This window comes from Vandammella animalimorsus (assembly GCF_002285265.1).
Lineage (GTDB): Bacteria > Pseudomonadota > Gammaproteobacteria > Burkholderiales > Burkholderiaceae_C > Lampropedia.
The window spans coordinates 1-57,671 of record NZ_NSJB01000009.1 but is presented as its reverse complement, the minus strand read 5'-3'; the positions used below and the strand labels follow the sequence as shown (position 1 = coordinate 57,671).

General features: G+C 66.7%; 46 protein-coding genes and 1 pseudogene (1 of these 47 running past the window's edge). 32 read left to right on the top strand and 15 right to left on the bottom strand.

Annotated features, from left to right (window positions below; genetic code table 11):
- From CK625_RS10670 to CK625_RS10660, 3 genes are all read left to right on the top strand, one after another.
- A protein-coding gene (locus CK625_RS10670) for an ABC transporter permease (protein WP_095540304.1) crosses the window boundary here: on the top strand, window positions 1–379 show its end. The gene continues 869 nt to the left of window position 1, outside the view; the window shows 379 of its 1,248 coding nt (coding positions 870–1,248); its start codon lies off the left edge, out of view; its stop codon occupies window positions 377–379.
- A 91-nt stretch (window positions 380–470) separates the two neighbouring features.
- Entirely contained in the window at window positions 471–1,562 is a 1,092-nt protein-coding gene (locus tag CK625_RS10665; RefSeq protein WP_429001312.1) for an ABC transporter permease, read from the top strand.
- A 122-nt stretch (window positions 1,563–1,684) separates the two neighbouring features.
- Entirely contained in the window at window positions 1,685–3,373 is a 1,689-nt protein-coding gene (locus tag CK625_RS10660) for a hypothetical protein (protein ID WP_095540302.1), read from the top strand.
- 109 nt (window positions 3,374–3,482) lie between these two features.
- On the opposite strand, the gene ftsY is transcribed toward CK625_RS10660, so the two are convergent.
- Window positions 3,483–4,547 carry a signal recognition particle-docking protein FtsY gene (gene ftsY / locus CK625_RS10655; RefSeq protein ID WP_095540341.1) on the bottom strand — a complete coding sequence of 355 codons (1,065 nt, stop codon included), beginning with the start codon at window positions 4,545–4,547 and terminating at the stop codon, window positions 3,483–3,485.
- A 616-nt stretch (window positions 4,548–5,163) separates the two neighbouring features.
- On the opposite strand from ftsY, the gene CK625_RS10650 reads away from it, so the two are divergent.
- From CK625_RS10650 to CK625_RS14220, 4 genes are read left to right on the top strand one after another with little or no spacing between them, the layout of a single operon-like run.
- Entirely contained in the window at window positions 5,164–6,672 is a 1,509-nt protein-coding gene (locus CK625_RS10650; protein WP_095540340.1) for a M16 family metallopeptidase, read from the top strand.
- Window positions 6,669–8,102 carry a M16 family metallopeptidase gene (locus tag CK625_RS10645; protein WP_095540301.1) on the top strand — a complete coding sequence of 478 codons (1,434 nt, stop codon included), beginning with the start codon at window positions 6,669–6,671 and terminating at the stop codon, window positions 8,100–8,102. Before CK625_RS10650 ends, CK625_RS10645 begins: the two co-directional genes overlap by 4 nt.
- A gap of 29 nt (window positions 8,103–8,131) precedes the next feature.
- Window positions 8,132–8,752: a 16S rRNA (guanine(966)-N(2))-methyltransferase RsmD gene (gene rsmD / locus CK625_RS10640; protein WP_095540339.1), complete on the top strand. Its 621-nt coding sequence runs from the start codon at window positions 8,132–8,134 to the stop codon at window positions 8,750–8,752.
- The gene (locus tag CK625_RS14220; RefSeq protein ID WP_095540300.1) at window positions 8,749–9,825 is read left to right on the top strand and encodes an asparaginase; all 1,077 of its coding nucleotides are present in this window, start codon (window positions 8,749–8,751) and stop codon (window positions 9,823–9,825) included. Before rsmD ends, CK625_RS14220 begins: the two co-directional genes overlap by 4 nt.
- 246 nt (window positions 9,826–10,071) lie before the next feature.
- On the opposite strand, the gene CK625_RS10630 is transcribed toward CK625_RS14220, so the two are convergent.
- The 5 genes from CK625_RS10630 to CK625_RS10610 form a co-directional block, all read right to left on the bottom strand.
- The gene (locus CK625_RS10630; RefSeq protein WP_095540299.1) at window positions 10,072–11,592 is read right to left on the bottom strand and encodes a sensor histidine kinase; all 1,521 of its coding nucleotides are present in this window, start codon (window positions 11,590–11,592) and stop codon (window positions 10,072–10,074) included.
- A complete protein-coding gene (locus tag CK625_RS10625; RefSeq protein WP_238945627.1) occupies window positions 11,589–12,206 on the bottom strand; it encodes a molybdopterin-dependent oxidoreductase in 618 nt (205 codons plus the stop codon). Before CK625_RS10625 ends, CK625_RS10630 begins: the two co-directional genes overlap by 4 nt.
- Before the next feature lie 169 nt (window positions 12,207–12,375).
- Window positions 12,376–13,080: an RnfABCDGE type electron transport complex subunit B gene (locus tag CK625_RS10620; RefSeq protein ID WP_095540337.1), complete on the bottom strand. Its 705-nt coding sequence runs from the start codon at window positions 13,078–13,080 to the stop codon at window positions 12,376–12,378.
- A gap of 161 nt (window positions 13,081–13,241) precedes the next feature.
- Window positions 13,242–14,894, bottom strand: a complete 1,653-nt coding sequence (locus tag CK625_RS10615; RefSeq protein WP_095540298.1) for a polyhydroxyalkanoate depolymerase — start codon at window positions 14,892–14,894, stop codon at window positions 13,242–13,244.
- Between the two features lie 133 nt (window positions 14,895–15,027).
- Window positions 15,028–16,275 carry a multidrug effflux MFS transporter gene (locus CK625_RS10610; protein ID WP_095540297.1) on the bottom strand — a complete coding sequence of 416 codons (1,248 nt, stop codon included), beginning with the start codon at window positions 16,273–16,275 and terminating at the stop codon, window positions 15,028–15,030.
- A gap of 339 nt (window positions 16,276–16,614) precedes the next feature.
- Between CK625_RS10610 and CK625_RS10605 the strand changes: the two genes are divergently transcribed.
- Window positions 16,615–17,628: a porin gene (locus CK625_RS10605; RefSeq protein WP_172424973.1), complete on the top strand. Its 1,014-nt coding sequence runs from the start codon at window positions 16,615–16,617 to the stop codon at window positions 17,626–17,628.
- Here CK625_RS10605 and CK625_RS13750 read toward each other — a convergent pair.
- Window positions 17,625–17,876: a hypothetical protein gene (locus CK625_RS13750; protein WP_143326259.1), complete on the bottom strand. Its 252-nt coding sequence runs from the start codon at window positions 17,874–17,876 to the stop codon at window positions 17,625–17,627. The genes CK625_RS10605 and CK625_RS13750 overlap by 4 nt on opposite strands.
- A gap of 140 nt (window positions 17,877–18,016) precedes the next feature.
- Here CK625_RS13750 and CK625_RS10600 point away from each other — a divergent pair, with 140 nt between their 5' ends.
- The 15 genes and pseudogenes from CK625_RS10600 to CK625_RS10540 all read left to right on the top strand — a co-directional run bounded on the left by CK625_RS10600 (window position 18,017) and on the right by CK625_RS10540 (window position 34,375).
- On the top strand, window positions 18,017–19,600 hold the full coding sequence (locus tag CK625_RS10600) for an ABC transporter substrate-binding protein (protein ID WP_095540295.1): 1,584 nt from the start codon (window positions 18,017–18,019) through the stop codon (window positions 19,598–19,600).
- A 450-nt stretch (window positions 19,601–20,050) separates the two neighbouring features.
- Window positions 20,051–21,031 (top strand): ABC transporter permease, encoded by a 981-nt coding sequence (locus CK625_RS10595; protein WP_095540294.1) that lies wholly within the window; start codon window positions 20,051–20,053, stop codon window positions 21,029–21,031.
- A gap of 118 nt (window positions 21,032–21,149) precedes the next feature.
- A complete protein-coding gene (locus CK625_RS10590) occupies window positions 21,150–22,079 on the top strand; it encodes an ABC transporter permease (RefSeq protein ID WP_095540293.1) in 930 nt (309 codons plus the stop codon).
- A 65-nt stretch (window positions 22,080–22,144) separates the two neighbouring features.
- Window positions 22,145–23,137, top strand: coding sequence for an ABC transporter ATP-binding protein (locus CK625_RS10585; RefSeq protein ID WP_095540292.1), 993 nt, complete (start codon window positions 22,145–22,147; stop codon window positions 23,135–23,137).
- Window positions 23,134–24,240 carry an ABC transporter ATP-binding protein gene (locus CK625_RS10580; protein WP_095540291.1) on the top strand — a complete coding sequence of 369 codons (1,107 nt, stop codon included), beginning with the start codon at window positions 23,134–23,136 and terminating at the stop codon, window positions 24,238–24,240. Before CK625_RS10585 ends, CK625_RS10580 begins: the two co-directional genes overlap by 4 nt.
- 152 nt (window positions 24,241–24,392) lie before the next feature.
- Window positions 24,393–24,926: an AI-2E family transporter gene (locus tag CK625_RS14150; protein ID WP_238945626.1), complete on the top strand. Its 534-nt coding sequence runs from the start codon at window positions 24,393–24,395 to the stop codon at window positions 24,924–24,926.
- A 132-nt stretch (window positions 24,927–25,058) separates the two neighbouring features.
- Window positions 25,059–25,523 (top strand): annotated as a pseudogene (locus CK625_RS14145) (AI-2E family transporter); the annotation flags it as partial.
- A gap of 814 nt (window positions 25,524–26,337) precedes the next feature.
- A complete protein-coding gene (locus CK625_RS14140; protein WP_343030391.1) occupies window positions 26,338–27,030 on the top strand; it encodes a GAF domain-containing protein in 693 nt (230 codons plus the stop codon).
- 56 nt (window positions 27,031–27,086) lie between these two features.
- Entirely contained in the window at window positions 27,087–28,046 is a 960-nt protein-coding gene (gene tal, locus CK625_RS10570) for a transaldolase (RefSeq protein ID WP_095540290.1), read from the top strand.
- 29 nt (window positions 28,047–28,075) lie between these two features.
- On the top strand, window positions 28,076–29,701 hold the full coding sequence (gene pgi, locus CK625_RS10565; RefSeq protein ID WP_095540336.1) for a glucose-6-phosphate isomerase: 1,626 nt from the start codon (window positions 28,076–28,078) through the stop codon (window positions 29,699–29,701).
- 100 nt (window positions 29,702–29,801) lie between these two features.
- Entirely contained in the window at window positions 29,802–30,854 is a 1,053-nt protein-coding gene (locus CK625_RS10560) for a KpsF/GutQ family sugar-phosphate isomerase (protein ID WP_238945625.1), read from the top strand.
- Window positions 30,855–30,905: 51 nt separating this feature from the next.
- On the top strand, window positions 30,906–31,469 hold the full coding sequence (locus tag CK625_RS10555; RefSeq protein WP_095540289.1) for a KdsC family phosphatase: 564 nt from the start codon (window positions 30,906–30,908) through the stop codon (window positions 31,467–31,469).
- Between the two features lie 42 nt (window positions 31,470–31,511).
- Complete coding sequence (lptC, locus tag CK625_RS10550; RefSeq protein ID WP_095540288.1) at window positions 31,512–32,156, top strand: LPS export ABC transporter periplasmic protein LptC; 645 nt, start codon at window positions 31,512–31,514, stop codon at window positions 32,154–32,156.
- A gap of 90 nt (window positions 32,157–32,246) precedes the next feature.
- Window positions 32,247–33,074 (top strand): SDR family oxidoreductase, encoded by an 828-nt coding sequence (locus tag CK625_RS10545; RefSeq protein ID WP_095540287.1) that lies wholly within the window; start codon window positions 32,247–32,249, stop codon window positions 33,072–33,074.
- A 62-nt stretch (window positions 33,075–33,136) separates the two neighbouring features.
- Window positions 33,137–34,375: an NAD(P)/FAD-dependent oxidoreductase gene (locus CK625_RS10540; RefSeq protein ID WP_095540334.1), complete on the top strand. Its 1,239-nt coding sequence runs from the start codon at window positions 33,137–33,139 to the stop codon at window positions 34,373–34,375.
- A 72-nt stretch (window positions 34,376–34,447) separates the two neighbouring features.
- On the opposite strand, the gene CK625_RS10535 is transcribed toward CK625_RS10540, so the two are convergent.
- Entirely contained in the window at window positions 34,448–35,986 is a 1,539-nt protein-coding gene (locus tag CK625_RS10535; RefSeq protein ID WP_095540286.1) for an aminotransferase class III-fold pyridoxal phosphate-dependent enzyme, read from the bottom strand.
- Window positions 35,987–36,161: 175 nt separating this feature from the next.
- Between CK625_RS10535 and CK625_RS10530 the strand changes: the two genes are divergently transcribed.
- Window positions 36,162–36,587, top strand: coding sequence for an Lrp/AsnC family transcriptional regulator (locus CK625_RS10530; RefSeq protein WP_095540285.1), 426 nt, complete (start codon window positions 36,162–36,164; stop codon window positions 36,585–36,587).
- A gap of 142 nt (window positions 36,588–36,729) precedes the next feature.
- Here CK625_RS10530 and CK625_RS10525 read toward each other — a convergent pair whose 3' ends face one another.
- The 3 genes from CK625_RS10525 to CK625_RS14135 all read right to left on the bottom strand — a co-directional run bounded on the left by CK625_RS10525 (window position 36,730) and on the right by CK625_RS14135 (window position 37,901).
- Window positions 36,730–37,056 carry a BON domain-containing protein gene (locus tag CK625_RS10525; RefSeq protein ID WP_095540284.1) on the bottom strand — a complete coding sequence of 109 codons (327 nt, stop codon included), beginning with the start codon at window positions 37,054–37,056 and terminating at the stop codon, window positions 36,730–36,732.
- Between the two features lie 71 nt (window positions 37,057–37,127).
- The gene (locus CK625_RS10520; protein WP_095540283.1) at window positions 37,128–37,592 is read right to left on the bottom strand and encodes a hypothetical protein; all 465 of its coding nucleotides are present in this window, start codon (window positions 37,590–37,592) and stop codon (window positions 37,128–37,130) included.
- Window positions 37,593–37,733: 141 nt separating this feature from the next.
- Window positions 37,734–37,901 (bottom strand): DUF1328 domain-containing protein, encoded by a 168-nt coding sequence (locus tag CK625_RS14135; RefSeq protein WP_238945630.1) that lies wholly within the window; start codon window positions 37,899–37,901, stop codon window positions 37,734–37,736.
- An 807-nt stretch (window positions 37,902–38,708) separates the two neighbouring features.
- Here CK625_RS14135 and CK625_RS10510 point away from each other — a divergent pair.
- Complete coding sequence (locus CK625_RS10510) at window positions 38,709–39,215, top strand: YqaA family protein (RefSeq protein ID WP_095540281.1); 507 nt, start codon at window positions 38,709–38,711, stop codon at window positions 39,213–39,215.
- Window positions 39,216–39,495: 280 nt separating this feature from the next.
- Here CK625_RS10510 and CK625_RS10505 read toward each other — a convergent pair whose 3' ends face one another.
- Window positions 39,496–40,131, bottom strand: a complete 636-nt coding sequence (locus CK625_RS10505) for a superoxide dismutase (protein WP_095540280.1) — start codon at window positions 40,129–40,131, stop codon at window positions 39,496–39,498.
- 539 nt (window positions 40,132–40,670) lie between these two features.
- On the opposite strand from CK625_RS10505, the gene CK625_RS10500 reads away from it, so the two are divergent.
- The gene (locus CK625_RS10500; RefSeq protein ID WP_095540279.1) at window positions 40,671–47,036 is read left to right on the top strand and encodes a DUF11 domain-containing protein; all 6,366 of its coding nucleotides are present in this window, start codon (window positions 40,671–40,673) and stop codon (window positions 47,034–47,036) included.
- Between the two features lie 110 nt (window positions 47,037–47,146).
- Window positions 47,147–48,010, top strand: coding sequence for a zinc-dependent peptidase (locus CK625_RS10495; RefSeq protein ID WP_095540333.1), 864 nt, complete (start codon window positions 47,147–47,149; stop codon window positions 48,008–48,010).
- Window positions 48,011–48,036: 26 nt separating this feature from the next.
- On the opposite strand, the gene CK625_RS13745 is transcribed toward CK625_RS10495, so the two are convergent.
- From CK625_RS13745 to rsmI, 3 genes are all read right to left on the bottom strand, one after another.
- Window positions 48,037–49,290 carry a hypothetical protein gene (locus CK625_RS13745; protein WP_143326258.1) on the bottom strand — a complete coding sequence of 418 codons (1,254 nt, stop codon included), beginning with the start codon at window positions 49,288–49,290 and terminating at the stop codon, window positions 48,037–48,039.
- A 43-nt stretch (window positions 49,291–49,333) separates the two neighbouring features.
- The gene (ileS, locus tag CK625_RS10485) at window positions 49,334–52,204 is read right to left on the bottom strand and encodes an isoleucine--tRNA ligase (protein ID WP_095540278.1); all 2,871 of its coding nucleotides are present in this window, start codon (window positions 52,202–52,204) and stop codon (window positions 49,334–49,336) included.
- Between the two features lie 235 nt (window positions 52,205–52,439).
- Complete coding sequence (rsmI, locus tag CK625_RS10480) at window positions 52,440–53,402, bottom strand: 16S rRNA (cytidine(1402)-2'-O)-methyltransferase (RefSeq protein ID WP_095540277.1); 963 nt, start codon at window positions 53,400–53,402, stop codon at window positions 52,440–52,442.
- Between rsmI and CK625_RS10475 the strand changes: the two genes are divergently transcribed.
- The 5 genes from CK625_RS10475 to CK625_RS10455 all read left to right on the top strand — a co-directional run.
- Window positions 53,401–53,865, top strand: coding sequence for a YraN family protein (locus tag CK625_RS10475; RefSeq protein ID WP_095540276.1), 465 nt, complete (start codon window positions 53,401–53,403; stop codon window positions 53,863–53,865). The genes rsmI and CK625_RS10475 overlap by 2 nt on opposite strands.
- A gap of 272 nt (window positions 53,866–54,137) precedes the next feature.
- Window positions 54,138–54,515, top strand: coding sequence for a 30S ribosomal protein S12 (gene rpsL, locus CK625_RS10470; protein ID WP_095540275.1), 378 nt, complete (start codon window positions 54,138–54,140; stop codon window positions 54,513–54,515).
- Between the two features lie 219 nt (window positions 54,516–54,734).
- Window positions 54,735–55,208 carry a 30S ribosomal protein S7 gene (rpsG, locus tag CK625_RS10465; RefSeq protein WP_095540274.1) on the top strand — a complete coding sequence of 158 codons (474 nt, stop codon included), beginning with the start codon at window positions 54,735–54,737 and terminating at the stop codon, window positions 55,206–55,208.
- Between the two features lie 87 nt (window positions 55,209–55,295).
- Window positions 55,296–57,404, top strand: a complete 2,109-nt coding sequence (fusA, locus tag CK625_RS10460) for an elongation factor G (RefSeq protein WP_095540273.1) — start codon at window positions 55,296–55,298, stop codon at window positions 57,402–57,404.
- A gap of 142 nt (window positions 57,405–57,546) precedes the next feature.
- Window positions 57,547–57,671 (top strand): GTP-binding protein (locus CK625_RS10455; protein ID WP_229427325.1); only part of this gene is annotated, 125 nt, incomplete at its 3' end.

Here is a 57,671-nt window from a genome sequence, read left to right as displayed (position 1 = left end):
CAGCCTGGCCTTGGTGCTGCTGGCGCTGGCCTCGCTGGTGGCGGCCAGCCTGGTGATCGGCGGCCTGCTGGCGGCGGCCACCCGCTCGCTGCGCACGGCGCTGTCACTCTCGGGCCTGCTGGCCGCGCCCGCCTTCGCCTTCAGCGGCGTGGGCTTTCCGCTGCTGGCCATGAGCGCCGGCGCCCACGCCTGGGCCACGGCCATGCCCTACACGCACTACATCCGCCTGCAAATCGAGCAATTGCAAATGGGCGCGGACATCGCGCAAAGCCTGCCGGTCGTCAGCGGCCTATGGCTGGCCTGCCTGCTGGGCCTGATCTTGGGCGCGCTGGCCTTGCGCTGGGCCTTGCCGCGCCCGGCCTTGTGGGGAGGGCGCTGAGATGGCCCGGCCCACAACACCTCTCACCCACCCCGAGGACGCCGCGCCGCGCCAGGGCTTTATCGCCCACTGGCTGGCGGCGCTGCGCGCCATGCTCCGCGACCAGGGCGTGTTGATGCTGGTGGTGGGCGGGCCGCTGTTCTACAGCTTTTTCTACCCCTGGTTTTACAGCGCGCAGGTGGTGCAGCGCGTGCCCGTGGCCATCGTCGTGCCCGAGGCCGATGGCCTGACGCGCCAACTGCTGCGCTATGCCGACGCCAGCGCGCAACTGGCCGTGAACCTGGTCACGGCCGATGCCCAGCAGGCCCGCCAGGCCCTGCTGCGCGGCGACATCTACGGCTATGCCGAGTTGCCGCGCGGCCTCAAGCGCAGCGTGCTGCGGCGCGAGCCGGTGCATGTGACGGTTTATGCCCACGGCAGCTACCCGCTGGTGAGCAAGCAGGTGCAGCAAGGCTTTGCGCAAAGCTTTGGCACCGTCGCCGCCGGGGTGCAGCTCAAGCGCCTGCAGGCGGGCGGGCAAAGCGCGCCGCAGGCCGCCGCCAGCCGCGCGCCGTTGCAACTGCACAGCGCCGCCCTGTTCAACCCCACGGGCGGCTATGGCAGCTTCGTCGTGGCGGCCGTGGCGCTGCTGATCCTGCAGCAAACCCTGCTGATGGGCATCGCCATGCTGGTGGCTACCTGGCGCGAGCAGCAGCGCGCCGCCGCCAGCGCAGGCGCCTGGCTGGCGCGGCTGCTGGCCTTTTGCCTGCCCGGCTGGTTGGCCGGGCTGTACTACTTTGGCTGGATGTTCGTCTGGCACGACTACCCCAGCGGCGGCAACCCGCTGGGCGCGCTGGCGCTGCTGGGCCTGTTCGTGCCCGCCGTGGTCGGCTGCGCGGCGCTGCTGGGGCTGTGGGTGGCCGACCGCGAGCGCGTGCTCTATCTGGTGCTGTTCACCAGCCTGCCGCTGGCCTTTCTGGCCGGCTTTACCTGGCCGGCCGAAGCTCTGCCGCCCTGGCTGGAGTGGCTGCGCTGGGCCTCGCCCAGCACCGCGGCCATCCAGGCCTCGCTGCGCCTGAACCAACTGGGCGCGCCACTGGCCGCCGCGTTGGGGCCGCTGGCCGTGCTGGCCGCCATCGCGCTGCTGGGCTGGCTGGCCACGCTGCTGGCAGGCAGCCGCCAGCGGCCGCCTGCGCCGCAGTGATGGCGTTATCACCGATGGGGTGCAGCCGGGCCGCTGCCTAGAATCCAGGCCACGTGGGCAAAAGCTGGTGCGCGCTTGCAGGCTGTGAATTGCTGGATGTGGGTTCAGAAAAAGGATTGCCAATGACGCAGATCTTGCGAAAAACCTTGGCTGGCGCAGCGCTGGCGCTGCTGGGCCTGGCGGCAGCCCAGGCGGCCATCCCTGAAGCCGAGCGCCAGGCGCTGCTGGACGTGTACACGCACACGCAGGGCGATGGCTGGCATCGCCGCGCGGGCTGGAAGCAGGGCGCCGATTTCGCCGCGCCGGGCACGGAGTGCGACTGGGAAGGGGTGCTGTGCGATGCGGCCCAGGCCCACGTGGTGGGCTTGCGCTTGCCGCAAAACCAGCTCGATGGCCAGCTGCCACAGAGCCTGCACGGCCTGCGGCACATGCGCCGGCTGGAGCTCTTTGGCAACCAGCTTGCGGGACCGCTGCCCGATTTGGCGGCCTGGCCGGATCTGGAACATCTGGATGTCAGCCGCAACCGGCTCGACGGGCCGATCCCCGCGTTGCAGGGCTTGAGCGCGCTGCAGCTTTTCGATGTGACCAGCAACCGATTCAGCGGTGCGCTGCCCCGCTTCGATGGCCTGCCTGCGCTGCGCCAGTTTGGCGCTGCGGACAACCGGCTCAGCGGCCAGCTGCCTGCATTGACGGGTGCGCCAGCACTGCAGCACTTCAGTGTGGCGGGCAATTGGCTCACCGGCGCTGTGCCCAGCCTGGCCGGGATGGCGCAGCTGCAGGCTTTCGTGGCCAACCACAATCTGCTCGATGGCCCGCTGCCGCTGCTCGATGCCTTGCCGGCCCTGGTGCAGATCAACCTCAGCCACAACCGCCTGGCCGGGCGGCTGCAGCTGGGGCATTTGCCGCAGCTGCAGGATTTCGATGCCAGCTTCAACCAGTTCAGCGGCCCATTGCCAGCCCTGCAGGGCCTGCCCAGGCTCAAGCGCCTGTCGCTCAACAACAACCAGTTCAGCGGCGCGCTGCCGGAGCTGGGCGGCCTGACTGCGCTGCTGTGGCTGCGGGTCGAGCACAACCTGCTCACCGGCAGCCCGCCGGCCGTGTTGCCACCGGGGCTGATGCCGGGCGCCTGGTCGGCCCTGTGCCCGAACCGGCTGCAGCCGGCTTCGCCCGCCGATGCCCAGTGGAATGCCTTTGCCGGCGGCGACTGGGCCGCAGGCTGCGCCAGCGCCAGCTGGGCCGTGCACGCCAGCGCAGGCCCGGGCGGCAGGGTGTCTCCGGCGCTGCAGCGGGGCATTGCGGGTGCGCAAGCGGCCATCGTCATCAAGCCCGAGCCGGGTCAGATGCTCGATGCCATCGACAGCAGTTGCGGCACAGCATCCTGGGCTGGCGCCGAGCTGTTCTTCACCGGCCCGCTCTCGGCCGATTGCCGGGTGCAGGCCCGTTTCCGCCCCTGGGCGCCTGGCCCGCACCATGCCGTGCATGCCATGGCCGACGCCGACGGCGGCCAGATCCTGCCCAGCGTGCAAAGCGTGGCCGCAGGCGGCAGGGCCGTGTTCACGCTGCTGCCGGCCGATGGCTACGAGGTCGAATCCGTGAGCAGCGATTGCGATGGTGCGCACGTGGGCGAGCATGCTTTCGCGACCGGGCCGGTGACCGCACCCTGCACGGTCAACGCCGCATTCCGCCCACTCCATGTGCCGCTGCCAGGCGCCATGGGGTTGCCGGGCGTGCCCGTGCTGGGGCCGCTGGGTCTGATGCTGCTGGGCGGGTTGCTGGCACTGGCATCGGCCCTGGGCCTGCGGCGCCGCTGAGCGCCGAGATCGTGAGCAGGCCCCGGGCCGCCCTGACTGCCATGCAAAAGCCCCTGAGAGCCTGGGCCGTCAGGGGCTTTCGCGTGCGATGGCCTTGACTGAAGGCGGCTCAATCGAGCAGCGCCTGGGCGAATTCGCGGGCGTTGAAGGTTTGCAGGTCTTCGAGCTTTTCGCCCACGCCGATGAAGTACACGGGCACGGGGCGCTCCTGGGCGATGGCGGCCAGCACGCCGCCTTTGGCCGTGCCGTCGAGCTTGGTGACGATCAGGCCCGTCAGTTGCAGCGCGTCGTCAAAGGCCTTGACCTGGGCCAGCGCGTTCTGGCCGGTGTTGCCGTCGATCACCAGCAGCACCTCGTGCGGGGCGCTGGCCTCGGCCTTGGTGATGACGCGCTTGATTTTTTTCAGCTCTTCCATCAGGTGCAGCTGCGTGGGCAGGCGACCGGCGGTGTCCACCAGCACCACGTCTTTGCCGCGCGCCTTGCCGGCGGTGACTGCGTCGAAGCTGACGGCGGCCGGGTCGCCGCCTTGCTGGCCGATGATTTCCACGGTGTTGCGCGTGGCCCAGACGCCCAATTGCTCGCGCGCGGCGGCGCGGAAGGTGTCGGCCGCAGCCAGCAGCACGCTGGCCTCGGCATCGGCCAGGTGGCGCGTGAGCTTGCCGATGGAGGTGGTCTTGCCCGCGCCGTTGACGCCCGCGACCATGATGACGGTGGGCTCGTGCTCGCCGATGACCAGGGTTTTTTCCAGCGGTTGCAGCAGCTGGGCAATGGCATCGGCCAGCAGGCCCTTGACCTGGGCCGGATCGGTGGCCTTGGCGGCCTTGACGCGGCGGCGCAGGTCATCAAGCAGGAAGGTCGTGGCCTTGACGCCCGCATCGGCCATGAGCAGGGCGGTTTCCAGCTCCTCGTACAGGTCTTCGTCGATCTTCGTGCCGGTAAAGACGGTGGAGATGCTGCTGCCGGTCTTGCGCAGCCCGGCCTTGAGCTTGTCCAGCCAGCTTTTGCGCTCTGCGGCGGGCGCAGGCGTGGCGGGCGTGGCGGGCGTGGCGCTGGCGGGGGCTGTTTCGGCAGGGGCGGGCGCGGCCACGGGGGCGCTGCCCACGGCCGGGGCTGCCGGCTGGGGCGCGGGCGCTGTGGCGGGCACGGGCGCGGGCTGCTGAGCAGGCGGCGCCATGCTGGGCGCGGGCACTGCGACTGCGGGCACGGCTGGGGGCTGTGGCGCAGGCGGCACTGTGGCCACGGCCGGCGGTTGGAGCGGTGGTTGGGCCAGGCTGGCTGGTGGCGGCAGGGGCGCGGCTGCGGGCGGGGCCGGGATGGCTGCTGGCGCGGGGGCCGGCGCTGGCTCGCTGATGGGCGCTGGCGCGTGGACGGCGGGGGGCGCGGGCGGCTCGGCGGCGGGGATGGCCACAGGTGGCGCAGCTACTGGTGCTGCTACTGGCGCGGGGGGCTGTAAAGGGGCGGGCGCTGTATGGGCCGGATCCACCGTTTCCGCAGTCTCGGCGAGCCTGGGGGCCTGCGGGGCCTCAGCGGGAGCAAGGGGCGCAGCAGTGCTTGGCGCAGCCGGCGCGGGGGGCGCCGTGTCGATGGCCTGCTGGCGCAGCCAGTCCATGACGCTGCTGTCGGCAGCCGGTGGTGGCGGCTTGGCGCTGGGCTCGCTGGGCGCGGGGGCTGGGGATTTTTTTCTGAAAAAGCTGAACATAATGCGCGGCGTTGGGCAGCCTGCCTGGCGGGCGCTGTGGCGCCATCATCAATGGAGAACCTGGACTGTGAAGACGCAAGTGCGCGATTGTATGAAACCTTGGCTGGGCCGCGGCGCGGCGCTGCTGGCTGCAGCCTGTCTGGCCGCGTGTGCCAGCGCCCCAGGCACTGCGGCGCTGGAGGCGGGCAAGCCGCCGGCTGCGCAGGCGGCCGCGCCAGCGGCATCGACTGATCAATTGCCCGCCGGCGCGCAGGTGCTGCGCGAGGACGAGGCGCTGGCGCATTACCGGCTGGCCAATGGGCTGGAGGTCATCGTCAAGCCCGACCGGCGCGCGCCGACGGCCATCCACATGCTGTGGTTGCGCGTGGGCTCGATCGACGAGGCCGATGGCACCAGCGGCGTGGCCCATGCGCTGGAGCACATGATGTTCAAGGGCAGCAAGGCCCTGGCGCCGGGTGTGTTCTCGCGCCGCGTGGCCGAGCTGGGCGGGCAGGACAATGCCTTCACCAGCCTGGACTACACGGCCTATTTCCAGCAGGTGCCGGTGCAGCAGCTGGGCGTGGTGATGGGCCTGGAGGCCGAGCGCTTTGCGCACAACCAGTGGCCCGATGAGGAGTTCACGCGCGAGATCGAGGTCATCAAGGAGGAGCGCCGCCTGCGCACCGACGACCAGCCGCGCGCCAAGCTGTTCGAGCAGCTGATGGCCGCCACCTTCATGGCCGCGCCGCAGCGCCGCCCCATCATCGGCTGGATGGACGACTTGCAGCGCATGCGCGCCGAGGACGTGCGCGCCTTCTACCGCCAGTGGTATGTGCCGACCAATGCCGCCGTGGTGGTGGTGGGCCAGGTGCAGCCGCGCCAGGCGCTGGCGTTGGTGGCGCGCCACTATGGCGATGCGCTGCAGGGCAGTGCGCAGCTGGCGGCCACGCTGCCGGCGCGCAAGATCACGCAGGAGCCGCCGCAGCAAGGCCCCAGGCGCATCGTGTTGCGCGAGCGGGTCGAGCAGCCGGTGCTGCTGATGGCCTTCAAGGCCCCGGCGTTGCAGCAGTTGCAGCAACCTACCGCCAGCGATCGTGAGGCGCTGGCGCTGATGGCGCTGGCCGGCGTGCTCAGCGGCTATGAGGGCGCGCGGCTGGAGCGCGCGCTGGTGCGCGGCCCGCAGCGCGTGGCCGACAGCGTCGATGCCAGCGCCATGCTCAGCAACCGCAGCGGCAATGGCCTGTTCCTGCTCAGCGCCATCCCCGCGCCCGGGCGCGATGGCCAGGCCGTGGAGCAGGCGCTGCGCCGGGCCATTGCCGAGGTGGCGCAGCGCGGCGTTGGCCAGCAGGAGCTGCAGCGCGTGGTCACGCAGTGGACGGCGGCCACGGTGTACGAGCAGGATTCGATGTTCGCGCAGGCCAATGAGCTGGGGCGCAATTGGGTTCAGGGCTGGCCGCTCGATGCCAGCGAGCTGCTGATCCAGCGGCTGCGCGAAGTCACGCCCGAGCAGGTGCAGGCCGTGGCGGCGCGCTATTTCGGCGACGATGGGCTGACGGTGGCCGAGCTGCTGCCGCAGGCGCCATCGGCAGCAGCCCAGGCCACACGCAAGGAGCAACCATGACCAAGCGCCCATTTTTCATTCAGGCCCTGAGCGCGGCGGCGCTGGTGGCCTGCGCGCCGCTGCCGCCAGCGGCCCAGCAGACTGCACAGCAGCCAGCGCAACAGCCAGCGGTGCTACATCAGCCCTTGCCGGCCGATGCGCAGGCGCAGCCGCCATCGCTGTTGCCCATCGAGCACTGGCGCCAGGCCAGCGGCGCGCAGGTTTGGCTGGTGCACAGCCCCAGCCTGCCGATGGTGGATGTGCAGATCGACTTTGATGGCGGCGCGCGGCGCGACCCGGCCGCCCAGGCCGGCCTGGCCACGGCCACGGCCAGCATGCTGACCAAGGGCGTGCGCGCCGCCCGCGGTCAGGCCGCGCTGGACGAAGACCAACTGGGCCAGGCCTGGGCCGACCTGGGCGCCTCGTTCGAGGCCAGCGCCAGCCGCGACCGCTTCACGTTGCACCTGCGCAGCCTGACCGATGAGCAGCTGCTGCCCAAGGCCGTGGCGCTGGCTGCGCGGCAAATCGGCCAAAGCGCCTGGCCCGAGGCCGTCTGGCAGCGCGAGCGCCAGCGCTGGAGCGCCGCGCTGCGCGAGGCCCAGACCCGCCCGGGCGTGATCGCAGGCCAGGCCTTCGATCGGGCCGTTTACGGCACGCACCCCTACGGCTATCCAGTACAGCCCAAGACCCTGGCGCAGATTGGCGTGCGCGACATGCAGACCTTTTATGCCCGGCATGTGCAGCCCTGCCAGGCCAAGGTCAGCGTGGTCGGCCGCATCGGGCGCGAGCAGGCCGACCGCCTGGTGCACGAGCTGCTGGCTCAGCTGCCCCAAGGCCCGGCCTGCGCGGCCCTGCCTGCCGTGCCCGAGGTGCAACCGCTGGCGCAGGCCAGCAGCCAGCGCATCCCCTTTGCGGTCGAGCAGGCCCAGGTGCTGATCGGCCAGCCGGGCATTCGCCGCGATGACCCGGACTTTTTGGCGCTGCTGGTGGCCAACCACATCCTGGGCGGCAGCGGCTTTGGCTCGCGCCTGATGGAGCAGGTGCGTGAGCAGCGCGGCCTGGTCTATGGCGTCTCCAGCAGCTTCAGCCCGGGCAACCACGCCGGGGCCTTCACCATTGGCCTGCAAACGCGCGCCGACCAGGCCGAAGCGGCCGTGCAGCTGGTGCATGAGCTGGTGGCCGAGTTCGTCGCCCAGGGCCCGACCGAGAAAGAGCTGGCCGATGCCAAGGCCAATCTGATCGGCGGCTTTGCGCTGCGCATTGACAGCAACGCCAAGCTGCTGGGCAATGTGGCCAACATCGCCTGGAACGGCCTGCCGCTGGACTATCTGGACACCTGGACGGCCAAGGTCCAGGCCCTGGGCGTTGCCGACATCCACCGCGCGCTGCAAAAGGCGCTGCAGCCGCAGGCCATGGCCACCGTCATCGTTGGCGCGGGGGGGCAGCCTTGAGCACGCGGCTGCGGGCTGGCCGTGCCCGCGTGGCTCAGGCCGGCTCTGCCAAGCCGGCAGCGGCCAGCGCGACGCCGGGGCAGGTGCGCATCATCGGCGGGCAATGGAAGCGCAGTCGCCTGCCGGTGGCTGCGCGCCCTGGCCTGCGGCCCACGCCCGATCGCGTGCGCGAAACGCTATTCAACTGGCTGGGCCAGGATTTGCACGGCCGCCACTGCCTGGATGCTTTTGCGGGCAGCGGCGCATTGGGGCTGGAGGCTGCCTCGCGCCATGCGGCGCAGGTGCTGCTGGTCGAGCGCGATTCGGGCCTGTGCCGCCAATTGCAGGCCCATGCCCAGCGTCTGCAGGCGGGCAATGTGCGCATCCAGTGCGGCGATGGCCTGGCGGCGCTGCGGGCGCCCTGCGCGCAGCAGCCCCAGGGCTGGGATGTGGTCTTTCTCGACCCGCCCTACGCCGCCGGATTGGACGAGCCGGCCCTGAAATTGGCGCGCCGCGCGCTGGCGCCCGAGGGCTGGCTGTACTGGGAAAGCGGTCGTGAATGGGGCCAGGCCGAGCTGGCCGCGCTGGGCTGGCAGCGCCGCCATTACCTGCGCGCCGGCCAGGTGCACGCGCATTTGCTGGCGCTGGCGCCGGCCCAGGAGGGGCCATGAGCTGCGCCAGCGCGCCGCAGCTGCACATCCTGGCCACAGGCGGCACCATCGCTGGCCAGGCCGCCAGCGCCAGCGACCACGTGGGCTACCGCGCCGCCGTGTTGCCGGTGCAGCAATTGCTCGATGCCGTGCCGGCGCTGCAGCAACTGCCGGCGCGGCTGCATGCCGAGCAAATCCTGCAAAAGGACAGCAAGGATCTGGATGTCAGCGATTGGCTGCGCATCGCCCAGGCCACGGCCGCCGCGCTGGCCCAGCCGCAGGTGCAGGGCGTGGTGCTGACGCACGGCACGGACACGCTGGAGGAAACGGCCTGGTTCTTGCACCGCTGCCTGCCGGCCGTGGGCAAGCCGGTGGTGCTGGTCAGCGCCATGCGCCCGGCTGGCGCGCTGGGCGCCGATGGGCCGCAGAACCTGTTTGACGCCTGCGTGCTGGCGCTGTCTGCCGCGCAGGCAGGGCTGGTGCGTGCCGGCGCAGGCTGTCAGGTGCTGACGGTGGCCGCAGGCCGCGTGTTCGATGCGCTGACGGTGCAAAAAGTGCAGCCCTACCATGTGCCGGCCTTCAGCGCCGGCGAGGCTGGCCCGCTGGCCTGGGTGGAGCAGGGGCAGCTGCGCCCGGCCAGGCCCTGCTGCCCGGCAGGGCCTGTGCAGGATGTGCAGGCTGCCGAGCAGGGGGCCGAGCAGGATGCTGAGCTGTGGGCGCCAGGCCGCTACCAGGCGCTGCTGCGGGCGGCGGCGCCAACGCCGCCGCCTGCCGTGGCCTGGCTGAGCAGCCATGCGGGCTTTGATGCGCGCCAGGTGCGGGCCTTGGTGGCCGCTGGCTTTGACGGCCTGCTGGTGGCGGGCACGGGCAATGGCACCTTGCACCATGCCTTGCACGCGGCTCTGTGCGAGGCTGCGCGCGAGGCTGGGGTGGCCGTGGCCGTGACCAGCCGCTGCACTGCCGGGGCGGTGGTGCCGCAGCCAGCGCCGCCCTGGCCGCTGCTGCCCTTGCCGCCAGCCAAGGCGCGGCTGGAGTTGCAGCTGCGCTTGTGGCTGGAGCGGACAAAGGCTTGCGCTAGAGCGTGTTCTGTTTGAGCGTTGACCAATCCAAGACCTGGCCGCTGGCTGGCATCGCCATCTCGCCAGTCGCGCTCGTCATGCCCGCGAAGGCGGGCATCCAGCGCCGCCCTTGCGCACGAGCGGGGATTGGCCAACGGCAGCGCCGCCCCGTCAGCGCCGCCCCTGTCAGCGTCGCAACTGGACACCCGCCTTCGCGGGTGTGACGAGAACGAGAGAAGGCGGCGCTTGCAGGAAATGTCTGCATAAGAATCGAAACTTGCCCTAACGCGGCAGGATCAGCGTGACGCACAGGCCCTGGGGCTGTGCGGAGGTGACGCTCAGCGTGCCGCCGTGCAGCTGGGCGATGGCCAGCGCGGCCTGCAGGCCCAGGCCTTTTTCGCTGGCCAGAATGGCCTCGACATCATCGGGGGCGGAGGGCAGCAGCGTGGCGATTTGCGCTTCGCTCAGCCCCTGGCCCCAGTCGCGCACGCGCAGCTCCAGCGCGTTGCGGGTGCTCGAGAGGCTCATCTCGATGGGGCGATCCAGCGGGGTGTAGCGGCAGGCGTTTTCCAGCACGTTCAGGATGAGCTGTTCGAGCAGGGCCGGATCGGCCGACAGCGCAAAGGCAGGCAGGTTGGCCAGGCGCGCCTGGCGCACGTCGAAGGTGGTGCGGTAGGTGCGCAGCGTCAGCGGCTGCTTGGAGGCTGCTGTCTCGACGTCGCTGCCCTCCGGCTCGCTCTGGTCGGCATCCTGGATGCGCAGGTGCAGGATGCGCCCGGGGTAGAGGGTGCGGATGTGCCCGCAGCATTGCTGCGCCAGCACATACAGGCTGCAAGGCAGGCGGCTGGCGCGCAGCTGGCCGTTTTCGATGCGCAGCCTGCTCAGCACGCTGGTGATCAGGTTGTGCACGCGCAGGGTGGCTTCGCGGATGTGGCGGCTCTTGCGCTCCAGCAAGGGGCTGAGGTCATTGCCCTGGCCGCCCTGGCCGGGGAAGTTGGTCGGGTGCTGCTGTATGCCATGCTTGAGGCGCTGCATGTGGGTGTTGATCTCCAGCAGCGGCGCGCGCATTTGTTGCGAGAGCAGTGCCACGAAGTAGCGGTACAGGGCGTGCGCGCGGTGGGTGGTTTGCAGCGCGGCGATGTCGCTTTGCAGCAGCCGGCGTTGTTCCATCAGCAGGGCGGCGTGGCGCTGCCGTTGCCGCAATTGGCGCAGCAGCATCAGCAGCATTGCCAGCGTACAAATGGTCAGCAGCAGCAGCACCAGCAGGGCCGTTCGGATGAGCTGGTGCTGGTGCGCCAATGCCTGGTCGTATTCGATGCGCTCGGTGGTCGAGACCTGGCTGCTGGCTGCGCGCAGCTTGTCCGACATCTGCTCCAGCAAGGCTGGGCTTGGCATGGCCATGGTGCCAGGCGCTGAGGCCGCCCGCGCCGGCCCGGCCAGCGCCTGGCTGAAGACGTCGTGCAGCAACGGCGCCAGCCCCATGGCGTGCAGATTGCGCCATTGCGGCCCATCGCGCAGCAGCTGGATGCGGCTTTGCCAGAGGTCGTAGCGCAAGGCCATGGTGTCGTTGTCCAGCGCGCCGCTTTGCCATTGCTGCAGGCTGTGCTGCATGCGCAGGGTTTCGCGCTCGGCCTGTGTGATGTCCCACAGCACGCGCTCGCCCGTGCGCTGGATTTGCTTTTGCTGCATCAGCAGGATCTGGACCAGCAAATACAGCAGCAACGCCGCCAGCGCAATCACGCCCGCCAAAGCCAGGCGCCACAGCTGGGGCGGCGGTGGGAATGGAGCTGGAAAGCGCGTCATTGCTGGCGGGGCGAGTATGGTGGTTGCGGTGTGCTTCGGGGTGAGCCCAGATCGGGGGTTGCGGGGAGTTCGTACAGCTCGATGAAGTGCAGCTGCCAGGGCCAGCGGTGGTCGTAATGGGGGCGTTTGAGCTCGGCGTGCGAATCGCGTGGATAAATGATCCACAGCGGGCCTTTGTCGCGCCGCGACATGGGGTGGCCATTCATGCGCAGGGCGATGATCACATCCCACTTCCACGCATCGCTGGCCGGGATCTGTACGTGGTAGTCGTTGAGCGATTTTGCCAGCAGGCTCATGCTCTGGACGTCGCGCTCGCGGCCGGCGAGTTTGAGCACTTCGCGCAGCAGCGGGCCACGGAAGCTGCGCGTCCCGTCGGTCCAGGGGGTGCTGGTGCGCACCTCCACTTGCGGCAGGGCCAGCAGGTCCTGCTCGGTCAGGTTCAGCGTGTCGTGCCAGGGCGTCTGGATGCGCAGCAGTACGGGGGCGGTGCCGGGCGGTTGCTGTGCAGGCGCTGGCAGCGGCTGTGCCTGGGGCGTGGTTTGCTGCACTCTTGGCTTGGATGCGGCGTTGGCCGATGCCGGGCCCTTGGCAGGGCGCGCGACAGCGTGCTGCAAGACCGGGGCATGCCGGCCGTGCGGTGCGCCTGCTGCCGCGGCCGGGTTTTGCTGAGCTTGCACTGCGCTGCAGGCCATGCCAATGCACAAGACCATGAGCCACGCTTTCAACCAGGATGACGTCATACAAAAGGCATGTTGCATGCAAGGTGGAGTCAAACGGCGCATGTTACTGCGCGCGACGCCTGGCCTGGGCCTTGGCCAGCACGGCCGCCAGGATTTGGCGTTTGTCGGCCTGCGTGGGCGCAGCATCGCCTGCCCGGGGTGGGCTGCCTGGCAAGGCCGTCAAGGCCGCTGGCTGCTCGGCCGCGGGTGTGGGCGTTGGCCCTGGCGCCCGATTGCGGGCTGGGGGCTTGGCGGCGCGGCCGGCCTGCCGTTGCATGTGGCGCCGATAGCGGTCGCGCGCCTGCGCTGCTTGCGCAGGGCTCCATGCGGCCCAGCCTGTGGCCTGGCCGGTGATGGGTTGCATGCGGATGCAATCGACCGGGCAGACGGGAATGCACAGCTCGCAGCCGGTGCAGGCGGACTCCAGCACGGTGTGCATGCGTTTGTTGGCGCCGATGATGGCATCGACGGGGCAGGCCTTGAGGCACAGCGTGCAGCCAATGCACCATTGCTCGTCGATGATGGCCATGGCGCGGGCGGTTTCCTCGCCGTGCGCCGCGCTCAATGGCCATGCGGGGCGGCCCGTGATCTCGGCCAGCCTGCGCACACCCTCTTGCCCGCCTGGGGGGCACTGGTTGATGGGGGCTTGCTCAAAGGCGATGGCGCGGGCGTAGGACTGGCAATCCGGATAGCCGCAACGCGTGCATTGCGTTTGCGGCAAAGCCGCATCCAGCTGCTCTGCCTGCATGGCGCGGGTGCATGGGGACATGGCTTGGAACAGGACGATGTGCGGTATGGCGCCCACCGCAAGAGGCGGCTGACAAAGAACTGCCTTGCAGGCCTTGAACAACAAGGCTGCGCGGGCCTGGGCTTGCGCTGTGCACAGGCCCGCAGGCGATGCCGTACCGCGCCTCTGCCTTGGGGTGCAGGTCAGCGCGCGCTGCCGGATTTGCCGTTGGGGGCGTTGGTTTTTTTGCTGCTGGCGGGCGCTGCACTGCGGCTGCTGGCCTTGGCGCCATCGGCCTTTGCCTTGGCCTTGTGCTCTGGCCAGGGCGCCTTGGGCGGCGCTTTGGCGGCAGGGCTGCTGGGTTTGCTGGCAGCAGCAGGCTTTGCCGCGGCAGGCTTGGCGTCTGCAGGTGCCGCAGGGGCAGCAGGCGCTGTCGAATCCTGGGCCTTGGCAGCGGCTTTGGTGGCAGCGGCTGGGGCGGCTGGCTGTTGCGCTGGAGTGGCCTCTTCATTGCTGGCGGCGGCCAGCGCATCGCCCGTGGCGGTGGCAGCTGCAGCCTTTTGCACTGCGGCCTTGGCCGCCGCAGGCAGGGCCGGCTGGAAGCGCCCGATGAAGTCACGGATGGTCGGGTAGACGATCTTGCGCCAGCGGCTGCCGCTGAAGATGCCGTAATGCCCAGCGCCCAGCACATCCAGGTGCGCGCGCTGCGATGCGTCGATGTTTTCGCACAGCTGGTGGGCGGCCTGTGTCTGGCCGCTGCCGGCGATGTCGTCGAGCTCGCCCTCTACGGTCAGCAGGCCGACGTTCTGGATGTCCTGCGGGCGCACGAGCTCAAGCTGCCCTTCGGGGTTGCGCACTTCCCAGGTGCCGTGCACGAGCTTGAAGCGCTGGAACACGGTGTCGATGGTTTCCAGATAGTAGTTGGCGTCCATGTCCAGCACCGCGTTGTACTCGTCGTAGAACTTGCGGTGGTGCTCGGTGGCGTCCTCATCGCCCTTGATGAGGTTGCGGAAGTAGTCGTAATAGCTGCTGGCGTGGCGATCCGGGTTCATCGCAACGAAGCCCGAGTACTGCAGAAAGCCGGGGTAGACGCGGCGCCCTTCGCCCGGGTAGCCGTAGGGCACGCGGTAGATGAGGTTGTTCTCGAACCATTCGAAACTGCGCTTGACGGCCAGGTCGTTGACGGAGGTCGGGGTCTTGCGCGCATCGATGGGGCCGCCCATCATCACCATCGACAGCGGCAGCAGCTCCTTGCGGCTGGCCATCAGCGAGACGGCCGCCAGCACGGGCACGGTGGGCTGGCAGACGCTGACCACGTGGCAGTTGCCGTACTGCTTTTGCAGGTAGCGGATGAACTCCTGCACGTAGTTGACGTAGTCGTCCAGGTGGAAGTCGCCTTCGCTGGTGGGCACCATGCGGGCGTTTTTCCAGTCGGTGATGTAGACCTTGTGGCCGGTGAGCATGGTGCGCACCGTCTCGCGCAGCAAGGTGGCGTAGTGCCCGGACAGCGGCGCGACGATCAGCACCACGGGCTGGCCCAGCATTTTCTCCAGCGTGGCGGGGTTGTCGGAAAAGCGCTTGAAGCGCAGCAGGCGGCAAAAGGGCTTGTCGATCTCCACGCGCTCGTGGATGGCGACGTTGACGCCATCGAGGTCAACGGTTTCGATGTCGAACTCCGGCTTGACGTAGTCCTTGCCCAGGCGGTAGAGCAGATCGTAGGCGGCCGAGACGCGCTGCGCCATGGGCAGGCTGGAGAACGGCAGCGAAGGGCTGGACAACATCTTGGATGCCGCCTTGGCAAAGTCGGCAAAGGGCTCGGAGAGTGAGCGCTGCGCTTCGTAGATCTGGTAGAGCATGGCTGGAAGAAGAGAATTTTGTGCGGCGCAAAATATAACAGTTGTGCAAGATATTGCCTATGCCCAATTACCCCAATGCCCGTGGGTGCAGCGGTGCAGCCGCAGCGGCGCAGGGCGGGCTGCCGAGGGGGGCTCAAGCGGCATCGGTGTGCCGGCCGATGTCGGGCCAGCGATGGTGCAGGTACAGCCAGGCCAGCAGGCCCACCAGCCAGAATGCGGCAGAGGCCGCCGCAATCGCCATGGGCGAATGCATGACCTGCGGCACGACCAGCGCAGCCACCAGCCCATTGGCCGCAGACGCCAGACAGGCCTGCATGGATGCGGCCATGCCACGGCGCATGGGGTTGATGTCCAGCACCAGCAAAGTCACCGGCGGCATGACGATGGCCCAGCCAAAAGAGATCAGCGCCAGCGGGGGGATCAGCGCCAGCGGCTGAAGCTGCCCAAGCGCCATGTTCAACCCGGTCAGCAGCATGTTCAGCAGCACGGCGATGGCCATGATGAGAAAACCGTGGCGGATCTGGCGCTTGGGGGGCATGATGCCCGCCATGCGGCCGCTGGCAATGGCCCCGCCCATGATGCCGCCGATGGTGCAGAGAAACATCCAGAAAAACTGCGTGGGCGCCAGCTGCAGGTGCTGGCCCAAAAATTCCGGCGCCGCCAGGATGTAGATGAACATGCTGTTGAAGGGCAGGGCGCTGCTGATGGCCAGCAGCACAAAGCGCGCGCTGCGGCCCAGGGAAAAATAGCCCGCCAGCAGCGAGCGCAGCGCAAACGGCTGGCGGGCCTGTGGCGCCAGGGTCTCGGGCAGCACCAGCCAGTTCAGCCACCAAAGCCCGGCGCTGAGCAGGGCGATGAACCAGAAAATGCTCTCCCAGCCGGCCCAGGTGTAAAGCCAGCCGCCGATGACCGGTGCAATGGCTGGCGCCAGCCCGAAGTACAAGGTGACCCGGCTCATCACCTTCTGGGCCGGCGCGGGTGGAAACACATCGCGGATGATGGCGCGCGAGACCACCATGCTGGCCCCGGAGGAAAGCCCCTGCAATGCGCGAAAGAACACCAGTTGCTCCAGCGACTGCGCCATGGCGCAGCCGACAGAGGCCAGGGCAAAGGCCGCAACGCCCCACAGCACCACTGGCCGGCGTCCGAAACTGTCGGCCAGGGCGCCATGAAACAGGTTCATGACGGCAAAAGCGAGCAAATAAGCCGCCAATGTGTGCTGCAGATGGGCTTTGGAGGTGCCAAGCGATACGGCAATGCCTTCAAATGCGGGCAAATAGGTGTCGATGGCGAATGGGCCCAGAACACTCAGCGCGGCCAGCAGTGCTGGCAAGGCCCACGTTGGGCCGCGCCAGGCCGGGAAGGGGGAAGGTGTCGACATGAACAGGCAGAGCCGTTTTGAATGTGAATCGGCGATTTTGCCGCCAGTACCGGGCCATTTTTTGCACTGTTGGAGACAAAAGCCAGCCATTGCGCCCGCCCCCGGGCCCTGTGCCGCCATGGCCGGTGTCTGGCGATGTTGTCTTGATGCAACGAAAAACGGAAGAATGCCGCGCCAATTGCAAATACTCTTTGCCAAGCCTCGCCGCGTCTGTTGCAATACGCCCTAACTTCCCCACCAGGAGGTTGGCTCGGGGAACCGGCGGGATTCAAACATGGCAGAAATGCAGCCCCTGACCCCCCGTACCGGAGCCCTATGTTTAACCTTGGAGTATCCGCAATGAAAAAATCTCTGATCGCCCTGGCCGCTGTTGCAGCTTCTGGCCTGGCAATGGCCCAGTCTTCCGTGACCCTGTATGGCGTGGCCGACATCGCCATCGGTGATGCCAACGACACGCAAGGCGCACACGCCAACTCGAATATCAACAACGGCACCAGCCGCATCGGCTTCCGTGGCGTTGAAGACCTGGGCAACGGCCTGAAGGTCAACTTCCAATTTGAACAAGGCGTGAGCCTGGCCGACGGCGCAAGCTCCGGCTTCCAGCGTCAGGCATGGGTTGGCCTGGCAGGTGGCTTCGGTACGCTGCGCGCTGGCCGTCAGCTGACCCCCAGCTTCGACTCCGTTGCTGCTTACGAAATCACTGGCACCGCCAACTACTCGGCTGTTGGCCTGAACTTCGGCTACGGCGGTGGTTCGCGTGACAACGCCATGATCAAGTACGTGACCCCCAGCTTCGGTGGCCTGAAGGTTGCCCTGGGTTATGTGTTTGAAGACAACTACAAGCTGGGCAGCTATGGCGACACCAAGGGCCACTACGACGTGGCCGTGATCTACGCCAACGGCCCTCTGGCTGTGGCTGCTGGCTACAACTCGGCAGAAGTGGCTACCGGCTGGGGTCAGCGTAGCCGCGTTGAGAACGCCAACGTGGGCGCTTCTTACGACTTCGGCGCTCTGAAGCTGGCTGCTTCCTACCACTACAACGACGTGGCCGCTGCTGGCTACCAAGGCGGCCCGACCACTGGCGCAACCAAGGTTGTTCCTGGCGTGGAAGGCTATTCGCTGGGCGTGAGCCTGCCCCTGGGCGCTTTCAGCCTGGCTGCTGACGCCGTGTACGCTGAAGACCGCAACGGCACCCGTGACGGCATCGACTTCGTGGTCGAAGGCAAGTACGCTCTGTCCAAGCGCACCTTCGTGTACGGCGCTTACTACCGCGCTGACAAGGAAGGCCCCGCTTATGGCAAGCACTTCAGCGACGAAAACAACTTCGGTATCGGCCTGCGCCACAACTTCTAATTGGCTGGCCTGAGCAATTCAGGCCCCAATGGATGATTTGATGAACGCCCCTGCAGCAGCAGGGGCGTTTTTTTGTTGCCCACTACGATCACTTGCCCTGGAAGGCTCTCAGGTGCAGAAGAGTCGGGAATATCCCTAAAAATCGCCGGGCGGCCATTGCAACGGGCGGCTGCGATGAAATAATGCGCCCGCTCGTCACTGGCGGCGCTGTAGTTGGGCATTGGCTTGGCTGCAGCGCCGTTGTTCATGAGGAAAGCCGTGACCGATGCCGCGCGCTCTTGCCACGGCAAGTGCGGGTGCTGGGCTCTCATTGCCAGCAGGGCATGGCGGCGCGAGCGAACAAGCGCCAAAGTGGCTTTTCTCGCAGATTGAATTTCAGGAGTTTTGAATGGCTTTGAAGAAATGTATTTTGGCCGCCTCGGTGGCGGCCGTCGTGATGGCGGCATTGCCCGTGGCTCACGCCAAAACCCTGCGCTGGAGCAGCCAGGGCGATGTCACCAGCTGGGACATCCATTCGCAAAACAACGCACTGAACAATGGCATCCATGCCATGGTGTATGAAAGCCTGACCTACTACAACAGCGAGACCTTCGAGGTCGAGCCCTTGCTGGCCGTGTCCTGGGAGGAAATCTCGCCCACGCAGGTGCGCTTCAAGCTGCGCGAGGGAGTCAAGTTCTCTGACGGCACGCCGTTCACAGCCGATGATGCCGTGTTCTCGATCCAGCGCGCCATGGCGCCGACCTCGAATCTGGCGGTCTTTGCCAACAGCATCGAGCGTGCCGAGAAGGTCGATGAGCACACCATGGACCTGCACCTCAAGGCCGTTAACCCGATTCTGACGCGCCAGCTCACCGAGCTGCGCATGATGAGCAAGGCCTGGGCCGAGAAGAACAATTCCGTGGCCCCGAAGGACATGAAGGGCACGGATGAGAACTTCGCCCACCGCAACGCCATGGGCACCGGCCCCTATGTGTTGGAGTCCTGGCAGCCCGACACGCGCATGGTGCTCAAGCGCAACCCCAACTGGTGGGGCAAGATGCCGGGCAACGTCACGGAAGTCATCTACCAGCCCATTGGCTCGGCCGCCACGCGCATGGCCGCGCTGCTGTCGGGCGAGGTGGACTTCGTGCTCGACCCCACGCCGCAGGATTTGCCGCGCCTGCGCAAGACGCCCAATCTGAAGGTGGTCGATGGCATCGAGAACCGCACCATCTTCTTCGGCATGGATCAGCACCGCGATGAGCTGCCTGGCTCCAACATCAAGGGCAAGAACCCGCTCAAGGACGTCAAGGTGCGTCAGGCGCTCTACCAGGCCATCGACATCAACACCATCATCAAGAATAGTCTGCGCGGCCTGGGGCAGCCGGCTGGCACGTTGGTCGCGCCCATGGTCAATGGCTACACCAAGGAGCTCGATCAGCGCCTGCCCTACGACGTGGCTGCCGCCAAGAAGCTGCTCGAAGAAGCGGGCTACCCCAACGGCTTCGAGGTGGACTTTGCCTGCCCGAACAACCGCTACATCGGCGACGAGGCCATTTGCCAGGCCGTCACGGCCATGTGGGCGCGCATTGGCGTCAAGGCCAAGCTGCGCACGCAGCCCACGGCCACCTACTTCCCGATGATCCAGCGCCATGAGGCCAGCATTTACATGCTGGGCTGGGGCGTGCCGCCCTTTGATGCCATGTACTCCTTGCAGTCGCTGGTGCGCACCAAGACGAGTGGCGCCGATGGCAACTACAACGTTGGGCGCTACAGCAACAGCGAGGCCGACCGCCTGATTGATGCCGCCAAGGAAGAGGGCGACCCGGCCAAGCGCACCGAGCTGCTGAGCCAGGCCCTGAAGGTCTCCAACGACACCGTGTCGCACCTGCCGCTGCACAACCAGATCATCCCCTGGGTGATGAAGAAGAACATCAGCGTGGTGCACCGCGCAGACAACCGCCTGGACATGCGCCGCGTGGTGGTTGAATAAGCCCAGGGTCTGTTGGCCGCTTCCGCGAAACCTCGCCGAGCTGCTTGGCTTGGCGGGGTTTTGCTTGATGTGGGCGCGACTGCCGCAAGATCTCCCGCACGAGCTTTCGCTTGTGCAGGCTCCATGCACCTCTACAGCGCTTTGAATCCAGTCGCACCGTGTGGCTTGGTGCGGATGGCTGTGCGCTGGCCGGTGATGCCTGCTACGCTATCGCCCCTTGTGCGTCGGGGGATTGCCAAGCTTTACAGGCAGCGCCTGTCGCCGTCGATACCCCCGGCCAGCGAACGCTGAGCGGTTCGCGCTGACTTCGGCCGCTGTTTGTGACTGCGCCAGCAGTTGGCGCGCGAACTCATTTGCATTGCCATGATGGGCCTGCATGCGCAGCCAGCGCATGATGGCAGGCCACGCCAGCAGCGCATGCTGCGATGACATCCATACCCCTCGATTCGAATGCTTGTCTTCATTCTCCGCCGCTTGATTCAGGCCATTGTGGTGATGGTCTCCGTTGCGTTCATTGCCTTCATGCTGTTTCAGTATGTGGGCGATCCGGTGTATGCCATGCTGGGTCAGGACGCAACGCCCGAGCAAATCAGCGCATTGCGCGCCGATCTGGGGCTGGACAAGCCCTTTTTCGTGCAGTTCTGGCACTTTCTCGTCAATGCCGTGCAGGGGGATTTTGGCTTGAGCCTGCGCCAGGGGGTGAAGGTCTCGGCGCTGATTGCCGAGCGCTTCCCGGCCACGCTGGAGCTGGCGCTGGTGGCCGCCGTGCTGGCGCTGGTGGTGGGCGTGCCCATGGGCGTTTATGCAGCGCTGCGCCGCGGCAGCTTCATGAGCCAGGTGTTCATGACGATTTCGCTGCTGGGCGTGTCGCTGCCGACCTTCTTGATCGGCATCTTGCTGATTCTGGTGTTTTCCGTGACGCTGGGCTGGTTCCCCAGCTTTGGGCGCGGCCCGGTCACCGAGCTGGGCTGGTGGTCCACCGGCCTGCTCAGCGCCAAGGGCTGGCACCACATCACGCTGCCGGCCATCACGCTGGCGATCTTCCAGCTCACGCTCATCATGCGTCTGGTGCGCGCCGAAATGCTTGAAGTGCTGCGCACCGACTACATCAAGTTCGCTCGCGCCCGCGGCCTGCACAACCGCGCCATTTATTTCGGCCATGCGCTGAAGAACACCCTGGTGCCCGTGATCACCATCACCGGCCTGCAGCTGGGCGGCCTGATTGCGTTTGCCATCATCACTGAGACGGTGTTCCAGTGGCCGGGCATGGGCCTGTTGTTCATCCAGGCCGTGACCTTTGCCGACGTGCCGGTAATGGCCGCCTATCTGTGCCTGATTGCGCTGATCTTCGTCGTGATCAACCTGATCGTGGACCTGCTGTACTTCGTGGTCGATCCCAGGCTGCGGGTGGAGAAATCGGCTGGCCATTGACGCAGCGCCGGAGCCGATGCGACACGCGCGCATCGGACAAGAAAAACCAGATGCCTGGCGGCTGCGCCATTGCAGCCAGGCGCCTGGCAGATTGCAATTTGCTTGATCCAAACACACGATGACTGACCCTGCTTCCCGTTCCAACTTTCTGGCCCGCTGGTGGCACAGCGATGTGGGCTACAGCTTTCGCCATTCGCCTCTGGCCATCGTCGCGGCGCTGATTGCGCTGGCCTGCGTGTTCTGCTCCCTGTTCGCAGGCTGGGTGGCGCCGCACAACCCGCTGGACGTGAGCACGCTGGAGCTGGGCGATGCGCGCCTGCCGCCGGCGTGGATCGAGGGCGGCAGCACCAAGTACCTGCTGGGCACGGACGACCAGGGTCGCGACATCTTCTCGGCCCTGATCTACGGCGCGCGCATCTCGCTGGTGGTGGGCATCAGCTCGGTGCTGCTGTCCCTGCTGCTGGGCGTCACGCTGGGGCTGGTGGCCGGCTTCAAGGGCGGCTGGGTCGATGCCGTGCTGATGCGCATCTCGGACGTGATGCTGTCCTTCCCGGCCATTCTCATTGCGCTGCTCATCGCGGGCGTGGGGCGCGCCGTGTTTCCCAATGCGGGCGATACCCTGGCCTTTGGCGTGCTGGTGCTCTCGATTGCCTTGACCGGCTGGGTGCAGTACGCACGCACGGTGCGCGGCTCCACGCTGGTCGAGCGCGGCAAGGAATACGTGCAGGCCGCCCGCGTCACTGGCGTGCCTGCGGTGCGCATCATGCGCAAGCACGTGCTGCCCAACGTCATGGGCCCGGTGCTGGTGTTGGCCACCATCCAGGTGGCCACGGCCATCATCACCGAGGCCACGCTGTCCTTCCTGGGGGTGGGCGCGCCGCCGACCTCGCCCTCGCTGGGCACACTGATTCGCGTCGGCAACGACTTCCTGTTTTCCGGCGAGTGGTGGATCACCATCTTCCCGGGCCTGATGCTGGTGCTCATTGCGCTGTCGGTGAACCTGCTGGGCGACTGGCTGCGCGATGCGCTCAACCCGCGCCTGCGCTGATGCGGGCAGGCGCTGCAGCGCCCTGGGCTGCCGGGCGCTGAAGAGAAGAATAAGGAGTAGTCCCCATGAGCTTATTGCAAGTGAAAAACCTGGTGGTGGAGTTCCCCAACCGCCATGGCGTTTTGCGTGCGCTGGACAACGTTTCGTTTGACATCGCCCCGGGCGAGATCCTGGGCGTGGTGGGTGAGTCCGGCGCGGGCAAATCGCTCACCGGCGCCTCCATCATCGGCCTGCTGGAGCCGCCAGGGCGCGTGGCCGGCGGCCAGATCTGGCTGGACGGGCAGCGCATCGACCAGCTCACGCAGGAGCAGATGCGCCCCATCCGCGGGCGGCACATTGGCGCCATCTTCCAGGATCCGCTGACCTCGCTGAACCCGCTGTACACCGTGGGGCGCCAGTTGGTGGAGACCATCATCACGCACCTGCCGGTCTCGGCCAAGGAGGCGCGCCATCGCGCCATCGCGCTGCTCAAGGACACGGGCATCCCCGCCGCCGAGGAGCGCATCGACCACTACCCGCACCAGTTCTCCGGCGGCATGCGCCAGCGCGTGGTGATCGCCCTGGCGCTGGCGGCCGAGCCCAAGCTCATCGTCGCCGACGAGCCCACCACGGCGCTGGACGTGTCCATCCAGGCGCAGATCATCGGCCTGCTCAAGCGCATCTGCAAGGAGCGCGGCGCGGCCGTGATGCTCATCACGCACGATATGGGCGTGATCGCCGAAACCTGCGACCGCGTGGCCGTGATGTACGCCGGGCGCGTGGCCGAGATCGGCCCGGTGCACGAAGTCATCAACCACCCGGCCCACCCCTACACGCGCGGGCTGATGGCCTCCATCCCCGACATGGACATGGACCGCGAGCGCCTCAACCAGATCGACGGCGCCATGCCGCGCCTGAACGCCATCCCGGCCGGCTGCGCCTTCAACCCGCGCTGCCCCCAGGCGTTCGAGCGCTGCCACCGCGAGCGCCCCGAGCTGCAGCCCGCCGGCGCCACCCACGCCGCCTGCTGGCTGGCCACTGCCCAGCCAGCCGCCACCCACGAGACGGAGATCGCATGACCGACGCCCTGATTGCCACACCAGCAGCGGCCGCGCCGCAGGCCGGGGCCGCCACCACTGCCGCCGCAGCCGCTGCCCAGCCTTTGGTGCGCGTGCACGACCTGGCGCGCACCTTCGATGTCTCCGCTCCCTGGCTCAACCGCGTCATCGAGCGCAAGCCCAAGACCTTTTTGCACGCCGTCGATGGCGTGAGCTTCGAGATCGCCAAAGGCAAGACCCTGGCGCTGGTGGGCGAGTCCGGCTGCGGCAAAAGCACCGTCGCGCGCCTGCTGGTGGGCCTGTACCCGCCCACGCGCGGCCAGTTTCTGTTCGACGGCCAGGATGCGCACCAGGCTTACCGCTCTGCCGATGCGCAGCGCATCCGCCGGCGCATCCAGATGATTTTTCAGGACCCTTACGCCAGCCTGAACCCGCGCTGGCTGGTCGAGGACATCATCGCCGAGCCGCTGCGCGAGCACGGCATGATGAAAAACCGCGAGCAACTGCGCCAGCGCGTGGGCGAGCTGCTGCAATCGGTGGGCCTGAGCGCGCAGGACATGAGCAAGTACCCGCACCAGTTCTCCGGCGGCCAGCGCCAGCGCATCTCGATCGCGCGCGCCCTGGCCACCGAGCCTGAGTTTCTGGTCTGTGACGAGCCCACCAGCGCGCTGGACGTGTCGGTGCAGGCGCAGGTGCTCAACATCATGAAAGACCTGCAGCAGGCGCGCCAGCTGACCTACCTGTTCATCTCGCACAACCTGGCCGTGGTGCGCCACGTCAGCGACCAGGTGGGCGTGATGTATCTGGGGCGCATCGTCGAGCTGGCCGACAAGAAAGACCTGTTCGAGCGGCCGCTGCACCCCTACACGCGCATGCTGCTCGATGCCATCCCCAAAATGCACGACACCGGCAAGGCGCGCACGCCGGTGCAGGGCGAGGTGCCCAACCCGCTGAATCCGCCCAAGGGCTGCGCCTTCAACCCGCGCTGCCCGCACGCCAACGAGCGCTGCCGCACCGAGCGCCCCGTCATGCTGCGCGTGGGCAATGCCCAGGTGGCCTGCCATGCCGTGCAGGAAGGCCGCCTGAACATCCAGGCCGAGCTGGCCCCGGCGGCGATGGCCTGAGCGGCGCTGCCTGCGCGCGCGGGCCTGCCCAGCGGGCCCGCTCCTACACAGGCTTGCAACTCTTACAGCAGGCGTGATCGCCACAGGCCAGGGCGCTTGCCGAGAATCGGGGCCCTTGCGGCCGCTGTGCCTGCGCCAACCCCCATTTGCCCATGTCCGAAAAACCTGTTTCCTCACCCGCTGCCGCGCCCGGCGCCCAACCGCAGCGGCCCACCGAAGCGCTCCGGCATGGCGATGTGCCCGAGCAGGCTGCGCTGGCGCAGCTGGCGGCCCTGGTGCCGGGGTTGCGCGCCGCCACGGTGCTGGTCATTGGCGCGGCCATCATCTGCGCGCTGTACTTCGGGCGTGAGCTGTTGATCCCGCTGGCCCTGGCCATCCTGCTGGGCTTTCTGCTCGATCCGCTGGTGCGCCGGCTCAAGCGCTGGGGCCTGCCGCGCATGGCGGCCATCGTGCTGGTGGTGGCGGTGGTGCTCGGCGGCCTGGGCGGCCTGGGCACGTACCTGGGCCAGCAACTCTCGGCGCTGGGCGAAAGCCTGCCTGGTTACCAGGCCACGATGAGCGAAAAGCTGCGCGGGCTGAGCGCCTCGGTCGAAGGGGCGGGCATGTTCGATGGCTTCAAGCGCGCCTTGCACAACCTGCAACGCGACATCGCCGGCCGCGGCGGCGCGCAAGCGCCCAGGCAGTAGGCAGAGGCGGGGCGCGCCGAGCCCGGTCACGCCGCGCAGGCGCCCGTGCAGCAGGTGCAGGTGGTGGCCGCGCCGCCCACGAATGTGCAGCTGGCGCAGACCTGGCTGCTGCGCATCAGCGAGCCGCTGCTGATGGCCGGCATCGTGATTTTGTTCGTGGTGCTGATCCTGCTGGACCGCGATGCGCTGCGCGATCGCCTGCTGCGCCTGATGGGCGGCAACCTCAACATGGCCACGGAGGCGCTGGACGACGCCTCGCAGCGCATCGGCAAATACCTGCGCATGCAGCTCATCGTCAACATCACCTACGGCGTGCCGCTGGCGGCCGGGCTGTGGCTGATCGGCGTGCCCGGCGCGCTGCTGTGGGGCGTGGTCGCGGCGCTGATGCGCTACGTGCCCTACGCCGGCCCGGCGCTGGCGGCCATCTTCCCCGTGGCGCTGGCCTTTGCCGTCGAGCCAGGCTGGAGCATGCTGATCTGGACGGTGGCGCTGCTCCTGGCGCTGGAGCTGATCAGCAACAACATCGTCGAGCCCTGGCTGTACGGCGAAAGCACCGGCCTGTCCACGCTGGCCATCATCGTCTCGGCCACTTTCTGGACGGCGCTGTGGGGGCCGATCGGGCTGATTCTGGCCACGCCGCTGTCGGTCTGCCTGCTGGTGCTGGGGCGCACCATCCCCGCGCTGCATTTTCTGGAAGTGCTGCTGGGCAGCGAGCCAGTGCTGACGCCTGCGCAACGCCTGTACCAGCGCCTGCTGGTCGAGGACGTGGAGACCGCGCTGGAAATTTCGCAACGGGCCATCGAGGAGGGCATGCCGCGCTCTGCAGACGACGAGCAGGATCTGCCCCTGGCGCTGGTGCAGTACTACAACGGCGTGCTGCTGCCGTCGCTGCGCCTGTCCAGCCACCTGCACAGCAGCATGGCCACGGCCGAGCAGCGCTTTCGCTTCGACAACGGCATGGACGGCCTGCTCGATGAGCTGGCCGACGAATATCCGCCGCCGGCGCACACCCTGACGCCCGAAGGCGAAGTGGCCGCCGTGCACTGCCTGGGCTCGCGCTGGGAGGTGGACGCCATGGCCGCCGCGGCCCTGGCGCACGCCCTGCGGCTGTACGGCCACACCGCCAGCGTCAGCACCCACGCGCTGGGCGCGCGCGTCGATCTGGCCAGCCTGCCCCCGCTGGACGCCTGCCAGGTGCTGTGTCTGGCGGCCTTCAGCCCGCAGCCGCAGGCGCAGATTCGCCACATCAGCCGCCGCATCCGCCGGCGCTGGCCGCATGTGCGCATCATCGCCTGCGCCTTCAACGCGCCGGGCCTGGAGCTGACGCCGCAGATGGCGCAGCGCCTCTCGGTCGACGAGCTGGTCAACCGCATGCACGAGGTGGCGCTGAGCGTGAACCGCCAGTTTGCCGATGGCGCGGCGCTGGAGTACATCCCGGCGGCCATCCCCGAGGACGAGGCGCGGCGCCTGCGCGCCCTGCAGCAAAGCGACATGCTGGCCGAGGACAAGCTGGCGCTGTACCGCGACACGGTGCGCCGCGCCACCAATGCCTTTGCCGTCAAGCACGCGCAAATCTCGCTGGTGGGCGAGGATTGGGTGCACACCCCGGGCAGCACCCTGGCCGAGGCGGACGCCGACCCGGCCAGCACTGGCTTGCCGCGCGCAGTCGGTGTGCTCCTACGTCACGCGCAACGGTCAGCCCCTGGTGGTCGAAGACGTGCAGCACGACCCGCGCTTTGCCCGCAACCCGGCGCTGAGCGAGCAGGGCATCCGCTTCTATGCCGGCGTGCCCCTGCGGGCGCGGCGCGGCGAGGTCATCGGCACGCTGTGCCTGATGGACGACGAGCCGCACGACGAAGAAGATGTGGACCAGCAATTGCTGGAGCTGATGGCTGGCGAGCTCATGGGTCAGGTGCGCAAGCTGGCGCGCCGCAAGCCCGACGCGCCAGAACCCGACGCGCCGTTGGATTCCGACGCGCCGTTGGATTCCGATGCACCGTTGGATTCCGATGCGCCGTTGGATTCCGATGCGCCGTTGGAATCCGAAGCACCAGTGGAATCCGACGCGCCGCCGCTGGCCACGCCGCAGCCGCAGCAGGGCTGAGCCAGGCCCTGCGGCAATGCCGCTAAACTCGCGCTTTTGCCTGCCGCATCCTGCCCATGTCCACCCAACTCGAAGCCCTCAAACGCTGCACCACCGTGGTCGCCGACACGGGCGACTTCCACCAAATCCAGGCCTACCAGCCGCAAGACGCCACCACCAACCCATCGCTGATCCTCAAGGCGGTGCAAAAGCCCGAGTACGCCGATCTGGTGGCCCAGGCGCTGTCGCAAAGCCAGGGGCTGGATCTGGCCGAGCGCATGGACCGCCTGATCGTGCGCTTTGGCACGGAAATCCTGCAGCAGGTGCCCGGCCGCGTCTCCACCGAGGTCGATGCGCGCCTGAGCTTTGACGCCAACGCCACGCTCACGCGCGCCGAGCGCATCATCGAGCTGTACCGCGCCGCCGGCGTCGATACGGCGCGCGTGCTCATCAAGATCGCCGCCACCTGGGAAGGCATCCAGGCCGCGCGCGTGCTGGAGCAGCGCGGCATCGCCACCAACCTGACGCTGCTGTTCTCCTTTGCCCAGGCCGTGGCCTGCGCCCAGGCCAAGGTGCAGCTGATCTCCCCGTTCGTGGGGCGCATCTACGACTGGCACAAGAAGCAGGCCGGCAGCGCCTGGGACGAGGCCGCCCACGCCGGCGCGCATGATCCCGGCGTGCAATCGGTGCGCCGCATCTTCGATTACTACAAGCACTTTGACATCGACACCGAGATCATGGGCGCGAGCTTTCGCAACACCGGCCAGATCCTGGCGCTGGCCGGCTGCGATCTGCTGACCATCAGCCCCGAGCTGCTGGCGCAACTGGCCGCCACGCCGGCTGCGCCGGGCGGCCTGACGCCGCAGCTCGATGCGCAGCGCGCCAAGCAGCAGCCGCAGCAGTTCGTGCGCTACGACGAGGCGCAGTTCCGCTACGCGCTCAACGAGGACGCGATGGCCACCGAGAAACTGGCCGAGGGCATTCGCGCATTCGCCGCCGATGCCCTGCGGCTGGAACACATCATGCAAGGCGCATAAGCGGCCCGGCCATGGGCACCGAGCAGCACATGTCTTCTTCTGCACCGCCGCCACCGCCACCAAACACGCCGCGCTGCGACGCCGTGCCCGCATGGCAGGCGCTGCAGCGGCACTTTGCGCAGCAGGCGCGGCATTTCGATGTGCGCCAGGCCTTGCAGCAGGAGCCCGGGCGCTTCGCGCGCATGGCGCTGCAGGCCCCGGGCGTGCAGGCCGATCTCTCGCGCAATCTGCTCGATGCCCAGGCCCAGGCGCTGCTGGTGGCGCTGGCGCAGCAGTGCCGGCTGGATGAGTCGATCGAGGCGCTGTTTGGCGGCGCGGCGCTCAACACCACCGAGCAGCGCGCGGCCTGGCATGTGCTGCTGCGCTGCCCGGCCGACTGCCCGGCCGAGCACCCGGCCATGGCCCAGGCGCTGGCGCAGATGCGCGCCTCCCAGCAGGCGTTTCTGGATTTTGCCCAGCAGGTGCGCGCCGACGAGCGCATCACCGACATCGTCAACATCGGCATAGGCGGCTCGGACCTGGGCCCGGCCGTGGTGGTGCAGGCCTTGCAGGCCTATCAGATGCCGGGCAAGCGCATCCATTTCGTCTCGAACATGGACGGCGATGACCTGGGCTGGACGCTGCGCGGCCTGGATCCAGCGCGCACGCTGTTTTTGCTGGCCTCCAAATCGTTTGGCACGGCCGAGACCATCGTCAACGCCCAGGCCGCGCGCGACTGGCTGCTGGCCGGCCACGGCTGCGCCCCGGCTTCGGCGGGGCAGGGCAGCAGCCTGCCCGAGGCGCAGCGGCAGCTGGTGGCGCGGCATTTCGTGGCCATGACCAGCAACGCCCAGGCCGCCGCGGCCTTTGGCGTGCAGACCGTGTTCCCGTTTGCCGACTGGGTCGGCGGGCGCTTCTCGCTGTGGTCCAGCATTGGCCTGTCGGTGGCCATGGCCATTGGCGCGGCGCATTTCCACGCCTTGCTGGCCGGCGCGCACGCCATGGACCAGCACTTTCGCCACACGCCGTTTGAGGCCAACCTGCCCGTGCAGCTGGCCCTGCTGGACATCTGGTACGGCAACTTCCATGGCTTTGCCAGCCGCTGCATTGCCCCCTACAGCCACGGCCTGCGCCGCCTGCCGGCGTACCTGCAGCAGCTGGAGATGGAGAGCAATGGCAAGGGCTGCGATTGGGCCGGCCAGCCGCTGCCGCTGAGCACGGCGCCCGTGGTCTGGGGCGAGGCGGGCACGAACTGCCAGCATGCCTTCTTCCAGCTCATCCATCAGGGCCGCCAGATCGTGCCGGTGGAGTTCATCGTGCTGCGCGAAAAAGGCCTGGGCAGCCTGGCCCAGCACCGTGCGCTGCAAGCCAATGCCTTGGCCCAGGCCCGGGCGCTGACCGTGGGCAAGCACGACGGCCCGGCGCACAGCCACTGCCCTGGCAACCGGCCCAGCACCATGCTGGTGCTGCAGCGGCTCGACCCTTTCTCCGTCGGGGCGCTGATTGCGCTGTACGAGCACCGCACCTTTGCCGCCGGCCGCCTGTGGGGCATCAACAGTTTTGACCAATGGGGGGTGGAGCTGGGCAAGGGCCTGGCCAAGCAAATCCTGGCCAGCCAGGACGCTGGCGGCAGCCAGATCGCAGATGCCGATGGCGTGCTGGCCTGGCTGCAATGAGTGCCTGTGCAAAGCCTGAACCCAAAGCGCCGCGCGGGCCGCGCGCGCAGACCATCCCCAGTGTGTTCCATCGCCATTCTGAAATTTCCTGGACGTGACCATGAGCCTGCCTGAACCCGCCCGTGCCGCTGCGCCCCAGCCCTTCGATGCCCAGCGCGCCCTGCACATGGGCCGCCAGGCGGTGCAGATCGAAATCGAGCAGCTGCAGGCCCTGCACGCCCGCTTGGGCCAGGCCTTTGCGCAGGCCGTGCAGACCATCTTGCAAAGCCCGGCGCGGGTGATCGTCACCGGCATGGGCAAAAGCGGCCACGTGGGCCGCAAGATCGCCGCCACGCTGGCCTCCACCGGCACGCCGGCGTTCTTCCTGCATCCGGCCGAAGCCAGCCACGGCGACCTGGGCATGGTGACGGCCGCCGATGTGGTGCTGGCCCTGTCCAACAGCGGCGAGAGCGAGGAGCTGGTCAACATCCTGCCTGTCATCCGCCGTCTGGGCGCGCGCGTCATCGCCATGACGGGTCGCCCGCAATCGGCCCTGGGCCGGCACGCCGACGTGGTGCTCGACACCCAGGTGGCGCAAGAGGCCGATCCGCTCAACCTCGCGCCCACGGCCAGCACCACCGTGCAGCTGGCCCTGGGCGATGCGCTGGCCGTGGCCGTGCTCGACGCGCGCGGCTTTCGCGCCGAGGACTTCGCCCGCTCGCACCCGGGCGGCGCGCTGGGGCGGCGCCTGCTCACGCGCGTGCGCGACGTGATGCGCAGCGGCGCGGCCGTGCCGCGCGTTGGCGCGCAGGCCGGCTTTGCCGAGCTGGTGCACGAAATCTCCGCCAAGGGCCTGGGCATGACCGCCGTGGTTGCCGATGGCAGCGATGGCAGTGAGGGCTGCGACGGCCAGGCCGCGCCGGGCCAGGTGCTGGGCATTTACACCGACGGCGACCTGCGCCGCCACATCGAGGCCGGGCTGGACTTGCGCGCCAGCACCGCCGCACAGCTAATGCACGCGCGCCCGCGCAGCATCGGCCCCCAGGCCCTGGCCGCCCAGGCGGCGCAGATGATGGAGGAACACCGCATCACCAGCTTGCTGGTGGTGGACGAGGCCGGCATGCTCATCGGCGTCCTGCACGTGGGCGACCTGATGCGCGCCAAGGTCATTTGAGATTGCCCGTCTGCGCCCCGTGGCGCAGACCCTGTTGTGAATGGAGCTGCCATGCCTGCCATTGCCATTGCACCGCGTTTTGCGCACAGCCTGCTGGTGCAGGCCGAGCCGGTGCGCCTGCTGTTTCTCGACGTCGATGGCGTGCTCACCGACGGCGGGCTGTACTACGGCCCCGAGGGCGAACAGCTCAAGCGCTTTCACACCCTGGACGGCCACGGCATCAAGCTGCTGGCCCAGGCGGGCATCGAGGTGGCCGTCATCACTGGCCGCGACAGCGCCGCGCTGCGCCTGCGGCTGCAGGCGCTGGGGGTGCGCCACGCGGTGTACGGCACCGAGCACAAGCTGCCCGCGGCCGAGCAGCTGCTGCACAGCCTGGGCCTGGGCTGGGCGCAGGCCGCAGCCATGGGCGATGACTGGCCCGATCTGCCTGTGCTCAGCCGCTGCGCCCTGGCCTGCGCCCCCCCGGGCGCGCACGAAGAAGCCAAGGCTCTGGCCCACCACATCACCCAGGCGCCGGGCGGGCAGGGCGCGGTGCGCGAGCTGTGCGACCTGCTGCTGATGGCCGGCGGCCACTACGGCGCGCTGCTGCAGCAGGCCATGGGCAAGCCGGCCTGAGCCGGGCCGCCCGCAGCACCCCAGCCCAGCGAGAACACCGCCATGCCCCAACAGCACAAAGCCAAGCGCAGCCTGCGTTACCGGCTCGACAAGCTCTCCATCTACAGCCCCATGCTGGCCATGGGCCTGCTGGCCCTGGGCAGCTACTGGCTGGTGCGCAACGCGCCGCAGCCCGAAGTGTTCGAGGCCGTGGCGCTGCCGCAGGATGAGCCCGACTACCAGATGCGCGACTTCGTCGTGCGCAACTACACGCCCGATGGGCAGCTGACGCTGGAGCTTTTTGGCCAGCAGGGGCGCCACTACCCGAATGACGACACATTGCAGGTCGATGCGCTGCGCCTGCGGGCCGTGACCGAGGCGGGCGATATCGTCACGGCCACCGCCGATACCGGCACCAGCACCCACACACGCGACCAGCAGCAGTTGCACGTGCGCCTGCAGGGCAATGCCGTGGTCGTGCAGCACGCCAGCGCCAGCAGCCCGCGCATGGAGTTCCGCGGCGAGGAGCTGCAGCTCTGGCCCGACGCGCAGCGCGTGCGCAGCACGCAGCCGGTGCTGCTGCTGCGCGGCCAGGACCGCCTCAGCGGCGAGCGCCTGGACTACGACAGAAAACAGCGCATCACCGAACTGCAAGGCCGTGTGCGCGGCGTGCTGCAGCCCGAGACGACGGCGCGGGCGCGCCCTTGAGGCTGAGAGCGATCTGGAGGGTCGGCACAGAGATCGCGCGCAGCTTCTGCCGCCGCCACCACCACCACCGCATTGGCAGGAATCTTGTTCATGACACACGCCCAATCCCCTTCAACTGCCAGCAAGGCCGTGGCCACGCAGCCAGCGCGGCTGGCCTTCATCACCGGCGCCTCCAGCGGCCTGGGCCAGGCCCTGGCCGAGCACTATGCGCGCCGCGGCTGGCGGCTGGCCCTGGTGGCGCGGCGGCTGGAGCTGATGCAGCAATGGCGCGCGCGCCTGCAACTGCCCGAGGCCGATTGCGCGCTGTATGCGGCCGATGTGTCCGTGCCCGAGCAAATCCGCGCCGCCGCGCAGCAATGCCTGCAGCAGCAGGGCCTGCCCGACGTGGTCATCGCCAGCGCCGGCATCAGCCACGGCATCGACACCGCCGATTGGGACGACCTGGCGCACATGCAGGCCATCTGGGAGACCAACAACCGCGGCCTGGCCGCAACCTTCATTCCCTTCATCACGCCCATGCGCCAGCGCCGCAGCGGCACGCTGGTGGGCATTGCCAGCGTGGCTGGCGTGCGCGGCCTGCCCGGCCACGCGGGCTACAGCGCCAGCAAGGCCGGCGTGATCGCCTACTGCGAGAGCCTGCGCGGCGATCTGCGCGGCAGCGGCGTGCGCGTGGTGACCATCAGCCCGGGCTTCATCGACACGGCCATGACGGCGGGCAACCCGTTTTCGATGCCGTTTCTGATGAGCGCGCCCGACTTCGCCGCCCGCGCCTATGAGGCGATTGAACGGCAGCAAAGCTCGGTCGTCATCCCCTGGCAAATGGGCTGGGTGGCGCGGCTGCTGCGCCGCCTGCCCGATGCCGTCTTCGACTATGCTTTGGCCGGGCGCGGCCGCAAGCCGCGCAAGAAGCCGCAGTGATCGTTGCCGTGCTTTGATGCCGCAGCGGCGCACCGGCAGGGCAGAGCAACAAGGAGGTGCAAGTGGGCAACAGCGTCATCGTATTGGGCGCGGGCATGGTCGGGGTCTGCACCGCCGTGCAACTGGCGCGGCGCGGCGATGCGGTCGTGCTGCTTGACCGCCAGCAGCCTGGGCGCGAGACCTCCTACGGCAATGCCGGTCTGATCCAGCGCGAGGCGGTCGAGCCCTATGGCTTTCCGCAAGGCCTGCTGCCCATCGCCCGGGCCGCGCTGCAGCGCGGCATTGATGTGCGCTACGACTGGGCGGCCCTGCCTGGCCTGGCAGGGCGGCTGGCGCAGTACTGGCGCAACTCCACGCCGCAGCGCTATGGCGCCATCGTGCGCGACTTTGCCCGCTTGATCGAACACGCGCTGCACGAGCACGCCGCGCTGCTGGCCGAGGCCGGCGGCCAGGAGCTGGTGCAGCAAAGCGGTTGGATCAAGGCGCTGCGCGACGAGCGGGCGCTGGCGCTGCTGCAGGCCCATGCCCGCCAGCTCGAGCGCGACTGGGGCGTGCAATCCACCCCGCTGGACCGCGCCGCGCTGCAGGCGCTGGAGCCTGGGCTGCAAGGCGGCTTTGCCGGCGGCCTGCACTGGACGCAGCCCTGGGCCGTGCGCGACCCCGGGGCGCTGGTGCAGCGCTATGCGCAGTATTTCGAGCGCCTGGGCGGGCGCATCCTGCAGGGCGACGCCGCCAGCCTGCAGCCGCAGGGCGCAGGTTGGGCGGTGCAGACGGCGCAAGGGCGCATCGACGCGCAGCAGGCCGTGATCGCGCTGGGCCCCTGGGCCGAGCCGCTGACGCGGCGGCTGGGCTACCGCCTGCCGCTGTTCATCAAGCGCGGCTACCACCGCCACTACCGCAGCCAGGCCCTGCAGCGCCCGGTGCTGGACGCCGACCACGGCTACATGCTGGTGCCCATGCAGCAGGGCCTGCGCCTGACCACGGGGGCCGAGTTTGCGCGGCTTGACTCCCCGGCCACGCCGGTGCAACTGCTCAAGGCCGAGCAGGTCGCGCGCCGCGTCGTGGAGTTGGGTGAGCCCGTGGAGGCCCAGCCCTGGCTGGGCTCGCGCCCCTGCACGGCAGACATGAAGCCCCTTGTTGGCGCTGCGCCGCGCCATCCGGGGCTGTGGTTCCACTTCGGCCATGCGCACCAGGGTTTTACGCTGGGCCCGGTCACTGCCCAGCTGCTGGCGCAGCTGATGCACGGCGAAACTCCGCTGGTCGATCCGGCCCCCTACAGCCCACAGCGTTTTCGCGGCTGATGGCCGCGCTGCGGCAAGGCACAGCGCTTATTCCCCTCAGACCGGTGCAGACCGGCATCCATGCCTTGCTTTTCAAGCCATGGCGACGGCCCGATCCTGCGGCGTCATGCGGCTGGCGCTGGCGCGCGCAGGTGCAATGCGCGGGCCCTCCTGCAGCGCGCGCCGCACCAGCTGCAGCAGCAGCTCAAGCTCTTGCTCATCGAGCCCGAAGTGCGGCGTGAAGCGCAGGGCGTTTTCGCCGCCGTGAATCACGCCCAGGCCATGCTGGCGCAGCCACTGCTCGATGCTGCCCTGGCCGTAGCTTTTGAACTCGGGCGCGAGCTCGCAGGAGAACAGCAAGCCCGTGCCCTGCACCTGGGTGATGGCCCCGCCCAGCTCGGCCTGCAGGGCCTGCAGGCGGGCTACGGCCTGGCTGCCACGGCGGCGGATGTTCTCGCGCAGCGCCGGCGTCATGGCCTGTAGCACGGCGCAGGCCACCTCCAGCGCGCGCGGATTGGCCGTCATGGTGTTGCCATACAGGCCGCGCTGGTAGATGGCGGCGGCCTGCTCGCCCACGGCCAGCACCGACAGCGGGTACTGGCCGGCGTTCAGGGCCTTGGAGTAGGCCTCCATGTCCGGCGGCGCAATGCCTTCGAAGCCCGGGTAGTCGATCAGCGAGAGATAGCCCGTGGCGCGCAGCCCGGCCTGGATGGAGTCCACCAGCAAGAGCGCGCCGTGCGCTGCGGTCAGCGCGCGCGCCCGGTCGTAGAAGGCGCGCGGCACGGCGCGGCCGGGGTTGCCTTCGCCCATCACGGGCTCCATGAACATGGCCTCGATGAACCAGCCCTGGGCCTCTGCCTGGGCGAAGACGGCCTCCAGGGCGGCCAGGTCGTAAGGCGCTACGGTCAGCACCGAGTCTTCGCCACGGTAGCTGGCCAGATGCTGGATGTAGGCTTGGCGGCTGGAGTCGGAATACAGCGCAGGCCGCTCGGTGCGACCGTGGAAGGCGCCCTTGACCACCAGGCGCTTGATGGTCTTGCCAGCATGGCGCGCCCCTGGGTCTGTCTGGCGCTTGGCGTTGATGTCGACGATGCGCGAGGCCAGCGACACAGCCTCGGAGCCCGAATTCAGGCACATGAAATGGCTGTAGGGGCAGGCCCCGGCGCGCTGGCCCACTTCGCGGCGCATGGCGCGCACGAAGCGCAATTGACTCAGGCTGGGCGTCATGATGTTGGCCATGACCTGGGGCCGGGCCATGGCGTCCAGCACGCCCTGCGGGCTGTGGCCCAGGCCCAGCATGCCGTAGCCGCCGCAGTCCAGCAGCACGGCGCCCTTGAGCGTGACCAGCCAGGGCCCGCGCGCGGCAATGGCCACGTAGGGGTTGACGGCATCGCCTGCATAAAAGTTGAGGAAGCCGGCCTGGATGCGGCGCAGCTGCTCGGCCTCGTCGAGCTGCAGCAGCTCTGGAAACTCTGCCGCGATGTGGGCATAGGCAGATGCGGCCTCGGCGATGGCCTCGGTCAGCTCGGGATGGTTGGCGGCCATGCGCTCGATGCAGTCATCGGGCAGGCCCATGGTACTGGCCAGGCCATGGGCGCGCAGCGGCGCCAGGGTGTGCAGTAGGGTCGTCATGGCGTGCTCCTCGCAAAGTCGATGGGGGCGTCGCACAGGCCGTAGCTTGGGCGTGCGTTTGTCTGCCTGACATTTTCCAAATCAAATCGTCGTTTTCAACCCATTCTTACGACGAAAAATATGGATTTTTCGTCAGAATAACGAGATTTTGATGTCGAAATGATCGGGGCAAGCCATGGACGAGCAGGATGGGCAATTACTGAATTTGTTGCGCGAGAACGCGCGCGCCTCGATCGCTGAGCTGGCGCGGCGCTTGAAGCTGCCGCGCACCACTGTGCAAAGCCGCATGCAACGCCTGCAGCGTGAGGGCGTGATTGCCGGCTATACCGTGCGTGTCAGCGACGAGAGCGAGCGCGGCCACATTCGCGCGCACATCATGGTCCAGCTGGCCCCGCGGCAAATGCCCAGCGTGGCCAGGGCCTTGCATGGCCTGCCTGAAGTGCGGGCGCTGTATTCGGTCAGCGGGGCCTCGGATCTGATCGCGCTGGCCGTTGCCCCCACGGTGCAGGCCATGGATGAGCTGACCGACCGCATCGGCATGCTCGATGGCGTGGAGCGCACGACCACGGCCATCATCCTCTCCACCAAATTCGAGCGCTGAAAGGGCGGCATCAGGCCACAGTCATCAGCTGGCCGCAGGCATGAAAAAAGCCTGGCGCAAGGGCCAGGCTTGTGAAGCAATTGCAATGCCGGCAGGGCAGAAGCTGCTGCGATGTGCGCCGCTCCTGCCAGGCAAGGCGCCATTACGGACGCACGACAATCATGTTCTTGACGTTTTTCACGTGCTTGACGCCAGCGGCGATCTGGCCAGCTTGGTCTTTTTCGTGCTGCGACTTGGCAAAGCCCGACAGTTGCACCTCGCCGTTGAGGGTTTCAACGCTGATGGCCACTGCAGAAGTGGTGGGATCCTCAGCCAGCTTGGCCTTGACGGCTGTGGTGATGCCTGCATCGTCGATGTAGGCGCCAACGGTTTGCTGGTCGCGGGCCACGGCGCAGCCGGTGGCTGTGACGGCGGCAATGCCCAGTGCTGCAGCCAGAGCCAGGGCTTGAGTCAGTCGTGTAGCGGTCATGGGGTTCTCCTCTATTGTGTGGAAGTAAGGCGGGGATGCATGGCAACCCCCGCGTGGTTGTAATCGCAGATTCAGCGGCCGCGGCGACCGGTCAGCAGCAAAGTCAGAATGGCGCCTGTGGCGGCCGCCATGAGCAGCGACTTGCCCGGCTTTTCAACCACATAGCGGTTGGTGGCTTCGCTGAGCTCTTGCACGCGTTGACGTGCGCGCTCGCTGGTATCGGCGACCAGGTTGATGCTTTGCGTGGCCACGTCCAGTGCCTTGTGTGCCAGCGCGTCAATGGCAGGGTCGGAGCGTTGATGCAGGCTGCGCACGGAGTGCTCGGCCTTCTCCAGGCCAGAATCGATGGCCTTGCGAGCTTGATTGAGACCGCGCTCAACGCTATCCAGGGCCTTGTCGGTCAGATCCTGCGCGGTGTCTGCAGCCTTATCAACGCCTTTTTCAATGGCCTGCACGCTCTGGGAGGCTGCTTTGCGCACGGTTGCTTCTGCCTCGTCGGCAGCATTTTGAACTGGGGTTTTGTTTTGTGTATTCATTGAAGATCCTTTTCTGATTTTTTGCTGATTTTTCGCAAAGCTGTTTTTATTTGGATGTGCGCAAAGGGGTATTGCCCCTGAAATGCGATTCAGTCTTAATTCTGCCTGATCGCATGCATCCACTCTATGGGGTATGTGAAGTTATTTTCGGATGGCATTCAGAACGAATGTCACAACGGCGAAAATAATGAATACGAAGAACAGAATCTTTGCGATCTCAGAAGCGCCTGCGGCAATGCCAGTGAAGCCAAAGAGCGCGGCAACCAGTGCGATGACAAAGAAGATCACTGCATTAGCGAAGCATGGGATGTCCTTTCTTTTCTCAGCCAAAAACGAAAACACATTGTACAGGCAATGAAAAATCTGAGGTAAAAATATGTTTTTTAAAAATGGTGTAATAGGCGAATCTTTGAGTGCATCCAAATTTGTGGTGCGGTCAAATTCGCGGCAGGCCTCAGCGTATGGCCTCTGAAATGTGACTGGAATGTAAAAATGCGAGGCCAGCCATTGAAGTGCCAGAACATATGCCCAATTGTGGCGCGGCATGGCTTGCTGAGGCTCTGGGCGCTCAGATGTCAAGTCACGTCAGGCTTATTGACCAGGAGGTGAATGTGAATGGATTGATGACAACAATTGTTAGCACTTTTTTACTTTTGCTGGGCCTGATGTTGGGCGCTGCACTGTTTTTTGTTCTCATGTTTGTGATGGCTGGCGCTTGGCTGGTCTTTAAGGTGCGTCAGCTTTGGGCCCGGTGGCTGGGGCGCGAGCCGAAAACCGTCTGGCAAGGGGCTCGCTTTGACCCGAGAAATGGCTTTCGGCGTGCTTATGCTGCAGCCCAGCGCCCGGGGTTGCGCCGTCGGTCGGGGGGGATGCCAGGCCGCACACAGGCCGCGGATGTGACGGATGTCACGCCTCGCCCGCCTGCACAGTGAGCGCTTGTTCCAGGCTTCGGCGCGAGTGGGTAAAAGCGTTCTGCAACTGCAGTGGGCTGCAGCGCCGCAGACCGCTCAAACCTGCGCATGGTGCGCTCAGTGCGGATGCTTTTGAGCCGGCTCTGAGGTTGAAGGCGTTGTCCCATTGCGGCCAGCGCGCCTGATCGAACGAACGCGTTTTTGCATGTGGCAATTCGAGTTGGATACGCTGCTGGGCTGGCTGGCGTTGCCTGAGTATGGCTTGTCCACGGTGTTCGCTGTGGCCTTGCTGTCGGCCACGTTGCTTCCTCTGGGGTCGGAGCCGGCGGTGTTTGGCCTGGTGCAGCTCAATCCAGCGTTGTTCTGGCCGGCTGTATTGGTGGCTACGCTGGGCAATACCCTGGGGGGCATGCTCAGCTGGTGGATGGGCAGCGCAGCGCAGCGCGCCGTGCAGCGTAAGCGCTCGCTGAATGATGGGGCGGTCAAGCATGTCAGGGCGTTGCGCTGGCTGCAGCGCTTTGGCCCTAAGGCCTGTTTGTTGAGTTTTCTGCCAGTGGTCGGCGATCCCTTGTGTGCGGTGGCCGGCTGGTTGCGCTTGCCGCCAGCGCAGTGTGCGGCGTACATGGCGTTGGGCAAGCTGTTGCGCTATGTGGTGATGACGTGGCTGCTGTTGCAGGCTTCCCAGGCTGGCCAGAGTTGGCTGGGAGGCTGATGACCCGAGCAAAAATCTCTGCAGGGCCAAGCAAGTGCTTGAGGGGTGGGCAATGAAGGGGTGTTTCAAAGCCTTGCCGGCCAGCTCAAGCCGGCTTTTTTCGACTCCGGACTGTGAACCCAAGGTTTTGAACAGGCGCTCGATGGGCGGCAGTCTAGAGGGGGGTGCCCCATCGTCCAATCCCTTGAAGCGGACAGGCCTCGCCTGATTGGGCAATGAAAAAACCGCAGACCCGGTCAGGGACTGCGGTTTTTTGCTTGGTGCTACTGATCCCTGGGGCTTAGGATGCCATGGCCTCTTCGTAGCGGCGCGCCACTTCGGCCCAGTTCACGACGTTGAAAAACGCGCCAATGTAGTCAGGGCGGCGGTTTTGGTACTTCAGGTAATAGGCGTGCTCCCACACATCCAGGCCCAGGATGGGGGTATTGCCAGAGCCAATGCCGGCCATCAACGGGCTGTCTTGGTTGGCGCTGCTTTCCACCAGCAGCTTGCCGCTCTTGTCGCTGGACAGCCAGGCCCAGCCGCTGCCAAAGCGCGTCTGTGCGGCCTTGGTAAAGGCTTCTTTGAAGGCCTCGAAGCCACCCAAATCGCGCTCGATGGCCTGCGCCAGCGCGCCGCTGGGTTGACCGCCGCCGCCTTGTCCGGTCGGAGCCATCACCGTCCAGAACAGGCTGTGGTTGGCATGGCCGCCGCCATTGTTGCGTACGGCAGTGCGAATGCCTTCAGGCAGCTTGTCCAGTTGCTGGATCAGGGCCTCGGCGGCCTGACCGTCAAACTCCGTGCCTTTGACGGCGGTGGCCAGGTTGTTGATGTAGGCCTGATGGTGCTTGGTGTGGTGGATTTCCATGGTTTGCGCATCGATGTGCGGCTCCAGGGCATCGTAGGCGTAGGGCAGGGCAGGCAGTGTGTAGCTCATGTGTCGTCCTTTTGTGGTTGGTTGTGAATGGGCGATGAATTCGGGGCCGATGGCGACCCCGCATCTGCGCCGTAGCCAAGCGAGATGTGGCTGCTGAAGACTGCAGGATTCTAGCGGGACAGAAAAAGCGCGGGCTCCGGTGGGGCTGTTGCCGCAGATGCTGAGGCTCGCGTTTGTTCAGGCAAAGATGGTGACAAGCCCCCCTTCGGGTCAGGCTATGTATGAGTTTGTAGCAATCAAAGCCGTCTGATTGCAGATTTATTCTCGTAGCTGAAAGGAATTCACACATCAAAGACTCGAAAAAGTTCCTTTCTGCCAAGTTTGTTTTTGCAACCAGTTGTGCTTCCAGTAGCATATGCGACTTGCTTGTATCAGGGAGAGTCGGGCGCTGCTGCCCGGCTCAGGAATGGGGCTGCGCAAGTTTGAGTGATGTGTTTTTATTGCATCTTTTTGCAATTGACTGTTGCAGGAGCTCATGTGCAAAGAGCGCAGCAGATGGCGGCCCCATTCATTTTTCACAGTCGAAAGGACTTTCTTTGATGACGAAGATCAACTCACCCAGGCCGGGCAGGCTGTGGCAGTTGAGTGCAACGGCTGCCGCTTTGTGGCTGGCCGTGGCGCTGCCGCAGGCGCATGCCGCGGTCAAGGAGCTGACTGTGGCCGTGGCGGCCGATGGCACCGCCGGCTGGGACCAGTCAGCTCAGGACAGCGTGCCAGGCTATGACTCGGGGCCGAGCAATGGCAGGGTACGCACCAATGATGAAGTGCATTACCAGGTGGCTGTCAGCACCGATCCGCAGCCCGACAGCAACGTCACGATCGTCAGTGCGCTGCCCGCTGGCGGCTTTGCCGAATGGCTGGCCTTGCCCAGCCAATGTACCGGGGCGGGTTCGGCCATCTCTCAGGACAAGCAGACGCTCACGTGTGTGTTGCCCAGCATTGCCGCTTCGACCACGGAGAACGTGATTCTGCGCGCCTTCGTGCGCGGCAGCGTCACCAAAAATGGCGATACCTTGCAGGCGCCAGCCACTACGCTGACCTCGGCGGCGGTGACGGCGCCTTTGCAGCCGGTCAGCAATGCCAATTCCATCGACATTACCGCTGCGCCCTTTTACGACGCGGTGGTGCAGATGAGCTATTCGGGCAACCCAAGGGCCTATGGCTTTTCTGTCAACAACGGCCCGAACAACGAGGATGGCACATTCCATCGTCCTTTGATTGGCTTGCGCGCCGCCCACCCGGCCGGTTGGGGCCGCAAGGGCGTGGAGCGCCTGCAAGGCGACGTGACCATCAATGTGGACATTTCCGGCTATCCCGCAGGCACCCAGCTGGACAATTGGCACGTTGCAGGGGCTGGCGAGCACGGGGGCGCTTCGGGTAGTTTTATCAGCAGCGCCTGTGGCAGCCCTCTGAACGGCTGGCCCAGCCATGAGAACGGCAGTTCCATCAACCTGTATCAAAGGGTGGGGGATACCGGCGCAGCCTATAACGGCACGGAAACCTATGTTGTGCCCAATGGCGGCAGCTGCGCGGTGACGGCGGCGGGCAACCAGCTGGCAGTGACTATCAGCGGGATGGACACCAATCTGCTGCGCCGCCCGACCTTGCTGCGCGGTGGCCTGGACATCAGCAACGATCCGGCTTGGTGGGTCAGCAACAAGGCTTTGGTGCTGTGGACGCCGTTGACTTCTTATACGCCCAGTGTTTCGACTCCGCACAAGATCAAGCTGCTGAACTACCAAGGCGCTTCGGTCAGTGGCCAGCCGATTGCCGGTGTCAGCGCCGTGAGCAACAACGCGGGCAATGACGAAGCCGCTTACGACATGGTGCGTCAGCCTGAGGGCACCATGAGCAAGATCTACACCCCGGACTCCCGCCCAGGCGCGCCTTACGGCACGTTCAAAGACCCTGGCCAGGATGGGGATCACCATGTCAATTACATGGCTGCGGGCCAGGTGGTGGCTTCGCGCCTGAGCATTGTCAACAAAGGTCCCGAGCCCTTGCTGGGGATTTCGGCCTGTGAAGTGATCGACCGCACGGCATTCGATCTCTCCATGGGGGCTGAACTGGTGCCGGGCGCAGACTTTGAAGCGCAGATTCAGGGCGATGCAAGCCTGGTAACACGCATTCGTTACGGCAAGCTCAAAAATGGCAGCCGTTATTTCGCCAGCACCGATTCGTCATCGGGCCCGCTGGACAATGGCGAGCCCGGCGCGTCTGAATACGGTGGTGGTGGCGGTGGTAGTGGCACGTTGCACTATTGCGCTGACAGCAACACCGATATCGAGTGGCACGACAGCCTGGCAGCCGTGGGCGAGGACTTGGTTTATGTGCGCGCCGACATTGAGGCGCTGCCCCCTGGGCAGAGCGCCTATCTGTTTGTGCGCGGCCTGAAGCTGCGCAAAACTTGGGCGGCCGACATCGAAGTCAAGAGCGGTCGCGGGGCGGGCACCACACGCCAGGCCGGCCAGAGCATTGCTGCAGGCAGTCTGATCCGCAACCGTGCCACAGGCCGGGCCGACAACTACGACTTTGAACGATACAACTACCGTGAGCACTTGGAGGTCGTGCCTTCGCTGACCTACTCGCGCGTGACCAAGACCGTCAAGGGCCACACCAATGTCAACGATTTGCCGGTGATTTCCGCTGGCGATCAGGTGCGCTATGTGCTGCAGCCGCGTTTCTCGACGCAAATGCCGCAGGTCGATGCGCCCTATACGGTGACCGACATCCTCCCGCCTGGCCTGAGCTACGTGGTTGGCAGCGCCACGGTGGCTGGCGTTGCGCGTGAGCCTGCGATCCAAACCGACACCCCGGCGGCTGGCTTTACCACGCTGACTTGGGACTTGGGCACGAAAAAGCCGTTCCTGGGGCAAGACAACAGCGACGGCGCCAAGCTCGAAACCATTGAGTTTGCCGCCCAGGTGGCAGTCACTGCCGCTGCCAACAGCACCTTGCGCAATTACGCCGCCGTCAGCGGCGGGGCCAATGACGACAAGGCCGATTGCAGCTTCAGCGCCGTGGCGCCGATCGGCTATGGCAACTGCCTCAAGGCCGCGCATACCGATATCCTGGTGCAAGTGCCTGCTCGGGTCAGCTTGAGCAAGACCTTGGCCAGCGGCGCTGGCTCCATCCAACCGGGTCAGAACTTCCAGTACCGCATCGCCTACAGCTCTGACCTGCCAGTGGCGGCGGCAGACGTGCCCGATCTGATCGACATCCTGCCCTATGTGGGTGACGACCAGAGCGACCCTGCCCGCAGCTTCACGGGCCGCAGCCCGGCCACGGTGATGCAAGCTGGCGCCTACCGCCTGACCCAAGTGGATGTGGCGCATGGCGAGGCGGTGTACTACACCAACCGCGCGCCTGGCGAAATTCACAACAATCCGCGCGATCCCAGCAATGCCATTCCAGGCGGGGCCACCAAATGGTGCCTGAGCACCGAGTTCGGCACTGCGGGCTGCCCGGCAGACATCGGCGCGGCCACCGCCGTGCGGATCAATCCGCCTGCGGGCATGACCATGACCGCAGGTCAGCAGTATCCGGTGATGCTGCACTTTGCGACCAATCCGGCCATCGCCCAGCAAAATGACATCTACAACAACAGCGTTGGCGCACTCTCGCCAGATGCTTCGGCCAGCGGCCTGCAGTTCATCTATGCATTGGCCAATGAAAGCGTGCGCATTCAGGGCGGCGTCAACAGCCTGACGGGCAAGGTGTACGTCGATCGCAACGACAACGGCCAGGTAGAGGTGGGTGACGACGGCATCCCGAACAACAAGCTGGTGCTGTATGCCTGCACGGTCGGCCCCAATGGCACGGTGGATACCACCGATATGGGCACGACCCTGCCGCCCGTTTGTGCGGGCGACGACATTCTGGTGACCTACCCGGAAACCCTGACCAACGGCAATGGCGAGTACCAGTTCACCGGCTTGCAAAACGGCCTGTACAAAGTGGTGCAGCCCGATCAACCGGCTGGTTACTACGATGGCAAAACGACCCCTGGCACTGGCCCTGCCGCGGCGGGTGTTGCCACCGTCCAAGGCATGACCCCCAGCGCCATTACAGGCATCCTGCTTGATGGCGGCGTGGACGCTGTGAACTACAACTTCGGCGAGCTGCTGCCCACGATCGAGGCGCATGGCGACGACCTGGGTCGCTACAACGCGGCCACAGGGGGCGTAACGCCTTCCGTGCTGGGCAACAATGGCAGCGGCGCGGACAAAGCCGATGGCGCAGATGCCACGCTGGCGAACGTGACGCTGACACAGTTGCTTGCGTCGAACCCGGGCGTAGCGCTGAACCCTGCCACGGGCCAGATTGAAGTGATTGCGGGTGCGCCCGTGGGGGCTGCCACGGTGGAGTACGAAATCTGCCTGGTGAGCCACCCGACAGTCTGCGCGAAGGCGACGGAGACGGTGCACGTGGTGTCGATCGACGCTGTTGATGACAACATGGGCGAGCACAATTTCAGTGCAAGCAACCCGATCACCACGCCTTCCGTGCTGGCCGACAACAGCGGCAATGGCGGCGACAAGGCCAACGATCAGCCGGCAGTGATCGGCACGAACGTGACGCTGACGCCGGGCACGCCGTCGAACGCTGCGCTGACGATGGACGCTGCCACTGGCGTGATCACAGTGGCTGCAGGTACTGCGCCTGGTACGTACACCTACCCCTACACGATCTGCCTGCACCCTGCGACGAACCCTGCAACTTGCGACACTGCGACCGCGACGGTGGTGGTCAAAGGCGTGATTGCAGCAGTGGACGACAATATGGGTGAGCACAACTACAGTGCGACGAACCCGATCGTGACGCCGTCGGTGGTTGCTGATAATGGTTCGGGCGTGGATACGGCCAACGGCCAGCCGGCAGTGATCGGCACGAACGTGACGCTGACGCCGGGCACGCCGTCGAACCCCGCGCTGACGATGAATGCCACCACTGGCGTGATTACAGTGGCTGCGGGTACTTCTCCTGGTACGTACACCTACCCCTACACGATTTGTCTGCATCCTGCGACCAATCCTGCGATCTGTGCCACTGCGACCGCGACGGTGGTGGTCAAAGATGCTGCGGAGGTGAGCCTGACGAAGGAGGTGGACAAGGCCGATGCGTCTGTGGGCGACGAAGTGACGTTCACGATCACGGTGATCAACAATGGCCCCTCGGCGGCGCAAGCGGTGTCGGTGAGCGAGCAGTTGCCAAGTGGTTACACACTGGTGAGCGCCACGCCGAGCGTGGGCGCGTGGAATGCGCCGACGTGGACGGTGGGCAACCTGGCGGAAGCTGCCGTCGAAACGCTGACGGTGAAGGCGACGGTGAACGCCACGGGCGACTATGCGAACACCGCAACGGTGAGCAGCACGACGACCCCGGGCGATGACCCGAGCAACAACAGCGATACGGCCACGGTGACCCCGAAAGCTAAGGCGGATGTGCGTCTGAGCAAGACAGTGGACAAGGCCGATGCATCTGTGGGCGACGAAGTGACGTTCACGATCACGGTGACCAACGACGGCCCGTCGACTGCGCAAGCGGTGACGGTGAACGAGCAGTTGCCGAGCGGCTACACGCTGGTGAGCGCCACGCCTGGCGTGGGCAACTACACCGCCCCGACGTGGACGGTGGGCGACTTGGCCAATGCTGCGAGCGCGACGCTGACGGTGAAGGCGACGGTGAACGCCACGGGCGACTATGCGAACACCGCAACGGTGAGCAGCACGACGACCCCGGGCGATGACCCGAGCAACAACAGCGGCACGGCGACGGTGACGGCCAAGGCAACGGTAAAGGCCGTGGACGACGACATGGGCACGATCCCCAGCACGGGCGGCAAGACGCCGTCGGTGGTGGCCGACAACAACGGCAATGGCGGCGACAAGGCCAATGGCCAACCGGCAGTGATCGGCACGAACGTGACGCTCAAGCCGGGCACGCTGCCCAATCCGCCGGCCACGGGCGGTCTGGAAATGAATCCGGACGGCACCATCACGGTCAAGGCGGGCACGCCTGCGGGCACGTACGAATACCCGTACGAAATCTGCCTGCTGGCCCCGAACGACACGGTGTGCAGCCCTGCGAAAGCCACGGTGAAGGTCAACCCGACCGTCCAGGCCGTGGACGACGACATGGGCACGATCCCCAGCACGGGCGGCAAGACGCCGTCGGTGGTGGCCGACAACAACGGCAATGGCGGCGACAAGGCCAATGGCCTGCCGGCAGTGATCGGCACGAACGTGACGCTCAAGCCGGGCGCGCTGCCCAATCCGCCGGCCACGGGCGGTCTGGAAATGAATCCGGACGGCACCATCACGGTCAAGCCGGGCACGCCTGTGGGCACGTACGAATACCCGTACGAAATCTGCCTGCTGCCAGCGACCACGCCTGCGACCTGCTCGAATGCAGTCGCCACGGTGAAGGTCAACGATGTGAACGTGGACTTGCAGGTGATCAAGTCGGTGGACAAGCTCGCGCCGAACGTGGGCGAGACCGTGCGCTTCACGCTGGAGGTGAAGAACCTGGGGCCAGTCGATGCGACGGGCGTCAAGGTGGAGGACCGGCTGCCCTCTGGCTATGAGTTCGTGGCGGCGCAGAGCCCAGCCTACGATGCAGCAACGGGCGTGTGGACGCTGGGCAATCTGGCCAACGGCGCCAGCGCCTCGCTGTGGATTGATGCCAAGGTCAAGCCTGCGGGCGAGTACCGCAACACGGCCACGGTGGACAGTGACCAGAGCGACGTGGTGCAGAGCAACAACAGCTCAAGCGTGCAGCCTGCGCCAGTGGGCGCGCCCAGCGCCAGCCCGGTGCCGGTGCCTGCCAATGCGCCATGGGCCTTGCTGCTGATGGTGTTGGCGGTGCTGATGATGGCGCGTCAGGGGCGGTTGGGTCGCCGCTGATCGGCGCCAGTGACTAAAAAAGGCCTTGAAGGAGTTGTTTGCCTTCAAGGCCTTTTTTCCGTCAGGACTGTCATCGCCACTATCGCGGCAAATGAGAGCAAGGTATGGGAATTTTCAATTGGCTGCTGGGCAAGGGCGCTTCAGCGCGGGCGGTGGCGAAAAAGCATGCGGCCATCGACGAGGGGCTGTGGCGCCAGCAGCTGGCGGCGTTGCCGTTTTTGCATGGGCTGGACGGGCAGGAGCTGCAGCGCCTGCGCCAGCATTGCGCCTGGTTTCTGGCCAGCAAGAGGTTCGACGGCGTGCAGGGCCTGCAGGTCACGGACGCCATGGCGCTGGGCATTGCTTTACAGGCCTGCCTGCCGATCCTGAATCTGGGCACACAGTGGTATGAGGGCTGGACGGGTATCGTCGTCTACCCAGGCGCGTTCGTGACGCGGCATGCGCAAGTCGATGCCGCTGGCGTGGTGCATGCCATGGACGAGCCCAGCTATGGCGAGGCCTGGGAGGGCGGGCCGCTGGTGCTGGCCTGGGAGCAGGCCCGGCCCGGCCAGCAGGAGTCGCCTGGCCAGCTCGGCCAGCGCATGAACGTGGTCATCCATGAGTTCGCGCACAAGCTGGACATGGCCCATGGCGCGGCCGATGGCATGCCGCATCTGGGAGGTACAGGGATTGACCCGGCGCACTGGCAGGCGCAGCTGATGGGCGGCTGGCGGCGCCTGGGCCGGGCGCTGGACATGTTGGATGCGGCCATGCCCCCGGATGTGGACCCCGATTCGCCCCAGGGGCAGGCGCTCTACGACGGCCTGCCGCTGGACCCTTATGCGGCCACCGATCCGGCGGAGTTCTTCGCCGTCAGCTCCGAGAGTTTTTTCACCGAGCCGCAGCGGCTGCAGCAATGGCAGCCAGCGTGGTATGCGCTGCTGCGCGCGTTCTATCGGCAGGATCCGCTGGCCCGCCTGGGCGGGCGGCGGTAGAGCCTGCGCGACTGATCTGCGGGGCTCTAAAGCTCGCCCCAGCGGGTGTGCAGGGTAACGAGCGGGTAAGGATTGTCGGGCCCCAGGCCACCCATCAGCAGCGCGCTGGCAATCAGGTACAGCAATACGGCGCGCTGCTCGGCCAGAGCGTGCGCCAGGCGCGTGCGCAGCGGCGCATCGCACAGGCACAGCAGCATGACGGCCAGGTACAGATTGCAAATGGCCCAGGCCCACCAGCGGTAGAAGTCGATCGAGACGGCATACAGCAGGCAGGGCGCCAGGCAGGCCAACAGCCATGCGCGCCAGAGGATGGGGCGCGCCGGCGCTGGCGCAGCAGCTGAAACCGAGGCCGAGGCCGAGGCAGGTATGGGCGCGGCAGCAGGCTGCCGCCCGGCCTGCCACAGCAGCCAGGCATGGGGCAGCAGACACAGCAGCAACAGCTCCAGGTGGTAGTAGAGCTGGCGCACATCGCCCAGGCGCTGCAGGCTGAGCTGCACGTTGTGCCGCAGGCCGCCCTGGTAGGGCACGGCGTAGGACTCGGCCACCAGCCAGCCGCCAGCGCGGGCCTGCTGGCGGGCGAAATCCTCGGCAAAGTCCAGTGGCTCGCGCGCGCCCAGCGCGGCAATCAGCACGGCGGCCAGCGCGCTCAGGGCGGCGCAGGCCAGAATCCAGCCACGCGCGATCGGGCCCTGGCGGTAATGCCACCAGGTCAGCAGCAGCGGGATGAACAGCAGCAGCGCCGCCTCATGCACCAGCAGCGCCAGCAGATTCAGCGGCAGCACCAGGGCCAAGGCCAGCGCCGGGCGCTGCACGGTGGCCAGCAGCGCCATGCCTGCCAGCGCCAGCGCCAGCAACAGGTGGTCGAGTCGGCCCGCGTCGATCAGCCAGTGCTGCCAGGTGGCCGAGCTGCTGGCAAACACCAGCGCCAGCCAGGCCATGCCGCTGTGGCGCCCGCTGCGCTGGTACAGCCGCCACAGCAGCAGGCTGGCGCCCAGCCAGAAGGCGGCGCTTAGGCCCAGGCTGATGTGGCGCAGCGTGGCGTGCGTGGGTGCAAGCCCGGACAGCCGCAGCAGCTCACCGGCCAGGCCGCGCTTGACGAAGCCTTGCGTGTAATCGAAATACCAGGCGGTGTGGGCATAGACGGGCTCCCACCAGGGCAGCGAGCGCGCCAGCGCCAGGGTCGAGATCAACAGGTACAGCAGCACCCAGCCGGCGCTGCGCCAGCGGCCCGCGCTGGCGCTGGGCGGCGCGGGGGGCTCGGATGCGCTGCGGCCAGGCACGGGCGCGGTGCTCCAGGCAGGCGGTGGGCGGAGGCGGCCGCGTTCAGGCGAAGCGGCGCACTTCGCCAGCGCCGAACAGGTTGCTGATGGCGCGGGCCGAGAGCGTGGGGTGCTGGGCATCCTGGCCGACGGTCTCGCTGTAGTGCCAGGTCATGGCGCATTTGTTGCCCGCAGCGGGCGAGACCTGCACCTGCGGCGCCTGGCCGGGCTGGCCGGGCTGCAGTTGCACGGCCGAGGTGATGAACACGTACTTGAGGTCGTCCTCCAGGCTGGCCAGCAGTTCGTAGTCCTCGGGCTGGGCGCTGATGGTGATGGCCGCTTGCAGCGATGCGCCGAGCTGGCCGCTGGCGCGCACGGTTTCGATCTCCTTGTTGGCCACGTCGCGGATGGCGCGGATGCGGCCCCACTTGGCGAGCAACTGGTCGGCGCTGGCGGTGACGGGGATGTCGTAGAAAGTCTCGATGAAGATGCTCTCGCTCTGGCCGGGGGCGAAGATGGGCCAGGCCTCCTCGGCGGTGAAGGAGAGGAAGGGCGCCATCCAGCGCAGCATGGCGTGGGTGATGTGCCACAGCGCGGTTTGCGCGCTGCGCCGCGCCAGGCTTTTCTCCTGGGTGACGTAGAGCCGATCCTTGAGCACGTCCAGATAAAACGCGCCCAGCTCCTCGGAGCAATAGACCTGCAATTTCGCCACCACGGGGTGAAATTCATAGACGTGGTAGTGCGCCAGGATCTCGCGCTGCAAGGCGGCGGCGCGCGCCAGGGCGTATTGGTCGATCTCCAGCATTTGCTCCAGCGGCACGGCGTCGCGCGAGGGGTCGAAATCGCTGGTGTTGGCGAGCAAAAAGCGCAGCGTGTTGCGGATGCGGCGGTAGGCATCGACGACGCGGGCGAGGATTTTCTCGTCGATGGCCAAATCGCCCGAGTAGTCGGTCGAGGCCACCCACAGGCGGATGATCTCCGCGCCCAGCTTGTTGCTGACCTGCTGCGGCGCGACGGTGTTGCCCAGGGATTTGCTCATCTTCTTGCCCTGGCCATCGACGGTGAAGCCGTGCGTGAGCAGGCCCTTGTAGGGCGCGCGGCCATTGAGCGCCGAGGACAGCAGCAGCGAGGAGTGGAACCAGCCGCGATGCTGGTCGTGCCCTTCCAGGTACAAATCGGCCTCTTGACCGCTGTGGTGGCCCACGGCGGCGTGCGTGCCGTGCAGCACGTGCGAGAAGGTGGAGCCGGAGTCGAACCACACATCCAGCACGTCGTTGAGCTTGTTGTAATGCGGCGCGTCCTCGGGGCCGAGGATGTCCTCGGCGCTGGCGCGGCTCCAGGCCTCGATGCCGCCTTGCTCGACGATGGCAATGGCCTGGTCGAAGATTTCCATGGTGCGCGGGTGCAGCTCTTCGGTCTCCTTGTGCAGGAAGAAGGGCAGCGGCACGCCCCAGTTGCGCTGGCGCGAGATGCCCCAATCGGGCCGGTTGGCGATCATGTCGTGCAATCGCGCCTTGCCGTTGGCGGGGTAAAAGCTGGTTTGCTCGATGGCGGCCAGCGCCGTCTGGCGCAGCGTCATGGGCGGCTGCTCCTGGGCAAACAGGCCCTGGCCTTCGTCCATGCGCACAAACCATTGCGCCGTGGCGCGGTAGATCACCGGCGATTTGTGGCGCCAGCAATGCGGGTAGCTGTGCGTGATGGGCTGCGTGGCCAGCAGGCGCCCGGCGAGCTTGAGCGCATCGAGGATGACGGGCACGGCCTTCCAGATGTGCAGGCCGCCAAAGAGCGGGAAGTCCTGCGCGTACACGCCGCCCGCCTGCACGGGGGTGAGGATTTCGTTGTGCTTGAGGCCGTAGCCCAGGCAGGAATAAAAGTCGTCCACGCCATAGGCGGGCGCGGAGTGCACGATGCCGGTGCCGTCCTCGGCGGTGGCGTAGTCGGCCAGGATCACGGGCGAGAGGCGGCGGTAGCCCGCATCGGCGTCGTAGAGCGGGTGCTCGAAGGGCAGATCGGCCAGGGCCTTGCCTTGCGCGGTGGCGATAACTTCGCCCGTCAGGCCAAAGCGCTCCATGCATTTCTCTACCAGCACGCGCGCCAGGATCAGATAGCCCCGGGCGGTATCGACCAGCGCGTACTCGATCTCGGGGTTGAGGTTGAGCGCCTGGTTGGCCGGGATCGTCCAGGCCGTGGTGGTCCAGATCACGGCAAACGCATCCTTGGCCGCATCGGGCAGGGCCGGCAGGCCAAAGGCTGCGGCCAGGCGGGCGCGGTCGTGGGCCTTGAAGGCCACGTCCAGCGTGTCCGATTTCTTGTCGGCGTATTCGATCTCGAACTCGGCCAGCGAGGATTGGCAATCAAAGCACCAGTACACGGGCTTGAGGCCGCGGTAGAGAAAGCCGCGCTCCATCACCTTTTTCAGCACGCGCAGCTCGCCCGCCTCGTTGGCGTAGTTCATGGTTTTGTAGGGCTGCTCCCAATCGCCCAGCACGCCCAGGCGCTTGAAATCGGCCATTTGCTGGGCGATTTGCTCCTGGGCAAAAGCGCGCGCCTTGGCCTGCATGTCGTCGCGGCTGAGGTTGCGCCCGTGCAGCTTTTCAATCGCGTTCTCGATCGGCAGGCCGTGGCAATCCCAGCCGGGCACGTAGGCCGCATCAAAGCCTTCGAGCTGGCGCGACTTGACGATCATGTCCTTGAGGATTTTGTTGACCGCGTGGCCGATGTGGATCTGCCCGTTGGCATACGGCGGCCCGTCGTGCAGCACGAACAGCGGCCGCCCCTTGCGCGCCGCGCGCAGCTTCTGGTAGAGGCCGCCTTCCTCCCACTGCTGCACCCATTGCGGCTCACGCTTGGGCAAATCGCCGCGCATGGGGAAGGGGGTATCGGGCAGGTTGAGCTTGCTGCGGTAATCGGTGGGGGCGGAGTGGTCGGAAGACATGGCGTGAGCGGAACGTGATCTCGGGCCGGGCAGGGCGAGCCCAGGCGGCGCGGCGCGTTCAGGCTCTGAACAGGCCAGCCATGGCGGCGTCCGCCAATGCAGCAAGCCCGCGCTGCGCGCGCAAAAAGGCCCGATTCTACCTGCCGACACCCCTGTGCCGGGATCGCTGGCGGGCCAGGATTGTCAATGGGCTGCAGGCGTCAAGGCCAGGGGCGTCAAGGTCACGGGTCGTGCGTCACTCATCCGTTGGCTCCGGCTCGCCCCTGTCCTTGCCCAGCTGCAGCCCGGCGGCGTACAGCAGCTTGCGCGATGCGCCCGTGAAGTGGGCCGCAGCGCGCGCGGCGCTTTTGAGGGGGATGTCTTCCGCCAGCAGCAGCTGCAGCAGGCGCAGGGCCTCGGGCGGCGGGCCTTCCGGGGCGGCGGCCTGTGCCGGCGCGGCGTCCGGGTGCACGATCACGACGAACTCGCCGCGCTGTCGCATGGGCTCGGCCGCCAGCCAGGCGCTGGCTTTTGCAGCCGGCAGCGTGTGCAAGTGCTCGAACTGTTTGGTCAGCTCGCGCGCCAGGGTGATGCGGCGCGCGCCCAGCGCGGCCAATGCCTGGGCCAGATCGGCAATGCGGTGTGGCGCTTCCAGCAGCACCACGGCGCGCGCTTGCTGCTGCACTTCGCGCAGCGCGGCCTGCCGCGCCTGCCCCTTGGCGGGCAGAAAGCCCATGAAGACATAGCCGCCCGGCGCATCGGGCGGCTGCGCGAGCGCCGTGGCGCTGAGCGCCGCCGTGACGCTGCTGGCCCCGGGGATGGGCAGCACGGCAAAGCCCGCTTGCTGCACCGCCTGCACCACCAGCGCGCCGGGGTCGCTGATGGCGGGCGTGCCCGCATCGCTGACCAGGGCCACGCGCTGGCCCTGGGCCAGGCGCTGCACGATGGCGTCGCCGGCGCTGCGCTCGTTGTGCTGGTGCGCCGCCAGCAGTGCGGCGGCGGGCTTGTCGATACCGTAGGCGTTGAGCAGCTGGCGGGTGTGGCGCGTGTCCTCGCAGGCGATGGTGTCGGCCAGCTGCAGCACATGCAGCGCGCGCAGGCTGATGTCGGCCAGGTTGCCAATCGGCGTGGCCACCACATACAGTGCAGCCTTCGGGTAATGCTGTGCGGCGGCGGCCTGTTGCGCGGCCTGCAGGGCCAGGGAGAAAAAAGAAGTCATGCGGTTTCTCAAGACGATTGCCGGCCGGCTGGGGCAGGGGCGCAGTGCGCCAGGCGAGGCGCAAGCGGGCATTGTCGCACCGCTGCGACAGCGCATCGGCCAGGCCGGCGAGGCGCGCGCGCTGGCGCATCTGCAGGCCCAGGGCCTGCAGCTGGTGCAGCGCAATTGGCGCGCGCCCGGGCGCGGCGGTGGCGAGATCGACCTCATCGTGCGCGAGCGCGATGGCACCCTGGTGTTCGTCGAAGTGCGCGTGCGCGGCGGTCAGGGCCATGGCGGCGCCGCGGCCAGCATCGACGCGCGCAAGCGCCGGCGCATTGTGGCCGCAGCGCGGCAGTACCTGGCCCAGCACGCGGGCGCGAACTGGCCCGGTTGCCGCTTCGACGTGATGCTGGTCGATGGCCAGGGCCCACAGGCCCAGCTGCAATGGCTGCAAGGCGCTTTCGAGGCCGATGAGGGCGGGTGAGGGCGGGTGAGGGCGGGGGGCGAGGCCGCGAGGACTCGTCCAAGTCTCTTATGCAGCCCGCAGTGCCCGCGCAATAGCGGCCCGTCCTGTTGCCCGAGTGCCCCATGCACAAGGTCCGGCAGAAGGGGGCGGGCTTGCCTGATCGTCATTGCCATGTGATAATGGCCGGCTTTTCGCCTTGCGCGCTTACGTTTTTTGCGCGCGGGCGGGAGGCTACGCCCAGGCCCAGGCCTGGGTTCACGTTTTGCAATCACGTTGAGGAACTCGATTCAATGCCAACGATCAACCAGCTTGTCCGTCGCGGGCGCACGGTGGAGACTGTCAAGTCCAAGAGCCCTGCGATGGAAGAGTGCCCACAGCGCCGCGGCGTTTGCACTCGCGTCTATACCACCACTCCCAAGAAGCCGAACTCCGCTTTGCGCAAGGTTGCCAAGGTGCGCCTGACCAACGGCTTCGAAGTCATTTCCTACATCGGCGGTGAAGGCCACAACCTGCAGGAGCACAGCGTGGTGCTGGTGCGCGGCGGTCGTGTCAAGGACTTGCCCGGTGTGCGCTACCACATCGTGCGTGGCTCGCTCGACCTGCAAGGCGTGAAGGATCGCAAGCAGGCGCGCTCCAAGTACGGCGCCAAGCGTCCGAAGAAGGCCTGATGGCCGCCTGTGATGCCGGCTTTTCTGCGGTGCCCGCTTTCGTTTTTTGCCGGCCTGGCCGGTGTCCTGGTTTTACGGTGCCTGTTTCCGCTTGACGGGCGGCAGGCGTAGTGGCCCCTTTGGGTGGGTTTGTGCCCTGGCCCGGGGTCGAGTAAGTGCAGCGCCCTTTGGTGTTGCATGGCGCGCCAGCGCCAACTGAAGCAATTTTTGAGGTGAAAAATGCCACGTCGTCGCGAAGTTCCCAAACGTGAAATCCTGCCGGATCCCAAGTTCGGCAATGTCGAGCTGTCCAAATTCATGAACGTGATCATGGAGGGCGGCAAAAAGGCGGTGGCCGAGCGCATCATCTACGGTGCGCTGGACATCATCGGTGAGAAGCAAAAGGACAAGGATCCGCTGGAGGTCTTCACCACCGCGATCAACAACGTCAAGCCGATGGTTGAGGTCAAGTCCCGCCGCGTCGGTGGCGCCAACTACCAGGTGCCCGTGGAAGTGCGTCCGGTGCGCCGCCTGGCCCTGTCCATGCGCTGGATCAAGGATGCGGCCCGCAAACGCAGCGAAAAGTCCATGGCCCAGCGCCTGGCCAATGAGCTGATCGAGGCCACCGAAGGCCGCGGCGGCGCCATGCGCAAGCGCGATGAAGTGCACCGCATGGCCGAAGCCAACAAGGCCTTCAGCCACTTCCGTTTCTGATGGTTTGATTGATTTTTTGCGGCTTCAAGCCCGACCTGTACCGTGCAGCACAGGGCGGGCTTTGGCCGTTTATGGAGTATTTGACAAATGGCTCGCAAAACCCCCATTGAGCGCTACCGCAACATTGGCATCTCGGCGCACATCGATGCCGGCAAGACCACCACGTCCGAGCGCATCCTGTTCTACACCGGCGTGACCCACAAGCTGGGCGAAGTGCACGACGGCGCTGCCACCACCGACTGGATGGAGCAGGAGCAAGAGCGCGGCATCACCATCACTTCCTCGGCCGTGACGGCTTTCTGGAAGGGCATGGACATGAGCCGCCCCGAGCACCGCATCAACATCATCGACACCCCGGGCCACGTGGACTTCACCATCGAGGTGGAGCGCTCCATGCGCGTGCTTGACGGCGCCTGCATGGTGTACTGCGCCGTCGGCGGCGTGCAGCCCCAGTCCGAGACCGTCTGGCGCCAGGCCAACAAGCACAAGGTGCCGCGTCTGGCCTTCGTCAACAAGATGGACCGCACCGGCGCCAACTTCTTCAAGGTCGTCGAGCAGATGAAGCTGCGCCTGAAGGCCAACCCCGTGCCGGTGGTGATCCCCATCGGCGCCGAGGACAGCTTCAAGGGCGTGGTCGACCTGATCAAGATGAAGGGCATCCTCTGGGATGAGGCCTCGCAGGGCATGAAGTTCGAATACGTGGACATCCCTGCCGATCTGGTCGATACCGCCAAGGAATGGCGCGAGAAAATGGTCGAGGCCGCGGCCGAGTCCTCCGAGGAGCTGATGAACAAGTACCTCGAGGAAGGCGATCTGTCCGAGCAGGAAATCATCGCCGGCCTGCGTCAGCGCACCATCGCCACCGAGATCCAGCCCATGCTGTGCGGCTCGGCGTTCAAGAACAAGGGCGTGCAGCGCATGCTGGACGCGGTGCTGGACTTCCTGCCCTCGCCGGTGGACATCCCCGACGTGGCGGGCACCGACCCGGACGACGAGGAAAAGCCGCTGACCCGCAAGGCCGACGACAACGAGAAGTTCTCTGCGCTGGCGTTCAAGCTGATGACCGACCCCTTCGTGGGCCAGCTGACCTTTGTGCGCGTGTACTCGGGCGTGCTCTCCAAGGGCGATACCGTGCTCAACGCCACCAAGGGCAAGAAAGAGCGCATCGGCCGCATCGTGCAGATGCGCGCCAATGAGCGTCAGGAGATCGACGAGATCCGCGCCGGCGACATTGCCGCCTGCGTGGGCCTGAAGGACGTGACCACCGGCGAGACGCTGTGCGACATGGAGTCGCCCATCGTGCTGGAAAAAATGGTCTTCCCTGAGCCGGTGATTGCCCAGGCCGTGGAGCCCAAGTCCAAGTCCGACCAGGAGAAGATGGGCATTGCCCTGTCGCGCCTGGCCTCGGAAGACCCGTCGTTCCGCGTGCGCACCGACGAAGAATCGGGCCAGACCATCATCGCCGGCATGGGCGAGCTGCACCTGGACATCATCATCGACCGCCTCAAGCGCGAGTTCGGTGTCGAGGCCAACGTGGGCAAGCCGCAGGTGGCCTATCGTGAAACCGTGCGCAAGTCGGTGGCCGATGTCGAAGGCAAGTTCGTGCGCCAGTCCGGTGGTAAGGGCCAGTACGGCCACGTGGTGTTCACGCTCGAACCCATGGAGCCGGGCAAGGGCTTCGAGTTCGTCGACGAGATCAAGGGCGGCGTGGTGCCGCGCGAATACATCCCCGCTGTGCAAAAGGGCGTGGAAGAAGCGCTCACCAGCGGCGTGCTGGCCGGCTACCCCGTGGTGGACGTGCGCGTGCGCCTGACCTTCGGCTCCTACCACGATGTGGACTCGTCCGAGCAGGCCTTCAAGATGGCTGCCATCTTCGGCTTCAAGGAAGCGGCCCGCAAGGCCAACCCCGTGATCCTGGAGCCCATGATGGCTGTGGAAGTGGAGACCCCGGACGACTACGCCGGTACCGTGATGGGCGATCTCTCCAGCCGCCGCGGCATGGTGCAGGGCATGGAAGCCATGGTTGGCGGCGGCCAGGCCATCAAGGCCGAGGTGCCGCTGTCGGAGATGTTCGGCTACGCCACGCAACTGCGTTCGATGACGCAGGGGCGCGCCACCTACACCATGGAATTCAAGCACTACGCCGAAGCGCCCAAGAACGTGGCCGACGCCATCGTTGCCGCCCGCGCAAAGTAAGCTGCTTGCGTCTTTCCTGATCCGCAAGGGTCGGTCTGCGATGCCGCGCTCCTGTTTCGCCCGTGGGCAGGGATTCAGCAGCGGCATGCAGACCTAAAACCGCAATCACGGGCGTGTTCTTTTCTCTCAAGGAAATTTCAAAATGGCAAAAGGTAAGTTTGAGCGCACCAAGCCCCACGTGAACGTGGGCACGATTGGTCACGTGGACCATGGCAAGACGACGCTGACCGCAGCGATCGCCACCGTGCTGTCCAAGAAGTTCGGCGG

Bases quoted from the DNA above. Each gene is read 5' to 3' on its own strand.
- CK625_RS10620 (WP_095540337.1), bottom strand. From the start codon at position 13,080: ATGTCCCCATGCACCCGCGCCATGCAGGCAGAGCAGCTGGATGCGGCT.
- rsmI (WP_095540277.1), bottom strand. From the start codon at position 53,402: ATGACTTCTTTTTTCTCCCTGGCCCTGCAGGCCGCGCAACAGGCCGCC.
- ftsY (WP_095540341.1), bottom strand. From the start codon at position 4,547: ATGGCGCCGCCTGCTCAGCAGCCCGCGCCCGTGCCCGCCACAGCGCCC.
- CK625_RS10525 (WP_095540284.1), bottom strand. From the start codon at position 37,056: ATGACCGCTACACGACTGACTCAAGCCCTGGCTCTGGCTGCAGCACTG.
- CK625_RS10560 (WP_238945625.1), top strand. From the start codon at position 29,802: ATGAGCCTGCCTGAACCCGCCCGTGCCGCTGCGCCCCAGCCCTTCGAT.
- CK625_RS10590 (WP_095540293.1), top strand. From the start codon at position 21,150: ATGACTGACCCTGCTTCCCGTTCCAACTTTCTGGCCCGCTGGTGGCAC.
- CK625_RS10650 (WP_095540340.1), top strand. From the start codon at position 5,164: ATGAAACCTTGGCTGGGCCGCGGCGCGGCGCTGCTGGCTGCAGCCTGT.
- CK625_RS10610 (WP_095540297.1), bottom strand. From the start codon at position 16,275: ATGTCGACACCTTCCCCCTTCCCGGCCTGGCGCGGCCCAACGTGGGCC.
- CK625_RS14220 (WP_095540300.1), top strand. From the start codon at position 8,749: ATGAGCTGCGCCAGCGCGCCGCAGCTGCACATCCTGGCCACAGGCGGC.
- ileS (WP_095540278.1), bottom strand. From the start codon at position 52,204: ATGTCTTCCGACCACTCCGCCCCCACCGATTACCGCAGCAAGCTCAAC.
- CK625_RS10535 (WP_095540286.1), bottom strand. From the start codon at position 35,986: ATGACGACCCTACTGCACACCCTGGCGCCGCTGCGCGCCCATGGCCTG.
- CK625_RS10545 (WP_095540287.1), top strand. From the start codon at position 32,247: ATGACACACGCCCAATCCCCTTCAACTGCCAGCAAGGCCGTGGCCACG.
- CK625_RS10530 (WP_095540285.1), top strand. From the start codon at position 36,162: ATGGACGAGCAGGATGGGCAATTACTGAATTTGTTGCGCGAGAACGCG.
- lptC (WP_095540288.1), top strand. From the start codon at position 31,512: ATGCCCCAACAGCACAAAGCCAAGCGCAGCCTGCGTTACCGGCTCGAC.
- CK625_RS10580 (WP_095540291.1), top strand. From the start codon at position 23,134: ATGACCGACGCCCTGATTGCCACACCAGCAGCGGCCGCGCCGCAGGCC.
- CK625_RS14140 (WP_343030391.1), top strand. From the start codon at position 26,338: ATGGCGCGGCGCTGGAGTACATCCCGGCGGCCATCCCCGAGGACGAGG.
- CK625_RS10665 (WP_429001312.1), top strand. From the start codon at position 471: ATGCTCCGCGACCAGGGCGTGTTGATGCTGGTGGTGGGCGGGCCGCTG.
- CK625_RS10555 (WP_095540289.1), top strand. From the start codon at position 30,906: ATGCCTGCCATTGCCATTGCACCGCGTTTTGCGCACAGCCTGCTGGTG.
- CK625_RS10505 (WP_095540280.1), bottom strand. From the start codon at position 40,131: ATGAGCTACACACTGCCTGCCCTGCCCTACGCCTACGATGCCCTGGAG.
- rpsG (WP_095540274.1), top strand. From the start codon at position 54,735: ATGCCACGTCGTCGCGAAGTTCCCAAACGTGAAATCCTGCCGGATCCC.
- CK625_RS14150 (WP_238945626.1), top strand. From the start codon at position 24,393: ATGTCCGAAAAACCTGTTTCCTCACCCGCTGCCGCGCCCGGCGCCCAA.
- CK625_RS10510 (WP_095540281.1), top strand. From the start codon at position 38,709: ATGTGGCAATTCGAGTTGGATACGCTGCTGGGCTGGCTGGCGTTGCCT.
- CK625_RS10520 (WP_095540283.1), bottom strand. From the start codon at position 37,592: ATGAATACACAAAACAAAACCCCAGTTCAAAATGCTGCCGACGAGGCA.
- tal (WP_095540290.1), top strand. From the start codon at position 27,087: ATGTCCACCCAACTCGAAGCCCTCAAACGCTGCACCACCGTGGTCGCC.
- CK625_RS10500 (WP_095540279.1), top strand. From the start codon at position 40,671: ATGACGAAGATCAACTCACCCAGGCCGGGCAGGCTGTGGCAGTTGAGT.
- pgi (WP_095540336.1), top strand. From the start codon at position 28,076: ATGTCTTCTTCTGCACCGCCGCCACCGCCACCAAACACGCCGCGCTGC.
- CK625_RS10660 (WP_095540302.1), top strand. From the start codon at position 1,685: ATGACGCAGATCTTGCGAAAAACCTTGGCTGGCGCAGCGCTGGCGCTG.
- CK625_RS10475 (WP_095540276.1), top strand. From the start codon at position 53,401: ATGCGGTTTCTCAAGACGATTGCCGGCCGGCTGGGGCAGGGGCGCAGT.
- fusA (WP_095540273.1), top strand. From the start codon at position 55,296: ATGGCTCGCAAAACCCCCATTGAGCGCTACCGCAACATTGGCATCTCG.
- CK625_RS10595 (WP_095540294.1), top strand. From the start codon at position 20,051: ATGCTTGTCTTCATTCTCCGCCGCTTGATTCAGGCCATTGTGGTGATG.
- CK625_RS10615 (WP_095540298.1), bottom strand. From the start codon at position 14,894: ATGCTCTACCAGATCTACGAAGCGCAGCGCTCACTCTCCGAGCCCTTT.
- CK625_RS10645 (WP_095540301.1), top strand. From the start codon at position 6,669: ATGACCAAGCGCCCATTTTTCATTCAGGCCCTGAGCGCGGCGGCGCTG.
- CK625_RS10600 (WP_095540295.1), top strand. From the start codon at position 18,017: ATGGCTTTGAAGAAATGTATTTTGGCCGCCTCGGTGGCGGCCGTCGTG.
- CK625_RS10630 (WP_095540299.1), bottom strand. From the start codon at position 11,592: ATGACGCGCTTTCCAGCTCCATTCCCACCGCCGCCCCAGCTGTGGCGC.
- CK625_RS10605 (WP_172424973.1), top strand. From the start codon at position 16,615: ATGAAAAAATCTCTGATCGCCCTGGCCGCTGTTGCAGCTTCTGGCCTG.
- CK625_RS13750 (WP_143326259.1), bottom strand. From the start codon at position 17,876: ATGAACAACGGCGCTGCAGCCAAGCCAATGCCCAACTACAGCGCCGCC.
- rpsL (WP_095540275.1), top strand. From the start codon at position 54,138: ATGCCAACGATCAACCAGCTTGTCCGTCGCGGGCGCACGGTGGAGACT.
- CK625_RS10585 (WP_095540292.1), top strand. From the start codon at position 22,145: ATGAGCTTATTGCAAGTGAAAAACCTGGTGGTGGAGTTCCCCAACCGC.